51 protein-coding genes and 1 pseudogene (2 of these 52 cut by a window edge) are annotated in these 57671 nt (G+C 44.0%); 13 read left to right on the top strand and 39 right to left on the bottom strand.

Annotation, left to right across the window (positions count from 1 at the left end):
• On the top strand, positions 1 to 786 hold the 3' portion of the coding sequence (locus tag AO382_RS00610; protein WP_064610955.1) for an NRDE family protein. The gene continues 9 nt to the left of window position 1, outside the view; the window shows 786 of its 795 coding nt (coding positions 10-795); its start codon lies off the left edge, out of view; its stop codon occupies positions 784 to 786.
• A gap of 52 nt (positions 787 to 838) precedes the next feature.
• Here the strand turns inward: AO382_RS00610 and clpB are convergent, their stop codons facing one another.
• The 7 genes from clpB to AO382_RS00575 all read right to left on the bottom strand — a co-directional run bounded on the left by clpB (position 839) and on the right by AO382_RS00575 (position 10143).
• The gene (gene clpB / locus AO382_RS00605) at positions 839 to 3415 is read right to left on the bottom strand and encodes an ATP-dependent chaperone ClpB (protein WP_064617278.1); all 2577 of its coding nucleotides are present in this window, start codon (positions 3413 to 3415) and stop codon (positions 839 to 841) included.
• A gap of 314 nt (positions 3416 to 3729) precedes the next feature.
• Complete coding sequence (purU, locus tag AO382_RS00600) at positions 3730 to 4611, bottom strand: formyltetrahydrofolate deformylase (protein ID WP_064617277.1); 882 nt, start codon at positions 4609 to 4611, stop codon at positions 3730 to 3732.
• A gap of 192 nt (positions 4612 to 4803) precedes the next feature.
• Positions 4804 to 5598: an ABC transporter ATP-binding protein gene (locus tag AO382_RS00595; protein ID WP_064617275.1), complete on the bottom strand. Its 795-nt coding sequence runs from the start codon at positions 5596 to 5598 to the stop codon at positions 4804 to 4806.
• Between the two features lie 10 nt (positions 5599 to 5608).
• Entirely contained in the window at positions 5609 to 6502 is an 894-nt protein-coding gene (locus AO382_RS00590; protein WP_049237327.1) for an ABC transporter permease, read from the bottom strand.
• Positions 6503 to 6698: 196 nt separating this feature from the next.
• Positions 6699 to 7697 carry an ABC transporter substrate-binding protein gene (locus AO382_RS00585; RefSeq protein WP_064617273.1) on the bottom strand — a complete coding sequence of 333 codons (999 nt, stop codon included), beginning with the start codon at positions 7695 to 7697 and terminating at the stop codon, positions 6699 to 6701.
• A gap of 230 nt (positions 7698 to 7927) precedes the next feature.
• On the bottom strand, positions 7928 to 8992 hold the full coding sequence (locus AO382_RS00580; protein WP_064617271.1) for an ABC transporter substrate-binding protein: 1065 nt from the start codon (positions 8990 to 8992) through the stop codon (positions 7928 to 7930).
• A gap of 176 nt (positions 8993 to 9168) precedes the next feature.
• A complete protein-coding gene (locus tag AO382_RS00575) occupies positions 9169 to 10143 on the bottom strand; it encodes a hypothetical protein (protein WP_064617269.1) in 975 nt (324 codons plus the stop codon).
• 4 nt (positions 10144 to 10147) lie between these two features.
• On the opposite strand from AO382_RS00575, the gene AO382_RS00570 reads away from it, so the two are divergent.
• From AO382_RS00570 to AO382_RS00550, 5 genes are all read left to right on the top strand, one after another.
• Entirely contained in the window at positions 10148 to 11092 is a 945-nt protein-coding gene (locus AO382_RS00570; RefSeq protein ID WP_064617267.1) for a methyltransferase domain-containing protein, read from the top strand.
• 92 nt (positions 11093 to 11184) lie between these two features.
• Positions 11185 to 12681, top strand: coding sequence for an MBOAT family O-acyltransferase (locus tag AO382_RS00565; RefSeq protein ID WP_309544255.1), 1497 nt, complete (start codon positions 11185 to 11187; stop codon positions 12679 to 12681).
• Positions 12668 to 13765 carry a DUF459 domain-containing protein gene (locus AO382_RS00560; protein WP_064617264.1) on the top strand — a complete coding sequence of 366 codons (1098 nt, stop codon included), beginning with the start codon at positions 12668 to 12670 and terminating at the stop codon, positions 13763 to 13765. The genes AO382_RS00565 and AO382_RS00560 overlap by 14 nt, the downstream gene beginning before the upstream one ends.
• 18 nt (positions 13766 to 13783) lie before the next feature.
• The gene (locus tag AO382_RS00555; RefSeq protein ID WP_064617263.1) at positions 13784 to 14995 is read left to right on the top strand and encodes a GDSL-type esterase/lipase family protein; all 1212 of its coding nucleotides are present in this window, start codon (positions 13784 to 13786) and stop codon (positions 14993 to 14995) included.
• Between the two features lie 62 nt (positions 14996 to 15057).
• Positions 15058 to 15957, top strand: coding sequence for a DMT family transporter (locus AO382_RS00550; protein ID WP_064617261.1), 900 nt, complete (start codon positions 15058 to 15060; stop codon positions 15955 to 15957).
• A gap of 9 nt (positions 15958 to 15966) precedes the next feature.
• Here AO382_RS00550 and AO382_RS00545 read toward each other — a convergent pair whose 3' ends face one another.
• Together AO382_RS00545 and AO382_RS00540 are read right to left on the bottom strand one after the other, a co-directional pair.
• Complete coding sequence (locus AO382_RS00545; RefSeq protein ID WP_064617259.1) at positions 15967 to 16683, bottom strand: 16S rRNA (uracil(1498)-N(3))-methyltransferase; 717 nt, start codon at positions 16681 to 16683, stop codon at positions 15967 to 15969.
• A 179-nt stretch (positions 16684 to 16862) separates the two neighbouring features.
• Positions 16863 to 17192: pseudogene (locus AO382_RS00540) on the bottom strand (acetyl-CoA C-acyltransferase); the annotation flags it as partial.
• Here AO382_RS00540 and AO382_RS00535 point away from each other — a divergent pair.
• Positions 17171 to 17494, top strand: coding sequence for a LysR substrate-binding domain-containing protein (locus AO382_RS00535; RefSeq protein ID WP_081261317.1), 324 nt, complete (start codon positions 17171 to 17173; stop codon positions 17492 to 17494). The pseudogene AO382_RS00540 and the gene AO382_RS00535 sit on opposite strands and share 22 nt — an antisense overlap.
• Positions 17495 to 17533: 39 nt before the next feature.
• Here AO382_RS00535 and AO382_RS11180 read toward each other — a convergent pair whose 3' ends face one another.
• The 7 genes from AO382_RS11180 to pepN all read right to left on the bottom strand — a co-directional run bounded on the left by AO382_RS11180 (position 17534) and on the right by pepN (position 23889).
• Complete coding sequence (locus AO382_RS11180) at positions 17534 to 18226, bottom strand: maleylacetate reductase (protein ID WP_258865236.1); 693 nt, start codon at positions 18224 to 18226, stop codon at positions 17534 to 17536.
• Positions 18223 to 18600: an iron-containing alcohol dehydrogenase gene (locus AO382_RS11175; RefSeq protein ID WP_258865237.1), complete on the bottom strand. Its 378-nt coding sequence runs from the start codon at positions 18598 to 18600 to the stop codon at positions 18223 to 18225. Before AO382_RS11175 ends, AO382_RS11180 begins: the two co-directional genes overlap by 4 nt.
• Positions 18601 to 18778: 178 nt before the next feature.
• On the bottom strand, positions 18779 to 18964 hold the full coding sequence (locus AO382_RS11170) for a pirin-like C-terminal cupin domain-containing protein (RefSeq protein ID WP_258865276.1): 186 nt from the start codon (positions 18962 to 18964) through the stop codon (positions 18779 to 18781).
• A gap of 45 nt (positions 18965 to 19009) precedes the next feature.
• Positions 19010 to 19228, bottom strand: a complete 219-nt coding sequence (locus AO382_RS11165; RefSeq protein ID WP_258865238.1) for a hypothetical protein — start codon at positions 19226 to 19228, stop codon at positions 19010 to 19012.
• A complete protein-coding gene (locus AO382_RS11160) occupies positions 19225 to 19680 on the bottom strand; it encodes a pirin family protein (protein WP_258865239.1) in 456 nt (151 codons plus the stop codon). The genes AO382_RS11165 and AO382_RS11160 overlap by 4 nt, the downstream gene beginning before the upstream one ends.
• A 175-nt stretch (positions 19681 to 19855) precedes the next feature.
• Positions 19856 to 21169 (bottom strand): 3-deoxy-D-manno-octulosonic acid transferase, encoded by a 1314-nt coding sequence (locus AO382_RS00520; RefSeq protein ID WP_064617253.1) that lies wholly within the window; start codon positions 21167 to 21169, stop codon positions 19856 to 19858.
• Between the two features lie 137 nt (positions 21170 to 21306).
• Complete coding sequence (pepN, locus tag AO382_RS00515) at positions 21307 to 23889, bottom strand: aminopeptidase N (protein ID WP_064617251.1); 2583 nt, start codon at positions 23887 to 23889, stop codon at positions 21307 to 21309.
• 277 nt (positions 23890 to 24166) lie between these two features.
• On the opposite strand from pepN, the gene pal reads away from it, so the two are divergent.
• Both pal and AO382_RS00505 read left to right on the top strand, forming a co-directional pair.
• Positions 24167 to 24682: a peptidoglycan-associated lipoprotein Pal gene (gene pal, locus AO382_RS00510; protein WP_064617249.1), complete on the top strand. Its 516-nt coding sequence runs from the start codon at positions 24167 to 24169 to the stop codon at positions 24680 to 24682.
• Positions 24683 to 24749: 67 nt separating this feature from the next.
• The gene (locus tag AO382_RS00505; RefSeq protein ID WP_064617247.1) at positions 24750 to 25328 is read left to right on the top strand and encodes a 4'-phosphopantetheinyl transferase superfamily protein; all 579 of its coding nucleotides are present in this window, start codon (positions 24750 to 24752) and stop codon (positions 25326 to 25328) included.
• A gap of 60 nt (positions 25329 to 25388) precedes the next feature.
• Here the strand turns inward: AO382_RS00505 and AO382_RS00500 are convergent, their stop codons facing one another.
• The 10 genes from AO382_RS00500 to AO382_RS00455 all read right to left on the bottom strand — a co-directional run bounded on the left by AO382_RS00500 (position 25389) and on the right by AO382_RS00455 (position 37038).
• On the bottom strand, positions 25389 to 26147 hold the full coding sequence (locus AO382_RS00500) for a hypothetical protein (protein ID WP_064617245.1): 759 nt from the start codon (positions 26145 to 26147) through the stop codon (positions 25389 to 25391).
• Between the two features lie 318 nt (positions 26148 to 26465).
• On the bottom strand, positions 26466 to 27269 hold the full coding sequence (locus AO382_RS00495; protein ID WP_064617244.1) for a hypothetical protein: 804 nt from the start codon (positions 27267 to 27269) through the stop codon (positions 26466 to 26468).
• Positions 27262 to 28263, bottom strand: a complete 1002-nt coding sequence (locus tag AO382_RS00490) for a prepilin-type N-terminal cleavage/methylation domain-containing protein (protein WP_064617243.1) — start codon at positions 28261 to 28263, stop codon at positions 27262 to 27264. The genes AO382_RS00495 and AO382_RS00490 overlap by 8 nt, the downstream gene beginning before the upstream one ends.
• On the bottom strand, positions 28260 to 28817 hold the full coding sequence (locus AO382_RS00485; RefSeq protein ID WP_064611602.1) for a prepilin-type N-terminal cleavage/methylation domain-containing protein: 558 nt from the start codon (positions 28815 to 28817) through the stop codon (positions 28260 to 28262). The genes AO382_RS00490 and AO382_RS00485 overlap by 4 nt, the downstream gene beginning before the upstream one ends.
• The gene (locus AO382_RS00480; RefSeq protein ID WP_227513587.1) at positions 28814 to 29641 is read right to left on the bottom strand and encodes a ComF family protein; all 828 of its coding nucleotides are present in this window, start codon (positions 29639 to 29641) and stop codon (positions 28814 to 28816) included. Before AO382_RS00480 ends, AO382_RS00485 begins: the two co-directional genes overlap by 4 nt.
• A gap of 29 nt (positions 29642 to 29670) precedes the next feature.
• Complete coding sequence (locus AO382_RS00475) at positions 29671 to 31044, bottom strand: phospholipase A (RefSeq protein WP_064617240.1); 1374 nt, start codon at positions 31042 to 31044, stop codon at positions 29671 to 29673.
• 146 nt (positions 31045 to 31190) lie between these two features.
• Positions 31191 to 31622 (bottom strand): DUF3465 domain-containing protein, encoded by a 432-nt coding sequence (locus tag AO382_RS00470; RefSeq protein WP_064617885.1) that lies wholly within the window; start codon positions 31620 to 31622, stop codon positions 31191 to 31193.
• Between the two features lie 68 nt (positions 31623 to 31690).
• Positions 31691 to 32863, bottom strand: coding sequence for an HlyD family type I secretion periplasmic adaptor subunit (locus AO382_RS00465; RefSeq protein ID WP_064617238.1), 1173 nt, complete (start codon positions 32861 to 32863; stop codon positions 31691 to 31693).
• Between the two features lie 90 nt (positions 32864 to 32953).
• A complete protein-coding gene (locus AO382_RS00460; protein WP_064617237.1) occupies positions 32954 to 35167 on the bottom strand; it encodes a type I secretion system permease/ATPase in 2214 nt (737 codons plus the stop codon).
• 143 nt (positions 35168 to 35310) lie between these two features.
• Positions 35311 to 37038: a TolC family protein gene (locus AO382_RS00455; RefSeq protein ID WP_064617235.1), complete on the bottom strand. Its 1728-nt coding sequence runs from the start codon at positions 37036 to 37038 to the stop codon at positions 35311 to 35313.
• Between the two features lie 358 nt (positions 37039 to 37396).
• Here AO382_RS00455 and AO382_RS00450 point away from each other — a divergent pair, with 358 nt between their 5' ends.
• Entirely contained in the window at positions 37397 to 38071 is a 675-nt protein-coding gene (locus AO382_RS00450) for a hypothetical protein (protein ID WP_147286447.1), read from the top strand.
• A 20-nt stretch (positions 38072 to 38091) separates the two neighbouring features.
• On the opposite strand, the gene AO382_RS00445 is transcribed toward AO382_RS00450, so the two are convergent.
• The 6 genes from AO382_RS00445 to AO382_RS00420 all read right to left on the bottom strand — a co-directional run bounded on the left by AO382_RS00445 (position 38092) and on the right by AO382_RS00420 (position 45314).
• Complete coding sequence (locus AO382_RS00445; RefSeq protein ID WP_064617231.1) at positions 38092 to 38550, bottom strand: hypothetical protein; 459 nt, start codon at positions 38548 to 38550, stop codon at positions 38092 to 38094.
• Between the two features lies 1 nt (position 38551).
• On the bottom strand, positions 38552 to 39268 hold the full coding sequence (rph, locus tag AO382_RS00440; protein WP_064617228.1) for a ribonuclease PH: 717 nt from the start codon (positions 39266 to 39268) through the stop codon (positions 38552 to 38554).
• Positions 39269 to 39398: 130 nt separating this feature from the next.
• On the bottom strand, positions 39399 to 41105 hold the full coding sequence (locus AO382_RS00435) for an AMP-binding protein (RefSeq protein WP_064617883.1): 1707 nt from the start codon (positions 41103 to 41105) through the stop codon (positions 39399 to 39401).
• Positions 41106 to 41442: 337 nt separating this feature from the next.
• Complete coding sequence (locus AO382_RS00430) at positions 41443 to 43128, bottom strand: AMP-binding protein (RefSeq protein ID WP_064617226.1); 1686 nt, start codon at positions 43126 to 43128, stop codon at positions 41443 to 41445.
• Between the two features lie 133 nt (positions 43129 to 43261).
• A complete protein-coding gene (gene coaBC / locus AO382_RS00425; protein WP_258865240.1) occupies positions 43262 to 44494 on the bottom strand; it encodes a bifunctional phosphopantothenoylcysteine decarboxylase/phosphopantothenate--cysteine ligase CoaBC in 1233 nt (410 codons plus the stop codon).
• Between the two features lie 70 nt (positions 44495 to 44564).
• Positions 44565 to 45314 (bottom strand): TSUP family transporter, encoded by a 750-nt coding sequence (locus AO382_RS00420; RefSeq protein WP_115346507.1) that lies wholly within the window; start codon positions 45312 to 45314, stop codon positions 44565 to 44567.
• Between the two features lie 281 nt (positions 45315 to 45595).
• Between AO382_RS00420 and nhaA the strand changes: the two genes are divergently transcribed.
• On the top strand, positions 45596 to 46825 hold the full coding sequence (nhaA, locus tag AO382_RS00415) for a Na+/H+ antiporter NhaA (RefSeq protein WP_064617220.1): 1230 nt from the start codon (positions 45596 to 45598) through the stop codon (positions 46823 to 46825).
• 352 nt (positions 46826 to 47177) lie between these two features.
• The gene (locus AO382_RS00410) at positions 47178 to 47651 is read left to right on the top strand and encodes an MliC family protein (protein ID WP_064617218.1); all 474 of its coding nucleotides are present in this window, start codon (positions 47178 to 47180) and stop codon (positions 47649 to 47651) included.
• 124 nt (positions 47652 to 47775) lie between these two features.
• Here AO382_RS00410 and AO382_RS00405 read toward each other — a convergent pair whose 3' ends face one another.
• From AO382_RS00405 to AO382_RS00375, 7 genes are all read right to left on the bottom strand, one after another.
• A complete protein-coding gene (locus AO382_RS00405) occupies positions 47776 to 48108 on the bottom strand; it encodes an RnfH family protein (RefSeq protein ID WP_064617216.1) in 333 nt (110 codons plus the stop codon).
• On the bottom strand, positions 48096 to 49178 hold the full coding sequence (locus AO382_RS00400) for a hypothetical protein (protein ID WP_064607422.1): 1083 nt from the start codon (positions 49176 to 49178) through the stop codon (positions 48096 to 48098). Before AO382_RS00400 ends, AO382_RS00405 begins: the two co-directional genes overlap by 13 nt.
• 266 nt (positions 49179 to 49444) lie before the next feature.
• Positions 49445 to 50137 carry a c-type cytochrome gene (locus tag AO382_RS00395; RefSeq protein WP_064610877.1) on the bottom strand — a complete coding sequence of 231 codons (693 nt, stop codon included), beginning with the start codon at positions 50135 to 50137 and terminating at the stop codon, positions 49445 to 49447.
• Between the two features lie 265 nt (positions 50138 to 50402).
• Positions 50403 to 50696: a c-type cytochrome gene (locus AO382_RS00390; RefSeq protein WP_064617214.1), complete on the bottom strand. Its 294-nt coding sequence runs from the start codon at positions 50694 to 50696 to the stop codon at positions 50403 to 50405.
• A gap of 124 nt (positions 50697 to 50820) precedes the next feature.
• The gene (gene cysS, locus AO382_RS00385; RefSeq protein WP_064617212.1) at positions 50821 to 52263 is read right to left on the bottom strand and encodes a cysteine--tRNA ligase; all 1443 of its coding nucleotides are present in this window, start codon (positions 52261 to 52263) and stop codon (positions 50821 to 50823) included.
• 208 nt (positions 52264 to 52471) lie between these two features.
• Positions 52472 to 55186, bottom strand: a complete 2715-nt coding sequence (locus tag AO382_RS00380) for a SwmB domain-containing protein (RefSeq protein ID WP_064617211.1) — start codon at positions 55184 to 55186, stop codon at positions 52472 to 52474.
• 112 nt (positions 55187 to 55298) lie between these two features.
• Positions 55299 to 56291 (bottom strand): OmpA family protein, encoded by a 993-nt coding sequence (locus tag AO382_RS00375; RefSeq protein ID WP_064617209.1) that lies wholly within the window; start codon positions 56289 to 56291, stop codon positions 55299 to 55301.
• A 542-nt stretch (positions 56292 to 56833) separates the two neighbouring features.
• Between AO382_RS00375 and metG the strand changes: the two genes are divergently transcribed.
• On the top strand, positions 56834 to 57671 hold the 5' portion of the coding sequence (gene metG, locus AO382_RS00370) for a methionine--tRNA ligase (RefSeq protein WP_064617207.1). It continues 1217 nt past the right edge of the window; only the first 838 of its 2055 coding nucleotides appear in the window; it begins with the start codon at positions 56834 to 56836; its stop codon lies beyond the right edge, outside the window.

Here is a 57671-nt window from a genome sequence, read left to right as displayed (position 1 = left end):
ACTGCTTTGGCTTGGCAGACGCTGCCTGATACACCGCTATTATTAATCTCAAATCGAGATGAATTTTATGAGCGTCCGACCTTGCCACTGCACGCCTGTGATGGCATCATTGCCGGACGCGATAAACAGGCAGGTGGTACTTGGATGGGTGCAACCCTATCAGGTCGCTGGGCGATTTTGACCAATTTTCGTGATGGACAAGACAAAAGACAGTATACGACCTCGCGTGGCACATTGGTTCAAACCTATCTTGAATCACATATGCCGCCATTACGATTTTTAGAAGACTTAAAATCATTGCAAACAGACTATGCAGGGTTTAATCTCATCGTCGGCGATCGTACTCAAGCTGCCTACATGAGCAACAAAGGTATAGCGCCGACCGTACTGGCGCCTGGCGTGTACACTTTATCAAATGGTCTTATCAGTGATGAATGGTTCAAGTGCGCACGTTTAAGGATACGCTTTTGTCAAGAAATTCTACCTTTGTTCAGTGAAAAGGTTGACTTTGATGATTTGATCATCACGCCAGAGCTGAGTCAAGCGGTATGGCAAGTACTTGAAGATAAACAAAAAGCCAAAGATGATCAACTGCCCAATACAGGCGTAGATCTACACTTGGAGCGGCTATTGTCCAGTATTTTTATTCAAAGTTCAAATTATGGTACACGGGTTTCAAATTTACTCTGTCTTCAAAACCATCATTTGGCTTGGCAAGAAAAACAGCAGCAGGGTGAGCAAGTGGGTCAAATCTTTTCGTGGTTTGGTCATTTAAAGCACAAATAAAAACCATCGACAGTTTGCCGATGGTTTTTGATGATAAGGCTAGATCAACAAATCAGCTATAACGCAGCTTATTAAAAGCAAACTGATCATTCAACCACTCAACAGAGATGGTATCCCCTGCGACGAACTCACCAGAGAGTAAAAGCTGCGCCAACGGATTTTCAATCTCTTGCTGAATCGCGCGCTTCAATGGGCGAGCACCGAAGACAGGATCATAACCCACTGCCACCAAATGACTCATCGCTTCATCACTCACACTGAGGCCAAGCTCACGCTCTTTAAGGCGCGCGCGCAGACGATCAAGCTGAATCTCGGCAATACCCGTCATTTGATCCGCACCCAAGCCATGGAATACGACAATCTCATCGATACGGTTAATAAATTCTGGTCTAAAGTGACCTGTTACCGAAGTCATCACAGCAGCCTTAATATCTTCATAAGGCGCATCTGCCATCTCATGAATCGCATGACTGCCCAAGTTACTGGTCATGATGATAACCGTATTTTTAAAGTTCACCACACGACCTTGGCTGTCAGTCAATCGACCATCATCAAGCACCTGCAGCAGGATATTAAAGACATCTGGATGTGCTTTTTCAACCTCATCAAAGAGTACAACACTGTACGGCTTGCGGCGTATCGCTTCGGTCAGTACACCTCCCTCTTCATACCCGACATAACCTGGAGGCGCACCCACCAAGCGTGAGACGCTGTGCTTTTCCATATACTCACTCATATCAATGCGAACCATCGCATCTTCAGAGTCGAACAAGAAATTTGCCAATGCCTTGGTCAGTTCAGTCTTACCCACGCCCGTCGGTCCCAAAAATAAGAAAGAACCGCTTGGCTTATTAGGATCCGACAAGCCCGAACGGCTGCGTCGCACCGCATTTGATACCGCTGTCACTGCTTCATTTTGGCCGATGACGCGTTCATGTAACACCTCTTCCATCGCCAGCAGTTTATTGCGCTCACCTTGAAGCATTTTGGCAACAGGGATGCCAGTTGCTGCAGAGACCACCTCGGCGATTTCGTTATCAGTGACTTTATTGCGAAGCAGCTTAGGCGCGTGCTCTGTTTCGTCCAGCTGCTCTTCTGCCAATTGCTTTTCAAGCTCAATGATCTCACCATATTGTAGCTGTGAAGCGCGGGCATAGTCCCCTTCACGCAACGCCTTTTCTAATGTCACGCGCGCGGTGTCTAGCTTAGCTTGAAGCTGTTTACTTTTTTCAACGCCTGCTTTTTCAGCTTTCCAAACCTCTTCAAGCTCACTGTATTGCTTTTGCGCTTCGTCAATTTGCTGCTCAAGTGATTTGACTTGTGATTTTGCACCAGCATCTTCTTCATTTTTCACAGCTTCTAGCTGCATTTTTAGCTGAATGATGCGGCGATCTAGCTTATCTAGACTTTCAGGCTTGCTATCAAGCTCCATTTTGATACGGCTGGCAGCTTCATCAATCAAGTCAATCGCCTTATCCGGCAGCTGACGATCGGTGATGTAGCGATGGCTCATCTTGGCAGCAGCGATGATGGCTGAATCCATGATTTTGACGCCGTGATGTAGCTCATAACGCTCTTTTAGACCGCGTAAAATGGCAATGGTGTCCTCAACAGTTGGCTCATCCACCAAGACTTTTTGGAAGCGGCGCTCAAGCGCTGGGTCTTTTTCGATATATTGACGATACTCATCCAAAGTCGTTGCCCCCACACAGCGCAGCTCGCCGCGAGCAAGCGCAGGCTTAAGCATATTGCCAGCATCCATCGCACCACTGGTCTTACCAGCGCCCACCATGGTGTGTAGCTCATCAATGAACAAAATGACATTACCGTCTTGTTTGGCAAGCTCGTTTAGCACTGCTTTTAGTCGTTCCTCAAACTCACCATGATATTTCGCACCAGCAATCAAAGAACCCATATCCAGCGATAGCACGCTTTTATTTCTTAGGCTCTCAGGTACCTCGCCATTAACGATACGCTGAGCAAGCCCTTCAACGATGGCAGTTTTACCAACACCTGCTTCACCGATGAGTACTGGGTTATTTTTGGTACGGCGAGACAGCACCTGTACGGTACGGCGAATTTCATCATCACGCCCAATCACAGGATCAAGCTTACCTGCCAGCGCGCGCTCGGTGAGATTGATGGTATATTTATCTAATGCTTGTCGGTTTTGTTCGCTATTTTGATCAGTCACAGTCTCATCTCCTCGAATATTTGTAATTATCGTTTGTAGATTTTGGGCAGTAATGCCTGCCGACACAAAGGCTTTATTGAGTGATTTATCTTCAAAAAGTGCCAAAATCAGCCATTCAATCGGCACAAATTCATCACCTGCTTTGGTTGCATAATTTTCTGTTGCCTGCAAGACCTTGACAGTATCAGGTGATAAATTCACTTGCCCTGTGGGCTGATTGATCACCGCTTGATGGGAAAGCAGCGCCTCAATTTCATCTTTTAGCCGGGCTAAATTTGCACCGCTTGCCTCAATGATGGACATTGCAGTATGATTATCAGCCACAGCGCTCAGCAGATGCACAGGGGCAATCGCGGTATGGTTATGCCCAAGACTGCTTTGCTGCGCCCCACGTATGATCTCCTGCAGCATTCGAGTATATTTTTCAAAATTCATATTATTATCCTTGAATACGATCATTCACATGATATATTCATTAAGATTTATTAACGATCAAATCTCAATAAATATACATTGCATTGTTAGCTGTTATATGGTAGGCAGTCTTAAATTTTTCAATAGTGGATTAAAGTTATCCACAACTATTTTTATAAGTTATTGATTTTATTTTAATAATAATTTTTTAAGCTGCTGGCTTGACTTGCGAAAATACCATCGCATGACATTCATTACATTAATCAAAATATATTTTCTTAATAATAAAAAACAGGGTCAATGACTTACCCTGTTAAGATGATTGTATGCGCCGTTTAATCAAACACGATCGTTTTTGCGCCATCGATAATGACACGATCCTCCAGATGCCATCTGACTGCGCGAGCGAGTACGTCGCGCTCAATATCACGTCCAAGCTCTCGTAGATCACTGACATTAAATGCGTGGCTAACACGTGCCACGCCTTGCTCAATGATCGGTCCTTGGTCAAGCTCACTGGTCACATAGTGCGCAGTGGCGCCGATCAGTTTTACCCCTTTGTCAAAGGCTTGCTTGTACGGATTGGCGCCCACAAAAGCTGGCAAAAAGGAATGATGGATATTAATGATCTTACCCTGCCACTTATCCACAAATGATGGGGTCAAAATCTGCATATAACGCGCCAACACCAACAGATCATTATCCGCCATCACACGGTCAATCTCATCATAGGCTGCTTGTTTATTATCTTTATCCACAGGAATATGAATAAACTCAATGCCAAATGATTCTACGGATGCGCGCAGGCTTTCGTGGTTTGAGACCACTTGCGTGATGTGGCAAGGCAGCGTACCGCGGCGGTAGCGCCACAATAGCTCAAGCAGTGCATGATCTTCTTTTGAAACCAAAATACCGACTTTTTTGAGTGCTTGGGTACTGGTCATTTGCCAATTCATGCGGTACTGCTCTGCCACTTCTTGGGCGAAAGCCTCCTCAAGCTGATTTTTTTGGGCGACTAAGCCTCTGAGATGAAACTCCACACGCATAAAGTAACGACCGCCATACGCTTCGGTCGTGTGCTGATCCAGCGAGATGATATTGGCGCCATGACGATACAAAAACCCTGAGACCGCCTGCACGATGCCTGACTGATCTTCGCAAGTCACCAACAATCGCCCCATTTCATTTTCACAGCCCAAACAATTAGCCATAGTCATTCACTCATTTGATTTATTCATTGATACGCTTAGCAAGCGCTAAGATGCGCCAATTTTATCATTGTTTGCTGGGCTTTTGCAGCCATCTTGTTTCTTAAATAACGAAAGCTCAGGCATGGCTGAGCTTTATTGTTGATCACTGGGCTAAGTCAATATACCGCCAATGGATGTGCCAATCAGCCAAATTCGCCATCAGCCCAAGATCAAGCTGTCATCTTCTACCTTTTCACCGCGAGTTCTTTCAAACATATTCAGCAAGTCTTGGACACTCATGCCCTGTCTTTCATCTCCTGACACATCAAGCACTACCTGACCTTGATGCAGCATGACGGTGCGCGTGCCATGCGTGAGCGCTTGCTGCATTGAGTGCGTGACCATCATCGTGGTCAGACGCCCTTCACCGACGATTTTATCAGTCAAATCCAAAACAAAGGCGGCAGTTTTTGGGTCAAGTGCTGCTGTATGCTCATCTAGCAGCAGAATTTTTGAAGGCTGTAGGCTTGCCATCAACAGACTGACCGCCTGACGCTGACCGCCTGACAAAAGCCCCATACGGTCGGTTAAGCGGTTTTCTAGTCCAAGTTTTAAGATGGATAGCTTTTCACGGAACAGCTCGCGATTTTTGTTATTTAACGCACCTGCCAAGCCGCGCACACCGCCACGCTTATAAGCCAGTGCCATATTCTCTTCAATGGTGAGCGCCTCACATGTACCTGCCATTGGGTCCTGAAAAACGCGTGCCACTTGTTTGGCGCGCTTATGCGTCTCTAAGCGGGTGACATCTTGGCCATTGATTTTGATGCTGCCACTATCGATACGCACCGCACCGCTGATGGCGTTTAAGAAAGTGGATTTACCAGCGCCATTGGTACCAATTACCGTCACAAACTCACCATCAGCAATGGATAACGACAGTCCACGCAGCGCAGGGTTTTCGATGGGAGTGCCTGGATTAAAAGTTAGGCGCAGATCGGTAGCTTGTAACATGGTGCACTCCTTAGTGTTTTTTTAGTGAAAGCTTGGCTTTAATTTTTGGCAACATCAAAACGATGACCACAAGAAGCGCTGTGACCAAATTTAAATCTTGGGATTTAAAGCCAATTCCGCGTAGCAGCTCACTAGAGAGCGCAATTTGTACAAATAAACGGTACAAAATGGCACCAATTACCACCGCCAAAGTCATCCAAAAAATCCGCTTAGCCGACAAAACCGCTTCACCAATAATCACGGCAGCCAACCCAATCACGATCGTACCGATACCCATCGACACATCGGCAAATCCTTGGGTCTGTACAAACAAAGCGCCCGATAGCGCAATCAAGCCATTTGAAATCGCCATGCCAAGAATGATGATCCAGGGTGTATTGATGCCCTGAGCTTGCGCCATGCGCAGATTTGAACCTGTGGCACGCATCGACAGACCCGTTTCGGTGGTAAAGAACCAATCCAAAACCAATTTTACCACCAACACAACGCCTGCAACCACTGCCACACGCACCCAAAATCCATTACCACCATCAATAAATGGCGTGAACACGGTCGGCTGTCCAAGTAGTGGTAAGTTTGGAGCATTCATAATCCGTAGATTGATCGAATATAAGGCGGTCATCATCAAAATACCAGCGAGTAGGTGCAAAATACCCAGCTTCACATGCAGCCAAGCTGTCATCACGCCTGCTGCCATGCCTGCTGCCATGCCAAAAACACAAGCCAGCCAAGGATTAAATCCTGCCACAATGCAAATCCCTGCAACCGCACCGCCTAATGGAAAGCTACCATCAGCGGTCAGATCAGGAAAATCCAAAATACGAAAGGAAATCAGCACGCCCAGTGCCATCAAGGCATAAATCAGACCGCTCTCCAGCGCTCCAAAAAAAGCAATCAAATTCATCGGCCATACTCGCCTAAAAAGTTAAAACACGTATTATAACAAAATCCAAGTCATCATAGGATTAAAATTCACCACAAAACAAACCCAAGCGTTACAGCGCACTGATCGGCTTGGGTTTAAAAGGCGGTTAGCTTTGGCTCATGACATCAGGCATCTTTTGGCATCTTTTTGCCAATGATACTTGTCTAGCAAAGCCTTATTCAACCACTTTAGCAGCACGATCAAGCACTGCTTGCGGCAATGTCACACCCTGCTCAGCAGCATGTTTTTTACTGACATACAAGTCTAGATTTTCAGAGATATGAACAGGGATATCAGCAGGTTTTTCACCTTTTAAGATGCGTGCAATAATTTTACCAGACTCTTTACCAAGATCGGTGTAATTGACGCCCAATGCAGCGACAGCGCCGCGCTCAACAGTACTGGTGTCAGCCGAAATTAAAGGAATTTTGGCTTCTTTTGCAACTTGATATAGGGCTTCATAAGCATTAATCACGTTATTATCGGTTGAGGTATAAATCACATCCACGCGCCCAACCAATGAGTTGGCGGCTTGCGTAATATCGCTAGATTTTTGGGCAGGTGCTTCGATGACATTGATACCAAGCGGTGCCAATTTTTCTTTGAGCGTTCTAAGGACCACAGTCGAGTTTACCTCGCCTGGACTATAAACATAGCCAACATTTTTAACATTTGGCACAAGCTCTTGGATCAGGGCAATTTGAGGCTCATAAGGCAGCGCATCTGAAGCGCCAGTGATGTTATTACCCGGGCTTTCTAGGCTTCCAACCAGCTTGGCTTCAACAGGATCAGTCACCGCTGAGAATACCACAGGGATGTCTTGGGTCGCCGCTGCAATAGCCTGCGCTGAAGGTGTGGCAATGGCATAAATAAGATCAGGATTATCTGAGGTAAACTGTCTGGCGATTTGACCTGCCGTTCCCATATTGCCTTGAGCAGATTGGAAATTCACCATCAGATTTTCACCTTCTTTAAAGCCTTCTTCAGCCAATTGATCTAGGGCACCTTGACGAGCTGCATCCAAAGCTGGATGTTCAACAATGGCGGTAATTGCCACTGTTTTGGCTTCGGTAGCCGCTGAATCGGCTTGAGCGGCGGGCTTATCACCGCCACACGCCGTCAAGGTAAGCGCTGCCAAACTTGCCCACAGCGTCGTTTTTAAAAATTTATTCATAGCAAACTCCTGTAATGCCAAGGTAGTCTCGTTAAACCGATTTGAGTTAAAACTTTTGTGCAGTTTATCATACTGCAGATTATCTTGCCAAGATATTTAGTAAGATTTATTCACATAACATTAACAAAGTTCCAAGAAACGGTATCAGCCACTGATGAGTGACAAGCTTGCAAACTACACCTATCAAACTGGCTGACACTCGCTCTCACTGAGTTTCGGTCAAAATGATCTTATTTATTCGGCTGGCGCGCTGGCGTGGTATCGACATTGATGCTCTCACCCAGTGTTGTCAAATCCACTGTCACGCCTTGATTGGCTGCGTGTTTTGGGCTGATGAATAAGGTCAAAGTGTTCATCACTTCAGGCTTGATGTCATTTGGAGCTTTACCATCTAATACTTGAGCAACCAATTTGGCAGTTGTCAATCCAAAGTCATAATCGTTCACACCCAAAGCAGCTGTCGCACCGCGGCGTACTGAAAATTCATCTGAGGTAATCACAGGTATTTGTAACTCATTCGCAGCCAAAACCATCGCTTCCATCGCTGATGCCACACCATTATCTAGTGATGTATAAAGCAAATCCACCTTGCCAGCCAATGAACGCGTCGCATCGCCCACATCGCTTGATCGATTGGCGGGTACTTCCACTAAAGTCATGCCATATTTCGGTAAAATTTCAATTAACTTATTTTTGACGGCAACAGAATTGGCTTCACCAGGGCTAAAAACAAAGCCAATTCGTTTGGCATCAGGCTTGATTTTTTGAAATAATTCAACTTGTGGCTCAATGGGCAGCTGACTGGATAAACCAGTAATGTTAGGCTGGGTAGCTTGATGATTGTTATTTAATAATTTGGCAGCCACAGGATCAGAGACAGCTGTATAAATCAGCGGAATGCTTGTGGTCGCTGCCGCTAAGCTTTGGGCACTCGGTGTGGTAATAGCTACGATGGCATCAGGTATATCCGCCACAAACTGCTTGGCAATCTGCCCGACAGTCGCCATATTACCTTGAGCGGATTGAAAATTAACGGTCAAATTCTCACCGTCTTTATAACCCAAACTCGCCAAACCATCTACCACACCCAAGCGAATATCATCCAATGACGGATGCTCAACGATGGCAGTAATCGCAATGGTTTTGGTAGTTTTTTCGGTGGATGTATTTGAGGTATCGGCAGGTGCTTGTGAGGTTGTTTGGGTGGGTTGACTACAGCCAACTGCCAAAGCTGCGATGGCTACAGTGGCAAACTTTGGCATGACTTGAGCAAACTTATTTCGAGCCAAGGTCATAAATCTCTCCATTATATGTTGATTGTGATAAAATAAAAACTTAAAAATCTCATTGATTGTAACATAAATTTTATAGATTGCGTATCCATTTTGGTAGCTCATCTAAGCCGCTCCAGCCATCAAAAAACCCTTTTTGACGGTCAAAAGGGTTTTTTGATTTCAGGGTCAAACGGCAATCAATAGGTTTCGTTTGACTCAACGATACTGATACTTGTTTTGCCATCACTACTGGCATTCGCCGTTGGTGGCTGTGGATGTGCCAAATCTTGAGGTGTCTTACTTGTAGAACGCTCGGTGGTACGCTCGGTATTGGCTTTGGCTTGACTATCACGATCCACACGAGGGGTACTACCAGCTGCAGAAGATTGCCCTACCGAGTTTTGTGTGGGTGTCTGTGCTGAATTATTTGAAGGCGTTTCGCTGCGTGGGCGAGATGACACCTGTGCGCTAGGTGCTGGCTTTTGTTCAATGTGCGTCGTTACACTAGAATCTTCTTGAGGATTTGATGGCATAGCTATTGGTGCCTCTGGCAGTCGCTCAATCGCTTGTGGTCGTGCAGTAACATCAGATTGTATGGATACTTGTGGCAAACTGCTTGTAGAAGCTGCCAAAATATCAGCGATCAGACGAATGGCATTATGATTGTTGCCATACATCACCACATTCCCATTGACCATTTGATAAGTGATTTGTTTGGCGACAATTGTGCCATTATAAAACTCAACTTGATCTTGGCTAGCACGCTGTAATAAAGTTACCCCTGAACGAGCAAAAGCAAATTCTGCATTTACCAAATCTTGAGGACTGACCGTCACGTGCACATCTACCATACAGCTGTCAGCAAAATTCGTGGCATTTTGGGTGGTGATTTGTAAAGTATTCAGCTGCTGACCAAGCGTGTTTTGCATAGCTAGGCTTTGGTTGGGATCTGCGCCCACCATTTGGCTCATCGCTGCATTCAAAATAGACTGCTTGATGCTGTTTTGGAGATATGCCTGCATGGCTGGTGCTTGGCAAATGTCATCGATCTGCTGAACCACAGGCTCAGCCACTGCCATTTCATCATCGCGGCGGTTGTCATTACTACAACCAACCAGCGTTAATAGTGCAGCAGTTGGTAAGCTTAAATATTGGATGGTAGATTTTTTCATAAAGATGCTCATCACTCAAAAGCCAATTTATAAAATTTATCGAAGAAAAGCACGCTGTGCTATAATACTTGATTGGCGAAAATGCCCTTATTATAACACAATTCATCAACAAATCACGCACACCAAGCTTTACATTTGGTTGCTTTATTTTATTTATCAATTAACTATGACCATCACCAACGATAGAAATTTTGATGCCATTAGCGAACACTTTGCCAAAAAAGTATATGGCGGTCTTAAAGGACGCATTCGCTTAGCCGTGCTTCAGCAAGATTTAAGCGAAGCGATGGATCAGCTTGCGCTTGATCGCCCTTTACGCATCTTAGATGTGGGCGCAGGACTGGCTCAGATTAGCCTATCTTTGGCATCAGATCATCATGTGACGGTCAATGACATTTCAACCAATATGCTAGATATAGCAAAAGATCATGCCAAATCGCTTGGGGTATATGATCAAGTACGCTTCATCACTTGCCCTTATCAGGCATTGTCAAATCATTTGGCAGGTGAGCAGTTTGATATTATCTTATGTCATGCACTGCTTGAGTGGTTGGGCGAACCTGAAAAAATCATGACTTTTTTTGATGAATATTTGGCAGATGGTGGCATGCTGTCTTTGTGTTTTTATAATCCTGCCAGTAAGATTTATCGTAATTTAATTATGGGAAATTTTTATCAGCTTAATACGCCTCGCCCTGCTGATAATAAAAGTTTAACGCCCAATCACCCTGTCGCATCCGATACCGTCGAAGCATGGCTAAATGCTCATCATTATAAAATCAGTATTCGCTCGGGCATTCGGGTATTTTCAGATTATGCACCCCTGAAGCGTGGTGGTCTAAATAATCCTGACGATGTGGTTGCGATGGAACTTGAATACTCACGCCAGCTGCCTTTTCGTGCCATGGGGCGATATCTGCATACCATCGCCTTCAAAAATCCTGCTTGATATCAGACTTAGCAAGCATATTTAAATGTATGAATCATAAAATCATAATGTGTTAAAATAAGTGATTTTCTTGGTTTTTGTAGAATTGAGCCATGTTTTCTTTTCTGTCTTTAGAATTTACTTTAATGTTCATTGGTTTTTTGGCAATTTATTGGCTGTTTCGCCAAACACCAAAATTCCAAAATTTTCTCATTATCCTATTTAGCTATACGGTCATTTATCTAATGGCAGGTACACTTGCGACAGGGATTTTATTTGGCTATACAATATTTGTATTTTTCATCACCAAGATGATGAATGGCTCTAAAATCAAGAAATTTTGGCTGATTTTAGGGATTGTGATCACGCTGATTCAGTTGAGCATTTTTAAATATTATGATTTTTTCCGAGAAGGGATTAAGTACAGCCTTGATGCCATGCAGCTGGATTCATCAGGCGTGATGGCAAATATCATTTTTCCGCTCGGTATTTCTTATTATTCATTCCAAGCCATCAGTTATATGGTCAGTCGTTATTATGATGAATATGATGTACCTCAGTTAAGTTTTATGGCACTGTTGCACCACTTATCCTTTTTTGGGACAATCAGTGCAGGACCTATCGCACGCACCAAATCGGTATCAGGACTGACCGATATTGAGGGCAATCCTTGTGGTATGGGCGAACAAATCATCAGCCAAAATCCACGCCGTATTTTGTTTCCCACCATCGCACTTTGCCTGATTTTATTAGCACTCATTAAAAAATGGTGGCTGGCAGGCTGGTTGGCTGACCATTGGGTTAATCCCATCTTTGCCAACCCTATGCAATATCATAGCTTAGAGGTATTGGTCGCAATTTATGGCTATACACTGCAGCTATTTTTGGACTTTTCAGGGTATAGTGAGATGATGGTAGCGTTTGGTTTATTGCTCGGTTTTCGCTTGCCTGTCAACTTTAAAGCACCATTAATCGCACATAATATTCGTGTTTTTTGGGATAGGTGGCACATCAGCTTATCGACATGGATTCGTGATTATATCTATATTCCTTTAGGAGGCAGTCGCCAAGGGTTTTTTAGAACTCAAATCAATTTATTAATCGCCATGGCATTATCAGGCATTTGGCATGGCTCTAGCGTGAATTTTTTACTTTGGGGTGTATTGCATGGGCTTGCCATCATTTGGTTAAATTGTACCGACAAGCTGTATCAGTGCATCAGTGGCGTCGATACCAAGACTTCGCGCAATGCTCTGTATCGCCATAGCTGGCTTGGCAAGGTAATAGGGATTTTTGTGACGGTAAATTTTGTGGCATTTTGTTTTGTGTTTTTTCGTGCAACCAACTGGAGCGAAGCGATGGGGATCTTTGAGGCTTTGGCGTACAATCACACGAATATCGGCTGGAGCGGCAATCCTTTATTCATGCTGTCGTTATTTATGCTGGCTTGGGTCATCTATCCCATTTATACCCAAAAAACCCACGCTTTGGTGCGTATCGGTGCGCGCCTGCCCAAGCTGATGGTGGTGAGTTTATTATTTGTCTGCTTAATGATTGTTGTTATTTTTGCGCCGTCAGGCATTCCAGGATTTATTTATGCAAACTTCTAATCAGCCAACCGACACGATCACCCAAACCAAGCAATATCCTGAGCCTAAGCACATTCAGCTAAAGTCGCGCCCCAAGCCTTATTTTCATGGCAAAAGCTATGGCTATCTGCTGATGGTTCTGTGCTTATTTGCCTTGCTTGGCGCATGGATCATGCAGCACTCGATCAATGCCTATTATCTACAAACTTATCATAAAAGCAGCCCGTTAAGCTTACTTGATCGCTATGACGCTTGGAAAACGGGTGGCGATATCGGCGATAAACTGTATGCTTGGCATGGTGATTTAACCAGTGATATTAACCAAAAAAATCAGCAAATTGTTGATTATTTTAATAACAATTTGGCTTACACCCCTGAGTATCAGGCGATGATGGCAAAAAGCCTTGAATTCACGCCCACTGTACAGATGGATAATGTTGGCGTATCAGAGGTTCAACCTGACAATCCTTATGTGCTACACTCAGGTGATGAGATTTTTTTTGCTGGCGACTCAATGATGCAAGGCGTCGCACCACATATCCAAAAATATCTTCAAAAAAATTACAACATCAAATCCGTCAATCTTGCCAAACAAAGTACAGGTTTGGCTTATCCAAGCCTATTTAATTGGCCAAAAACCATCGAAGAGACGCTGTCCACCAATGCCAATATCAAAATTTTGGTTGTATTTTTGGGGCCTAATGACCCTTGGGATATGCCTGATTTGGTCAATGGCGGTCAATTAAAATTCCAAACGCCAGAATGGGAGATGGGCTACCGTCAGCGTATGATGGACATTTTGGACAGTGCCAAAAATCACAATACGCAAGTGATTTGGATCACACCGCCAAACATGAAAAAACAAAAGCTCAATGAGCAAATGATTTATCTAAATCAGATCATGCAAGATGAACTAAAACGCCATCATGTGCTTGTCATTGATTCACGCAAGCTATTAGGCACAAGCGATGATATTTATAATGATTATCTGATACAAGATGGAAAAAGCGTTAAAATGCGTACCTCTGATGGCATTCATTTTAGTGTCAAAGGACAAAAGTTAATCGCCCAAGCTATACAAGATCAAATCACCATCATACCATAATATCCATTAGGCAAATTTATGAAACAATTTTTTGTGTTATCTGCGTTAGCCATGTCAATGAGTACATCGGCAAATTATTTAACCAATTATCAAGATCCAAATACCGATCGGCTCATTCAAGCTCTCAATAACAACCACATTCACATCATACAGCTAGGCGACTCACATACTGCAGGCGATAGTATGACCGAAGCACTGCGTAGTCAGTTACAAAGTCGCTATGGTAACGGTGGTATGGGCTGGGCGATGCCAATGTATTTTAGCGGTCAGCGTATGGCACGCTATGGCTATGACAATTATCAATGGACGCCCATCTCAAGTCGCCGCAATCAACATGAGGATTATACATTAGGCGGTTTAATCGCTAAGCCAAATTTTTCAGGCAGTACGCTGACTATTAAAGCAAAAAATCAAGAGCCTATTCAATCAATGACCGTCAGCATTCGCCAAAGTGCCACTGATGGCTTATTTAACATCAGTGATGCAGATGGCAATCATCTGATACTTGAAGCACCGATTAAGAATGATACTTGGCAAACCACAACTTTTGATGCCAAATTGCCTTTTACGCTCACCGCTGAAGGCAGCATGGCAAATACCGCCATTGGTGGCTGGTGGGGTAGGTCAAAACATGAACTTGGTGCTATTGTCTCATCGCTTGGTATCAATGGTGCAGAGCTGTCACATTGGAGCCGCTGGAATCAAAACGCATGGCAACAAGAGTTGGCAACCATAGCACCTGAGCTAATCATACTTGCCTATGGCACAAATGAAGCTTATAACAACCTTAGTGCCGAACGCATCGCTACCGTATTAGATGAGCGTATTGAGCAAATTCGCCACGCATCGCCACACTCAGCAATTATGATTGTCTCGTCACCTGAGGTACTAAAAAATACAGCAGGCAGCTGCGGGGTACGCCCACAAACTTTAAGTGCCATTCAAGAAGCACAGCGTCAAACTGCCCAAAATAAACACACGCTTTTTTGGGATTGGCAATCAGCCATGGGTGGCAGCTGCTCAATGAAGCAGTGGATGAAAAGTGCCAAAGCTGCCAAAGATGGGGTACATTTTACACATTCAGGCTATGGGCAGCTAGGCACTTTGATGGCAGAAGATATTATCTCATTGGCATTGACGACCTCGAAGCCAAACCAAATCAATACGCCCCTGACGCAGCCTGTGAGCACGCCATCGGTTTCGACGACGCGCATTGTTTATCAACAATAATTTTTCCCATTTATCATAGCAAGGGGTGCTGATCTCTTGCTATTTATTTATCATAAGGCTCTATGAACCACACCCACTCCACCCGCACCGATCAGCTGATTGGCGCTTTACAAGTCATCCTTGCAGGCATCTGCTGGGGCACTTTGGGCATCATTGCCTCAAAATTGGCTGATTTGGGCTTTGACAGCTTTTCGATTACCATTTTACGCATCGTTACCGCAGGCGTGATAGTACTTGTACTCATACCCAAACTTCTGCCTGAGCTTAAAGGCTTAACCTTCAAAGCATCCTTTGGGTTGATCATGCAGTCGCTCATTGGCGTGCTTGGGATGACTTTGTGCTATTTTTATGCAGTCAACCACGTGGGCGTGAGCATGGCAGTGGCGCTATTGTATACCGCACCTGTGTTTAGCTTGATATTGGCACGGGTGATTTTGGGTGAGCGTATCTCAGCGACTTCTGCCCTGCTGGCGATCGTCGCGGTCATCGGCGTGGGGTGTTTGATGGCAGGGGCGGATTCTTTTAGCTTTAACAGTGGCGTACTCATTGGTCTGTTGTCGGGTGTGTGCTATGCTTTGTATGGCATACTTGGTAAAAAGGCAATGTCTAAAAACCACTCGTCATATTTGGTGTTTTTTAGCTCGGTTACAGTCAGTGCCGCCACGCTGCTGATCTTACCGACGACATACCAAACTTATGGCGCGCTTTTTGAATTACCAGTGCAGGCTTGGGCATTTGCACTGGGCTTGGGATTGATTGGTACGATTGTTCCGTTTTTTTTGTACATGAGTACGTTGCAAAAGCTGCCTGCCAGTACAGCGTCAGTTTTCACGATTGTTGAGCCTTTAACAGCCATTGCACTTGCGGTATTTTTGTTACATCAGCCTTTAACCATCATGCAAATGGTCGGTACATTACTCATCGTAACCGCCACCGCAGCCAACGCACTGATCAAGCGCTAGGAAGATGGATTAAGGCAGCCACCTACCCAATAAAGCATTGACCGCCGCCTCTGTGCGTAAAATTCGATCGCCCAAACTGGCTGCCTGCACACCCACACTGCTCAAAAGCTCAATTTCATAAGGAATAAATCCGCCTTCAGCGCCCACCACCAAAACCTGTGGTAAGCGCTGTTGGATCAATTGACCAAAGCGATCTTTGGCATACGGATGCGCCACGATTGCACTACCATCACCGATAAGGCTTGGCAAATCATCTTGCACAAACGGCTTAAATCGTTTGGCAAGTGTGATCTTAGGCGGCATGGTATCTACGCCCTGCTGCAGCCCTTCGAGCATAAACTCATCAAGGCGAGACAGTAGCGGCGAGCTCCAGTAGGATTTGTCCGTGCGGTAGCTATTGATAAGCACAATGTGATCCACGCCCATCGCTGTCATATCCATGATGAGCCGCCTGAGCACTTTTGGGCGCGGCAGTGCCAAAATGAGCGTAAGATTCAGCTTATTTGGCGGCGACGCGGTGAGCGTGATATCGGACAGGATGGCATGACGGTGACTAAGCTCAATCACTTTACCCTGACCGATACGATCGCCAAGCTTTCCCAGTTTTAGCACATCGCCTGTTTGTGCTTTAAGCACCGATTGCAGATGGCGAATGACTGCTTGATCCTCAATCACTGCCATACGATCGGTGATAAAATTTGCGTCATCCAATAAGATAATATTCATAATCAGCGAAAAATGCCCTAAAAATGATCAGTATTATATCAAAGATGGGTATCAAGCTTGAGATGAATATTTCTAGCTGCTTATTTTATAAGCTGTTATAGGCGTCAAGGCAAATCACCTTTTTAAGCCTATAATCACTCTAAACAGACTTTGCAGACGAAAGCTTATTTTGTCAGACCTCAAACCCGCTCAATCAACAACACAATCCCCTGACCCACACCAATGCACATACTGCACAAAGCATAGCGCCCTTTTTGTTCTTCCAAGGCATTTAGGGCAGTTGTCACAAGCCTTGCCCCTGATGCACCCAAAGGATGTCCTAAGGCGATCGCACCGCCATTGGGATTGACTCTTGGATCATCATCGGCAAGTCCCAGCTCACGAGTACACGCCAAAGCTTGGGCAGCAAAGGCTTCATTTAGCTCAATGACATCGATTTGATCCAGCGTCATGCCAGTTTGCTTAAGCAGTTTTTGGATGGCAGGCACTGGGGCAAACCCACACAAACGGACAAACCGCCTATTTTAAGTGTCAGCCTCTGCTTGAAAGCAATGATGGGCAAATCATTCGCTCAGCCGCGCTAAATGATGCAGGAATTTTGGTGCAGCCAATGTATGTCACCTATCAAGACATCGTGGCAGGCAGACTTATTCCTGTATTATCACAGTGGCGACTCCCTGAGCTGACCATTAACATAGCTTTTCAAACCCGCCATTATATGCCCATCAAAAACCGTTTATTCATTGATTTTTTGGTAGATCATTTTACCAAGCAAGGCTATGAAAAACTGTGGAATGCGTCATTTGAATAACAACTAAAAAACCTGATATAGCATCAGGTTTTTTAGTTGTTATTCAGGTCGAGTGCCGTGATAGGCGTGAGTAATAATCTGGATAATATTATCTTTAAAGGGTCGCGGATTCCAATAAGGATTTTGCATGGCGATATCAGCAGCTTTTTGAATATCCTCTTGGGTGAAATCAAGTGACTGAAGCTTGGTCTCAAATCCTAATCTCACCTCCAAATCAAACAACGCTTGCCCTGCAGAAACATCGCTTACGCCCAATGCACGAGTGATGATTTTTGTCACCTCAGGGCGCGCCACTTCATTATAGGCGATCGCATGCGGTAAAATAATGGTATGTGTGGGCGCATGCGGCAAATTAAAACTACCACCCAAAGTATGACAAAGCTTATGATGCAGCGCCATGCCCACATTACCAAGCACCGTACCGCACAGCCACGCGCCATACAGATATTGGCTGCGCGCCTGCTCATCTTGGTCGTCTTCTTTGAGCTTTATCATACCTTGAGCCAAGGCGTGAATACCCTCTTCAGCAAGTAGCGTCATAATAGGGTTGCCATCTTGGGCATATAACCCTTCAGCGGCATGGGCGATGGCGTTCATACCGCTGGTTAAAGAAATCTCAAGCGGCAAGCTTAAGCTCAGACTTGGGTCATAAATCACCGTTTTGGGGAGCACGCGCATATCTTTGCCAGTTTTTTTGATGCCATTTTCAGTGATGCCATAAATTGGCGTCATCTCAGAACCTGCATAGGTGTTGGAATGGCAATGATTGGTAGGGAATGTTTTAAGGCAATCGCCTTACCCAAGCCGATGGTCGAACCGCCACCAATCGCCACCGCGCAATCGGCACCGAATTCCTTAGCCAAATCGCTGGCAGCATTCGCTGTTTGGATGGGCACATGCATGACCGCTTGATCAAAAATCGCCACCGCACGATCTTTTAAAATATCCTGTACTTGCTTGGCTTGCCTCACCTGCTCAGGCGTGCACAAAATCAAAGCTTTAGTGCAGCCCAATTTCTCGATTTCATCGGCAAGCTTTTGAATGGCGCCCACGCCAAACACCACACGATTTGGCTGATATTGATAAACAAAACTTCCTAACTGCATTATTTTCTCCTGAATATTTACTTTTGATATCTTAGCCTATCGAAGTTTATGCCATTAATAAACCCCAAAAATAGAAATTATTTATTGCATCATTGAAATAATATTAGAAAAAAACCCAATTTTATTACCCACTCAATCAAAAACCCAGCAAATTTTGCTGGGTTTGATAGTCATTTAATTATTCTTTAAAGCTGTCTGGTAAAGGTGGTGACGGCAAACGATGCATCCCACCTGCGACATCACCAAAGCACTCATGCCCATTATTCCAATCTTCAATAGACTTTTCGATGCCTGCTTTGCTTTTATCCACAAAGTTCCACCAAAGCAAAGTCTTATGCGGCAATGGCTCACCACCCAACAACATCACATGCGTGCCAGCTTTGACAGTGATTTGTACGCGCTGAGCATCTTAGCTTGTCTCAAAGCGCATCAGCTCATCTTGTACAAAAGTCTCACCCTCGTGGATCACTTCACCGTTGATGATCAAAATGCCATATTCCATGCCTGCCTCAAAAGACAGATTGGCAGTGCCATATTCATCAAAGATCACATCCAAGCCCACAAGCTTAGAGTACTGTAAGGTCGGCGCTGTGTAAGTCTCGCCATCGGTATAGCTGCCTGTGGTCAAGGCATAACGAATGCCTTGCGATTGTCAAGTCGGCAAGTCAGGATAGTGATGAAAACTTGGCTGAATCTGTTTATCCATCGGCAGCGCAATCCAAAGCTGCACTGCATGAAAGCGATTGTCTTCATCCACCACACTTTGCTCAGTGTGGCTGATGCCCGTCTCAGGACCTGTTCCGTCATCAGGTTGACTTGCCCTTTACGGATAATTTGGTCATAGCCCAAGCTGTCACGGTGTCTGATCTCGCCATGCAGCATCCATGTGAAGGTCTGTAAATTGGTGTGCGGATGGCGTCCCACCTGCATACCTGGCTCGCCTGCCTCAATTTCTGCAGGACCAATATGATCCAAAAAACACCATGCGCCAATTGGCTGCTTGTCTCTATTAGGCAAAAGACGCGCAATAGGCATACCGCCCACTTCCGCAGTTCTGGCAGTCAGTTTTTTAGCACTCATCATCTTCTCCAGTTTGATTTTATCTTTGATTATTATAAGATAAAAAAGTGGTTAAATTATCATATCCAAAAATGCAAAAGTGACTTGCTAAAATGTTAACAAACGCCATTCATCCGTGGTGGTAACACAGCCCTCACATAAAACATTAAGAGCAGTTTTTGTTCACAATCCTACTTCAGGCGTGGATGATGCTTAGCACAAAGTTCAGCTGATCTTCCAAAACGCGCTGTTTTTGTTTCACCAATAACGCGCCTTGCTCAGCCGTCCAATGATATAAATAACCCTGCATCAGCCCTTCAAACAACTGATCCGCCACATTCGGCTCATCAGGCAGCTGCGCTAGCGCGCCGACTTTTTTGAGTGCTTTGACAAGATCTTTACAGTTATCATCATGCGCGCCCATGATGACAGGTGTCGCAAGACTGGCAGGTTCAATGGGGTTATGCCCACCGATCGGCACAAATGAGCCACCAACCACCGCAATCTGAGCGACTTGATACCAAGCAAGCAGCTCGCCCATGGTGTCAGCAAGATAAATTTGGGTCTTTTGTGTGATGGACTCATCCACTGAGCGGCGCGCAGTCACAAAGCCGCCTTGTAAGCACATTTGATAGACAGCCTCAAATCGCTCGGGATGTCTTGGCACAAGTATGAGTAGCGCATCGGGCGATTTTTGTAAAAACTTTTTATGGGCACTTAGTGCAACGCCCTCTTCACCATCATGCGTGCTTGCCATCACCCAAACCTGTTTTTTGTGCGCTTCGTGAATCTGAGCCTTTAGGGCTTGAGCAGCGGTGAGCTGTGCTTCACTGAGCGCACTGACACTTGCCCATTTGAGCGAATCGCTTTGGACGATGTCAGTTTTACCAAGCTGCTTAAATCGCTGCACCGACTCGGCATCTTGAGCGATAATGCCATCAAGATTTGCCATCATGGTTTGGCTGACTTTGGCGATTTTGGCATATCCTTGATAGGATTTTTGGGTCAGGCGAGCATTAACCATCATGGTCTTGATGCCCCGTTTGCGGCAAGCATATAAAGTATTTGCCCAAAGCTCAGTCTCAATAAACATCACTGCGATTGGCTTGACATGATCCAAAAATGCATCAATCACCTGAGGTCTATCCACAGGCACAAAACTGTGCGCCACGCGTCCTGATCGGATTTGCCCATCAAATAATCTGGCGGCGCGCTCAAACCCCGTCTGTGTGGTGCTCGTCACCCACAGTCCATAGCCTTGATCCAATAGCCTGCTTAGTAAAGGATAAGCGGTATTAAGCTCACCCAATGAAACAGCATGACACCATATCACACTGAGCGCCCCAGACGGTAGCGGCTGATACTGCTTGGCAAAACGCTCATTGAGCTCTCGCTCAAGCGTTGGCTTGTGTTTGGATTTTTTGATGACCATTTGCCGATAAATGGGCGCAAGTATGGCAGTGGTCAGGCGATAATATAACGGCGGTCGAACAGCGGGGGCATTAGACATGGTAATAAGTGGTTTTATGAATAAAACAAGATTGTAACATTTTTGGTAGGATTGATAGAAGATTTATCCCCATCAATCATGATAAAAATAATAAAAACGGGCAGGCCATCGCCTGCCCGAATTTGCAGTCCTGACACTTAAGATGCCGTTTGCATATTTTCCAAAAACTCAAGCACGTTTTTGGAAGTCGCCTTAGCGGACAGCTTGGTCAGCTTTTGTTTTGCCATGGCTTTATGATCAGGTGTCAGCGTGTACCAGCGCGCCAGTGCGGACAACAGACGGGCTGCCAGCAGTGGATTGGTGCTATCTAAGCGCTCAACCGCTGATAAGTACAAGTCCAGCCCTTCAGCCGTCCACAGCTGCACAGGCTTGGCAGCCAAAGCACCCAGCGTGGTTCGTACACGATTTGGCGTATTCCAGTCATAGTCTTTACGCTGCATCAGAGCGGCGATGTGTTCGACACTGGTATGATCTGACATGGCTTGTGCACTAAACCAAGCATCAATCACCAAATCCTCATGGCTAAATTTCTCATAAAAATCATGAACATAATTGTCTTTTTGATCCAAATTATGATTGATCATCGCCGTCAAAGCACCCAATCGCTCACTCATACAAGACGCCTGCTCATATTGCTGATAAGCATCATCTTTGGCGTCATCGTCATTTGCCGTCAGGCGCAAATCTAATAAAACATTGCGTAGCAGACGGCGTCCGCGCGCATCTGGCGTATCTTCATAAGCCTGCATTGGCAGTCTGTGATACCAGCGCTTGGCATCTGCCGACAATCCATTAGCGATAAGCTGATACAGCTCATCCCGACGAGCCTTCACAAAGGCAGGATCATAATTTTCATCATACGCCATGGCAAGCTCTTTTTGGCTTGGCAAATCAAATAGACGCGCTGCCAACATTGGATCGCTATCAATCAGTGCATCAACCGCTTTTTCGATCACATCGATGATCAAATCAGCCTCTTTGGATGTGCCAAATAGCCAGCGGTTCACCAGTGTCTGAAGTGCTTGCCAGCGATTAAAACCTTCGGTCTCAAACGCGACCAAGCGCGCCAAATCCTCATCGGTATAATCAAAATCGCTCTTAACGGGTGCCGAAAAATTACGCAATATCGATACCACAGGATGTGCGCCGTCAGACAGCTCAATCCCATCAAACTCAAATACATCACTGTCTTTGGTCAATAGCAGCATTTGACTTGCCAACATCTCACCTGTCGCGCTATCAAAAATCGCTGTATCCACGGGAATGGGTAGTGCAATCGGAGCATCATAATTGGGTACATGGCGGGTTTTTTGAGCCAACTTCACACTCACCTTATCGCCTTGAACATGATAACTGCCTGATACCACTGGCGTACCTGGCTGACGATACCAAGGCAAAAAATCCATGACGCGTGCATCTGCCACCGACAAAGCCGACAAAAAATCTTCAACCGTCACCGCTTGCCCATCATAGCGCGCAAAATACTCATCCGAGCCTTGACGAAACTTCTCTTTACCCAAGAAATTGGCAATCATACGCACAATTTCTGCGCCTTTTTCATAGATGGTCATCGTATAAAAGTTATTAATCTCAACAAAGCTCTCGGGACGAATAGGATGCGCCAGCGAGCCTGCATCTTCGGCAAACTGTGCCGAGCGAAGTAGCGAGACATCTTCGATACGCTGAACGGCTTTTGAGCGAAAATCTCCTGAAAAACTTTGATCGCGAAATACCGTAAAGCCTTCTTTGAGACACAGCTGAAACCAGTCGCGGCAAGTAATGCGATTACCCGTCCAATTATGAAAATATTCGTGTGCAATCACCGATTTGACATGAAAACTGCGCTCATCGGTAGTAGTCTCAGGGCTTGATAACACGCAGCTGGTATTAAAAATGTTCAAGCCCTTATTTTCCATCGCACCCATATTAAACTGACCTGTCGCCACGATCATATAGCGATCTAAGTCATAAGCACGCCCATAATTGTCTTCATCCCATTTCATCGCATCTTTGAGCGCTTGCATGCCCACATGGCATTTATCAATGTCTTGGGCGTCGGCATAAATCTCAAGCAAAACCTCACGCCCCTCCATCGTCGTGTAGCTGTCTTGCATCACTTCTAGGTTTGCGATCACCGCGGCAAAAAGATAACTGGGCTTTTTAGTGGGATCGTGCCAAATGGTATAATGGCGATCTTCATCCACCTCACCTGATTCGATCAAATTACCATTGGCAAGCAGCGTCCCAAAACGCTTCGGCGCCTCCAGACGAGTCGTGTATTCTGTCAGCACATCGGGACGATCTGGGAAAAAGGTAATTTTGCGAAACCCTTCTGGCTCACATTGTGTCACAAACATCAGCTCATCGCCTGTGCCTGCTTGATACAACCCTTCAAGCGTTGTATTGGTTTGCGGCGAGATTTGAACCCAAGTTTCTATCAAGGCAGAATCGGGCGTCTCCAAAATCGTCAAGCCCTCCTCATCCATTTGATAATCTTCTGCTGATAGTTCACGCCCATTTAAGCAGATACTTTTAAGCATCAAATCCCGCCCAAACAGCTCGAGCTTGCCTGCGTGCGCCCTTGTCATATGAAGACGCGCCCCAACGATGGCATGATCGTCAAATAGGCGAATATCCAAGTCCACTTTGTCCACGGCATAGCTTGGCGGTGTGTAGTCTTTAAGATAAATTTTTTGAGAAGTTTGGGTTTTGTTTGTCATATCAATTCACTTTGGTATTTTAACAATTAAAGATTCTATCGAAAATTCCACCATGTTAACAAAATTTTGCGCATTCGGCAATTTTTACCAAGTGATTCATCCGTGATTCATTCTGGAGAGTGAGCCTAGCGATTTTTCAAGGATTTTTATTAAAAATCTCTTGTAAAAGCGTGATAAATTTGTCATTATATTCCCATCTGTGAAAGATTATTACTTGATAATCACTCATTTGACCTTATTTAATTATAACAGTTATAATAAATTGCAAGGTGTCCTTATGTCACATCTTAAAGTATCACTGATCGCTACTGCACTGTCTGCACTTGCCATCACCACAGGCTGCGCCAGTAAATCAACTGGCAATGTCGTAGTCGCTCCCAATGCACCAACAGGCTATACAGGTCCTGTCTATACGACAGCAGCACCTTTGGTCGATAATTCAGAAGCGATCAAGGCTGTAGCGGCAAACTTGCCAAGTCTCGTGCATTTTGATTTTGATTCAGATGAAATTAAGCCACAAGCTGCCGCTATCTTGGATGAGCAGGTTAAATTCTTGAGTGCCAACCAAGCCGCGCGCGTCTTGGTGGCAGGTCACACCGATGAGCGTGGCAGCCGTGAGTATAATATGTCGCTCGGTGAGCGCCGTGCTGCTGCGGTACACAGTTATTTACTTGCTAAAGGCGTCAGTCAAGCTAATGTAGAGATTGTGAGTTTCGGTGAAGAGCGCCCTATGGCTACAGGTTCTAACGAAGAAGCCTGGTCTCAAAATCGCCGCGCCGAATTGTCTTATTAATCCTAGCCAATCCAACAAGCTCAAATCAGCCTAAGCCTGTTTTGAGCTTTTTATTTTTCTAATTGCTATGCCCAAGCTTCACACCATCATATTTTTACAGCCTGCGCCGCAAGTGATTATCGCATCTGCACAAATGGCGCAAAAAAGCAGTAATCGAGCTCAGCAAAAAAGCGCTCAGTCCGCCTGCGTGCGTTTACTGTTACAAATAGCCATGCAGCGCTTTGGCATCGTAGGCGAATTTTATGACCACGCATATCCTTATCACATCCAATCAAGTGATAGGCGTTACTTTGTTAGCTTTAGTCATTCAAAGAATCGAGTTGGATTGATTATCAGCTTATCGCTTTGCGCCATTGACATAGAAATCAAGGATATTAAGCAAGATATAGCTGAGCGATATTTCCACCCCAATGAAATTAAGATACTTTCTAACTTAAGCTGCACTGGCAAGCAGAAGCTCATCAATTTTTTTTGGCGAGTAAAAGAGTGCCGAATTAAGCTGTTTCAAGATCAGCTATATACTGGAATGGGTGCAGATATGACACCCTATCTTATTGGCATGCAGCTTGATTCAATCAGTCTAACCAAAACCAGTGCTCATTATTTATACAATCACCCCGATCTAAAGCTAACGGCATTATTTTAATTGGCAAATAAAAAAGGCAATGCCTAAGCACTGCCTTTTTTTATTAAGCCTAAGCTTAAATTAGAAGCGGTAAGTAACACCAACTTTAGCGATTGGGAACCAGTTGGCATATTTTTTATCTTCGATGTCACGCTCTGCTTGTTTTGCAATTTTAGTGACAGTTTCCGAAGTTATACCATTAATAGGAGTTGCTGAATTAATTGGATTTTTTGCTTCAATTGTAGCATCTACTTTGCCCAAATAGGCAGCACCAACTTCACCAAATACACCCCAGTTACTGTGTAGATTTGGGCGGAAACCCAGTGTCAAATAAGGTGCTAGTTTGTTACGATGCTCAAGCTTACCAGTCAACTGACCTACATCGCTTTGTTTGTAGTCTTTACCATCAACACGGAAAACGCCATCGGTTGTGTTATTTGAGCGGACTTTGATGTCATTCTTAGGCACGATGATACCTGTCCCAACAGTGAACCAGTTGGCAGCAGGACGCACTTGAGCACCTAAGTATGGGTTAGAAAAATCAGTTTCAAGCTGATAGTTAACGCCATTGGCATTAAAGTTATCATTGATGGATTTTGCGATATTGCCACCAGCCCAACCTGCTTGTAGCTCAACCGTGTCATTCACAGCCCAGCCAATGTTAGCACCATAACCTAAAGTACCAACCTCAGCACTCACAGCTGCAGGGCGTACCAAAGTACTAAAGATAGTACGAGTGCCGTCAACAACAGTCGCACCAGTATTGGTCACAACATTTGCCATTGCAGAAGTTGATAGTAGAACTGCAGCAGAAACCACAGATAATTTAACAGCTTTCATAGCTTTCTCCTAAAATCGATACACCAATCTCTCAAAAGGCATATCTCGTTATTGATGGTTACATTTTAATACGATTATTCGTTGAATGTCACCCCTATTTTTATGGTATTTCTATGCCTTTATGTAACTAAACAAGTAAGAAATGTATTACCTATCTATTACCTGATAGAAATGCGTTAGCATTGTTACAATATTTTACAATTACAACAACACTAACGAATCCACAAAAAATCTCGGCTATTTTATCACAGCTGAATAAAAATTTCAGCGATAGCGATAATTTTTTGTGAACCATCAGTTCTTTTTATTCTGCGTGATTTATTCACGCATAGAGCGGATATCATAGATTCGCAAAGGCGTGATCGTCAAAGCAGCGACCGTTTCAGAAGCTGGGTCAGAGTTTAGGGTATTTTGACGCTCAATCAGCCATTCAGCAACGCTGATTTTATGAATGACCCCATGCTCACTTAGACAAGCTGCGATGCGCGCTTGATATAGCGGCTCTTCACATTGAGCGATGCCTTCTGAATTTTGGGCGGCAATGGCGTATAGCCGCAAATGAAAAATTTCATGGTCAGCCACATTCTGATCTGTCGATTCGTGATCAGAATTCTGAAGATCGGAAGTTGATTGTTGTGGCGGTGTATTTTGGGGCAGTTTATGCAAATAATGGTTTGTGCCAATAGGCTCTATATAAGCCGCTTGCCAAAATAGCAATGGTGCGGCGTGATGGCACTGTAGCGGCGGATCATCAAGTGTGCTGACGGTGAACGTCTGCCAGTCATCACAACTTTGGGCTGTATAAATTTTGGTCAAATCATTATTGGCAGCTAATGAGGCAAGCCATGTCTCAGCCTGAGCCATCTGTACAAGACGCTCAGGTGGTAATTGCCACAGGTTCATGGTCGTTTGATCAGCTGTTATCAAAAGCTTGGATTGATTTTGATGATAAAGCACACTTCGCACATCTACAGAATTTTGGCTCATCATGAGTGCCGTGAGACCACTTATTAACAGCAATATCACCAAAACAGCCAACAATACAAAGCCTGATTGACGCTTGCCATACGCGCTTATTGGAAATGCTTTTAGAGTGCTAAACTGATTGACAGAGTTATTCATGGATGATTCTGCCGCTTTGACTTGTCTTTGGATGATTTTGAAGAACATTGACAAAATTTACAGTCATCACGTGCAGTCTTCTTGGCAAGCCATCATCAGGCGGTGAGATCACGTCATCAAAAATTAAAAAGTCTTGGGTCTTAATTGTATTCGGTGCAGGCGAGCTGCGACTTAGTATGGCAAGCTGCACACCGACAATCGGATAACCATACCAGCGCGCTTGATAGTCTTCGATCGTCATGCTGCGTCTAAGCGTCCCGTCATCCACGATTAGCCGCACCCAAAACCCTTCAATATCCGAAAGTATCACATCTCCCTTACCAAGTCCGCGAACGTGATGAGGTTTATCGGTGCCAAATCGTTTGTTGACTTGAGTATCAATGATAGCGGTAATATAGGGCGCACTGATACCCCGTCGATCTCGGGTACTGTCGCGCACGATATCGTCAGTAATGTAGCGCCCCGCATCACACCGTAGAGACAGCGAGCCATCCGCTTCTGTTTCAACGAAATATCTTTCGATGACAACTTGACCATCTACCATAGACATGTTTCCGTTTTTTAGGCGCGCTCGTCGTGGACCAAGAACCACATCCCCTTCACAGTCCCACATATCAGCAGGCGCAATATAGCGTATGGTAAGCTGGTCGGAGGATTTGGCATAATGACTTGGCAAGCCCCCTGTTTGGGAAAGCCGGCGATTAAGATTGATGCTTTGACTGGTGGTGATACCTGTCAGCTCATCCCTATTTACAAGCACAGCTGGCGAATCAATCATGCCGATGCCTGTCAGTCTAAGCTGCTCGGTAATCGCTGCGATGCCCAAAGTTTCACGATCTATAAACTGTGCAATGCTATAGGTTTGGGCGCTATTTTTTGCTGATAATGCATAAAGACTCACCGCCATCAAGATAATGAGTGAACCCAAACCCAAGGCAACCACTAACTCCATCAATGTCATGCCTTGCTGATTTTTGGTCAATATCACTCTCATAAACCATCCATGATGGCGCAGCTTGATGAACTTGTCTTTAAGCCAAATCCATCAGTGGGACAAGTTTTGATTTGCTCAAAAGCTTGAGCACCCCATCCTGCAACCCAGCAATGACCTGATTGACACTCAGTGACCGACAGTATGATATGTGCTCGTGCAGCAATCTGTGCTGACTGTATCGCCAAAGCTTGAGCCTGCCCATCCAAATCGCATCCCATATCACAGCCAGTTGAGATGGCGTGAGCTGCCATTTGATAGTTGGCAATGGCTGATTCTGATTGGCTTTGTGCTGTTTGAGCGATCCTTTGGAGTGTTTGAATATAAGCCTGCTTTTGGTCAGGCGTCAATGATCGAAGTGCATGGTAATCATTTACCATCAGCTGCACTGCCTGCAAGCGAAGATCGGCATCCTTAGTCTGAATAAGTAGCCGCCCTTGTACCGTAATTAATCCAAGCGCCACCACCGATAACAATAAAAGCGAAACCAATACTTCTATTAGCCCAAAACCGCTTTCATAAGCAGTCATCAAGGGGGCGCGTTTTTTTCTATTCATGCGCGATCAAGACCAAAGTCAGCCGATCCGTGCGCCACACAAATCCCTATCATACGCACGGTTTTTCGCCGATTCATCAATAGCTTTGCAACGGCTGCCATGGTGGATCCTGTGGTGACCACATCATCAAACAAAATGATTTGACGAGTAGGGATTTGTTGACATAAATAAAAATCGGTCTGGATATTAGTCAGGCGCTCATCTCGGCTTAAGCCGCGCTGATGACGCCTGCCATCATGACGAGCAACCCCTTGCCAAATTGGCAGTTGCCAACGCCAAGCCAAAAATTTTGCCAATATCAGCACTGGATTAAAACCGCGATGGCGTATGCGATCAGAAGTCGTCGGAATGGGCAAAATCACTGTATTGCCAGCGTGGCAATGCTCAGGCTTGGGTAGTCCAGCCAGTAAAGAATACAAACCTAGCAGTGATCTGGCATCTTCTTTATCCTTAAAATAATTCATCAAAAGATTTACTGGATATTGATAATAACTCGCAGGATATGTGCGCAAAAATCGCTGCTGACTGTCAGGTGTCTTGATAATATTCAGGTTTTGATATGCGGCATTGGCGTGATTGAGTGGGATTTTTATCGCAGGAATTTGGCGAGGCATGCCACTTTGGCAATGCTCACATATAAAATTCATTTTCACTCTTTTGTAGTCAGGACACACAAGCCCACACAGACAGCAGCGGCGATGCACCCAAAATAGCCAAATCGCCGCCTGATGATGCACCCAAAGCGGCTGATGAAACACAGGCTTAGGCAGGACGCCATGATCGAACGCCTGCTCAAGTTTATGATTTGAAGATGAGTTTATCAAGCCATGTTCCGCATCAGTTTGGGACTGATTTATAAGCCCATCCAGTCATTGAGCATAAGTCCAATACCAAAGCTGGTCGTTTCGTGATTATAATCAATGAAAGACTGCCCATAGCCTTGGAATATTTGAAAATAGCCACTAATTCCTTTACCCAAAGGATGTACATAGTCTAACTGCAGCGCACCTTTACCAGTTTTTGGATTATAGCGCGCTGTTCCTGAGATGTTGCTTTTATTTTCTAATTGATACAAAAAACGCACATCGCCATAGCCATAATAATCCAAGACATCAGGGTTGTCATCTGGCTGGAGGTGGTTACCTTCTTTTAAGATTCGAGCCCACAGGCGTGGCATGACAGTCAGATTACCCCACTCCATGCCTGCCATCAGATAAGCGCGATTCCACGACCGAGAAAGATTTTCGCTCTCACCATTTGAATGATGGACAGCGCCAGTACCGATCATGCGCAGTTTACCGCCCCATGGTAAGTTTGAATACACAGGCTGTGTCAAGAAGATCTCAGGCTGATAATCATGCACACGAAATGGGCGAGAATTATCTTCGTTATAAATCTGCCAATGCGACTGCTGAGTGTAACCAAACCACAAGTCTGTCTCCGTGCCCCACAAATCTTCGGCTGCCTTTACCTTAACAGAGACTTGGAATTTTAATTCAGGTGCACGAAACTCGTTGAGGGTATAATGTTTTGGCTCAAAGTTTGGCGTGCTTGGGCTGCGATTAGGCTTACCATTCATGAATAAAGGCAGTACATACATGGGGTTGTGTGGGCGTGATGACCAAAGCGGTGTATTGTTACGATCTAGGTCAAATGACAAGCTCAAAGGCGTGAACTGCTTTGCCACGCGCTCAAGCTGCTTGGTGTCTTCTTCGGTCAATAAGCCCTGCTCATCGCCTGTCAATATCACAGGATCAGAGGTTTCGGTATAAACAATCTGAGGATTACCCTTGAGGGTTTGCCATAGTGTTTCACCCAGCTTAATAGGGCGCTTTGTTTCGATTACCGTGGGATTTTCACCGCGCGCCAATGTATCATAGCATGCCAAACGCATGGCATCTTGGGTCAGCTCCGCGCAGTTCATCAGCATGGTTCTGTCGTCTAAAGCTGCTTTATAAAATCTTTGCTCATCGGCAGCAGATGGCACTGCCTGCGGCGCATCAAAAGCAGGCTCAGCCTTCGTGATGATGGCTGTCACCACAGGTGCCGATTGTGGCTCAAGCGCTATGGGGCTACTATTGTTAGCTTGAGTATCTGTTGTCACAGCGTCATCTTGTATCTCTTCAACAAAGGCAACAGGATTAGGTACTGCGTGGGCATTTTGAGTGCACATCAAGCTCAAACAAGCCAAGACAGATGCAGATAGGGTAGAAAGTGAAATTTTCATGAACTTACTCTAAATAACTCATCGCACCAATCAAAATGAGTGATTTTGGTGATGGGTTTTAAACTCGGCTATCATAGCACAGTCTAAAATCCAAACAAAGATAAAAAATTTCAGTCAAGCGCAAATATGACTCATCAGTGCGCAAGCTACTGATACTTTTGAGCATGATGGACGATATATCCATCTTGGTGGCGACCAGCAGGATCATGGTGTGTCCAATGCACGACGCCACCTTGCTCGGTATATTCATATTCACCATAAAAATCCACCCAATCCCCTTGATTAAGGGCATCAACGCGTGGTGCCAAATCAATATTATGAGCGATTAATACAGTATGGGGGTATCCTTGTAAATCGACAATGAATTTTTGATGACGGCTGCCTTTGAGATCATCTTTTAATATTGCCCGCACCCTACCACAGCCTTTGACTTGTACATCAGAACGTCTTTTTTCAAAACTTTGGGAAATCAGCTCATTATGACACGGCAAGGCTTTTGGGTGTTCAAGCTGCCCATGAGCGATACCATGATCTTGTTCATGGGCGACCTCGTCGGGAGGCTGACACCCAATGAACATGATAGCAGCAGCGATAATGCCACTGCAGATTAAGGTTTGTTTGATAAGTTTTTTATGTAAATTGAAAATCAACGCTCGCCCAAACCTTCTGATAATGTTTTGGTGATTGGCTTGGTCAAGTAAGATAGGACGCTTCGCTCCATTGCTTTGATATCGACGCTGGCAGTCATGCCTGGGCGAATCACAATATCATCAGCTCTGCCATCAAATTCAGCACCAGAGATACGGATTTGTACTCGGTAATACGACCGTTCACCTTGAGGACTTGGTTCACTTAGCGTATCTGGGCTGATATAAACTACTTCTCCTTTCATCGCCCCAAAAATAGAATAATCATAAGCATCTAGCTTAACGCTGGCAGTTTGGCCTTCTTTAACATAAGCAATATCAGCAGGACGAACTTTCGCTTCAACCACCAAATCACTGTCTGTTGGTAAAATCTCCATAATCACCTCACCTGGTCTAACCACACCGCCAATTGTTGTGACACGAATATTATTTATCTTGCCTGCCGTTGGGGCAAGCAAGCGTTTTTCTTGGAGTACCTGACTGCGGTCACGGAGTTGCTCTTGTTCAGCTTGAAGCTCTTCTTGAGCACGTGTCATTTCTGCTTGTGCATCTTCAAAGTATTTGTTGCGCTTATTGGTGATCTGGGCTTTAATATCTGCCACTTGACGACGCAGGCGAATCACATCAGCTTGGCTTACGTCGCCATATTCTAATAAAGGCTCGTTGATTGCCAATTCTTGACTTGCCAAAGATAACATCTGCTCAAGTGATGCAATATCCTGAGAAATGGCTTGGCGTCGACGGTGATAAAGCTCTGTTTGGTTTTGGACATATTCAGGGTAGCGATTGACGCTCTCTGGAAATGTCAATGGACGATTTAAAATCTCAGCTTCTAGTCGTGCTACTTTGGCTTGCAGTGCCGCTACTTTGGTTGCTGAATTATCAAGTGCAGCTTGAGCACGCTCTTCTTCCAACACCAAAAGCAGCTGACCTCGCTTAACATCTTCACCTTCTTTTACCAAGATTGACGACAATACCCCGCCTTCTGATGCTTGGATTTCTTGGGTGCGAGCGCTTGCAATAACTGTTGCTGTCGCGCGCGTCACCTGGTCAATCTTAGCAAAATATGCCCAAGTTAGCAGCACCAACACTGTAACCAAAGCCGTCCAAATGATAATTTGCGCCCTATTTGAATTGGGTTTATGCGGCTGATAGCGATATGAATTTGACATTATTTAAATTTTCCACAAACAATGGATTTATTTTATAAAATACTAAGCTAATACTACACCAATCATCATCGATGATCATATCACACTATATTATGACTGAGCTGGCGTCGTGGGCGCTTGACCGTCTGTGATGCGAGCCTCAGGCTTTGAAGCAGCTTGAGCTTGTACGACTTTGGTTTGGTGCTGAGCCCGAGCAGCTTCTTCATTTTTTCGCAGCTGATCCAAAACTGCCTGCTTTGGACCATCCATCACAATCTTACTATCATTCATAATAATAATACGATCTACCAATGCCAATAGCGCAGATTTGTGAGTTGACAAAATCAAGGTTTTTTGTGGGTCTTGCAGCTCCTGAGCCAACACTTGGATACACTGCTGTTCTTGGTTATTATCCATGGAGGCGGTCGGCTCATCCAGCAGCCATACAGATGGCTGAGTCAGCACCAAGCGCGTGAATGCCACGAGCTGCTTTTGACCTCCTGACAGCCCCTTGCCGCCTTCACTGATCATCAGATCCAAACCGCTAGAATGCCCTGAAACCAACTTGATCAAACCTGTTCTATGCAAGGCTCGGCTCAATACATCGTCATTCGGCGTCGGCATACCGATCAGCAAGTTATCTCGAAGTGTGCCCTGGAACAGACGGTGATCCTGCTGTAGATACCCCACTTGATCGCTTAAGCTTTCTCGGCTAATTTGCGACATATCCAAACCATCTAGCAAAATATGCCCTGATGTAGGCGCATACAGCCCCGAAAGCAGCTTAAGTAAAGTTGACTTACCCGAACCGATCGTCCCCAAGATAGCCACGCGCTCGCCGGCACGAATCGTTAAATTAGGCACCTGAAGCGCTGGGCGATCATTACCTGCATAATTAAACTGTAATTGGCTGCATTGATAATTACCATAAATTTTTGAAGGCGATAAAGGATAATTGACGCCTTGGTTATCTTGCTGAAGGTTATACAGATTTTCAATGTTCATTTGGGCAGCTTTGGCATGGGAATATTGCACAAGCATATTTGGCACATTCATGATCGGCGACAAAATACGACCGCCCAAAATGGTCGAAGCAATCAAGCCACCGATGGTCATATCGCCATTCATAACAATATAAGCACCTGTAATCACAATCCCCACATAGCTCACCTGCTGTAGCATCTGCACAATATAGTTTAAATTGTCATTAGCGTGACGCATTTTTAGGTCGTTTTGAGTGGTGACATTCATGACATTGAGCCATTTGGATAAAAATTTCCAATTACCCGAACCTGCTTTAATGGTCTCAATGCCTTCAACAGCTTCAACCAAGATACCCGTTTTTTGATAGGAAGCTTGAGCGCCTTCTTGGGCGATTTGATTGATTTTATTTGTACTGTGCAGACCAAGCAATAAACCAATAATGGCAGCGATCAAGGGTACAAGCGCAATAATGGGAGAGCCGATTACAGCAATGATGGCAAGATACAAGATGCTCATTGGCAAATCAACCAAGGTAAACAAAGTCGATGCAGTAAAAAAGCTGCGTACTTGCTCATAGCCTCTTAACTGCGCCGCCAAAGAGCCGACCGAATTTGGCATCTGATCCACGCGTACTTTGAGCAGTCGCTCAAACACAGAACGCGATAAATTTTGGTCCATCCCAACCACCATTCGATCCATGACACGCGAACGCGCAAATTTCATGAATGCTTCAAAGAAAATCACCAAAGCCACACCCGAGCTCAAAATGATAAGAGTGTATTCACTTCTGGTAGGGATAACGCGGTCATAAACTTGCATCGAAAATAGCGAAACTGCCAGTGCTAATAAGCTGATGATGAATGAAGCAATCACCGCTTCAATAACAACTGACTTATGCTCCAAGATATTTTCGCGCAACAGTTTGGCGAAAGTGATCTTTTGTTGCTGCTGTGCGACACCTTTAATGTCAATTTTCGCTGTCAATTCAAAATCTTCGGCACGGCAGCGATGTGTTTGATCTTGTTGAACAAACACCCAAATATCTTGTTCTAATTGAACAATACGCCCAAACCCCAAAATTTTATGATAGCCCAAAAGCGGCATAAAAGCAGCATCTGGCGCTGCTAAGATCTGTATGCCGTCATTTACGCCCAATGACTGTAGCATCGTTTCAAGACTTGCGCGCGGCGTCGTCGTCTTTGTTGCCAACGCCAGACTTGACTGCATGCGATTTTTATCAACTGGGTAGCCTTGCTCCTTTAATATGATGTTGACAGCATGCGCAAGCTCTTGAGGATTGATATTTTGGTGAACTTGAATATCTTGCGTGGGCAAAGACATGACTAATTTTCCTTGATCGGCGATATCAGTTTTAACTGAGACTAAATTATTCGTTTACAGAGGCGGTATAGTACTGCTGTGCTGCGATATTTTGATAAGATTTCGGATAATAAGCATCCAAGATCAGCGATTCATTGATATGATCATGTAATAAGGGCGAAGCAGCCAAAATAAACATGAGCCGACTCTTCATCTGATGAATATGCATGATTCAGCAAATCTTGAGCAATCAAGCGATTAATATCAGAATCAATAGTAATATTACCAACCATCACTGGTGGCGCTATGGTCAAGTGATCGCTGTTTGTTCGTGCAAAATCTTGTAAGACCGACTCTATCTCATCTTGAGTGGGATTTTCTGGCAAGCCATCGCTGCTATCATGATATTCCCAGTCATCGATAACATCAGACACATCGCGAATCATAGGCTCTGTCGTCGAAGGTAGAGAAGCGGGGTATTCAACCGTTGATAGACTGGTGGACTGCTCAGATCCTTGTCTGGCTGCCAGATACTCGCCTAACTCGTCTTTGGCATAGACAAAAGGACGAAACTCGCCCGCCGGCTGCTGAATGAATCTCACCCCTTCTTGCTGCCATGGCATCAAAGCAAAATCCACTTGCAGTTTATAAAAATTGGCGACCATTTGTGCTTGGACTTGGCGTAGCTGCTGCTCATATTGCGCTTGATCACGCAATGAATTTAGAACCTCAAGCCAGCTTTTACGTCCCGCAATGAACTGACGGCGATATGAATTTAATACAATCTGTGCGCCTGCCACTGCCGCTGTTAAAGACAATTCTTGATCGCGCGCACTGACGAATTGCTGATATTGTGTCTGGATATTTTCCATCACTGTGCGTCTGGCAGCTTCTTGAGACTGAATCAAACTTTGAACACGAGCCTCTGAAGCGCGCGCCAGGGCAATATTTGAAAAACCTGCGCCAGGATTATAGCTCACACCAACTGTCACATTATCTTCAAAGCGATTATTACGATGATGATAATCGTTTTTGTATTGTACATACACCGTGGGCATTTGACTGGCACGCTGTGACTTGACCTCATAACGCGCTGAGTCAATCTCAAAACGCTGGCGGATCACACTTGGATGATTTTCACTAATCTGAGCAAACGCCAAATCGCCATAATTTTGGGACTGCTCTTTGGCTTGCTTTGCCATTTCTGCCACATTCATGCCGCTAGGCGCACCCACAGAAACCCCGATCATCTGCTCAAGTCGCGCCTCAGCGATTCGCTGCTGTTCGATGGCACCTTGTAGTGAGTTTTGATCTTGCAAGATGCGATTGGTGACAAGATCTAGCTCAATTTTTGCAGAGACGCCTTGAGAGACTCGGCGCTGCATCATCGCCTCAAATTCTTCTAGCTGTTTTAGATTATTAATATAAAGCTCTTGTAGCGACAACGCATAAATATAACTTTGCCATACATCAATGGTATTTTTTGCAACCTCATTTTGCTGCTCGAGGATTTTGGCATTCGCTGCTCTATCGTCATTGATGGCTCGATTGACATCAGCGGTAAGCTTCCCCCCTGTCCATAAAGGCTGACTGACAGCAAAACTGGTTATATTGCCATCATTGCTATCATACTGAGATGACAAGCTTGGGGTCGGTAGATAGCCGAGCTTGGCAGCGGTTACACCCTCTAAGGTGGCTTGCCGATCTGCGACAGCTGCCCCCACCAGAGGATGCGTCTGTACAGCCATGCTGATAAGCTGATTCACCTGCAATGGGTTGACGTTAGCAAATGCAGGCAATATAGACATCCCAAAAACCGCTGCCGTTAATTTATTCAACGGCAGTTTTTTTGGTAAAAGGCGGATCGAGCGTTTGTATAAAGTATTGATCATGTATTCATACTCATAACAGGCAGTAATAAGACTGCTTGTGCTTTGGCTATCACCAAAGACTGTATGTTAATTAGAGTAAAGTTTTTTTGATTTTAAAGCCATCGCTGTGCTAATAACACATCGATAGTCAATTGTAAGCCACGGGATAATATTATAACAAATTCCTCATAAAGGCTATTAAATTTTTATTACACCCTTAAAAAGTCTATCATTAAATGAAATTTAGATTATGCAATCCATCATTCAGTTATTAGCAAAAACTGGTTAAACAAAGGTTAAACTCATTCTTGACCAAATCCTCACTTGTAGGATTAATATGTTATACTACATTTACTCTTTTTTAGTCTATCATCAATCCATGAATACCCCAAAGCCGCCACCTGTTAAGCCAAAAGCCAATCAGTCAAACTTTCGGCACTCTTTTTTGATTATCTTGCTTGCAGTGATAGCAATGGCTGGGTTATTGGTTGCCAGCGTCATTTATTTAACCTCTCATTATGAACCTACGCCGCCCACCCAAGACCCTGAAACTGCATCTGATTTGAGTATCACACCTTTGTCTGAGGAAGAAAAGGCAGTTTTGCAAGCTTTAACTGAAGCCGAGCTATTAGAGTCAGAAGCACTGGCAGAGGCTGATGCGTCAGAAACTAAAGAAGAAGAGTCCGCTGAAGAGCCATCACAGCCCACCGTTCAAACCAGAGACGCTGACAGTGAACCTGATAACGAACCCAAGCCATCATCGGCTACACCTCAATCAAGCGCTAATAATCAAGCCGCACAACCTCAAAATCCACCCCCAGAGCTTCATTTGCCGTCTCGACAAATGCCTGCTGCTGCGCCAATTGTAGATCAAGAATATATTAATAATGAGGCAGCTCAGCAAGCAGATCTCATCGATGCAGAGATTTCAATTGCAATCAATCAAGTTCGCAAGCTAAATGAGCAAAAATTGGCGGCAGTGATCGCAGAGCACACCGAAATATCAGCACCCAAACAGACCCCTCAAGAGACTGACAACAATCCTTCTGAATGACTTGATCATAAAGAAAGTTATTATGTTTCTGCCAATTTGATCGTCACTTGATTGGCTTGGACAGACTTACCCAGTAGCAGCTGCTCAGCCACTTTTACTTCACGAACATCACCAAAACCTGTAAAACGATACTCAATGCCACGGTCGATGACTGTAATTTTGCCATCTTTAGCGGTGACTGTGGCTGATTGCGATAAGGTTAAGGCTTTATTATTAATTTCAAAGCGCTTGGGTGTCAATCTGAGCTGACCTTGTGAAAACATATGGCGAGATTTTGCTTTTTGTCTTTGAATATTAAAAGCGAAAATTTGCACCGCAAACAAAAACAGTGCGCCTATCGCAATCGATACAGGGGCAGTAAAGCAAATGACCGCCACAATCAAGCCGCATACCAATAAGACAATCGACCACCAAAATAGCGGATCTTTTGCTTGTCCATTTAATGTGATGATAACGCCATCGCCGTCAACTGTGAGCATACTACCAGCCCAGCGCTTGCTTCTGTACTTCGATGATTTGCTTGATGCCTAATTCTGCTAATCCTAGCATCGCATCAGCTTCATCACGAGTGAACGGCTTTTCTTCTGCGGTGCCCTGAATCTCAATAAATCCTCCCGCTTGCGTCATCACCACATTCAGGTCAGTATCACAAGTTGAATCTTCGGCATAATTCAGATCAAGCAGCGCCTGACCATCCTTAATGCCCACAGAAACTGCCGCCACCAATCCCAAAAGCGGGTCTTGGGTGAGTTTCTTATCACGCTGAAGATATTCTAAAGCATCAATCAAAGCCACAGCTGCGCCACTGATACTGGCTGTGCGTGTACCGCCATCAGCCTGAATCACATCGCAATCAATGTAAATGGTGTTTTCGCCAAGCTTTGACAAATCCAACATGGCGCGCAATGAACGCCCGATCAGACGCTGAATCTCTTGGGTGCGCCCTGATTGTTTTCCTCGCGCCGCTTCACGCTGCGTACGGGTACCTGTGGCGCGTGGTAACATGCCATATTCAGCAGTCAGCCAGCCCTTACCTTGACCTTTTAGCCAGCGTGGCACGCCAGCTTCGATACTAGCAGTGCATAAAACCTTGGTATCCCCAAAACATACCAATACCGAACCTTCGGCATGTTTGGTATATTGTCGGGAAAAACTAATGTGGCGAAGTTGATTTTCTTGACGATTATCGATGCGCATGACGGCTCTCAATGATTTCATTTTGTTGGATGTCATTTTACCAAGATATGCTTGATATTACAAAGTATCATCAAATTAAATTTCAAAAACCAAAAAACCTGCCATAACTTTGGCAGGTTTTGGTCATGCATTATTTGCTTTCTTCAAGTTTTCTGAGCTCTTTACGCAAAATTTTACCAACATTAGATTTGGGTAATTCACTGATGAACTCTATGTATTTAGGGCGCTTATAGCCTGTCAGGTTTTCTTTTGCCCAAGCACGCACCTCGTCGGCGGTCAAGGAGGGATCTTTTTTGACCACAAAGACCTTGACCACTTCACCGCTGTGATCATCAGGCACGCCGATCACACCACACTCAATGACTTTTGGATGGGCGGTGATGACATCTTCGACCTCATTGGGGTAGACATTAAAGCCAGACACCAAAATCATATCTTTTTTGCGATCAACAATTTTAATAAAGCCACGATCATCCATCACACCAATATCGCCTGTACGAAAAAACCCATCTTTGGTCATAACTTTTTCGGTTTCATCGGGGCGCTTCCAATAGCCAACCATCACCTGAGGACCTTTGGCACAAATTTCACCAGCCTCGCCCATTGCTACTTCATTACCATCATCATCCAAAATTTTAATGTCGGTGGCAGGAACTGGAAAACCAATCTTACCTGTGTATCCACCTGGTGGATTTAGAGTCAAAACAGGCGAGGTTTCAGACAGACCATAGCCTTCGATGATATAATTACCCGTCAAACGCTCCCATGCTTTGGCAGTATCGGATAAAACTGACATGCCACCGCCTAATGACAATTTTAAATTACTATGGTCAAGTGACCGAAATCCTTCATGATGCACCAAACCATTAAACAAGGTATTAACCGCAGGGAAGAACGCAGGTTTATATTTGGCATAATCTTTACACAGTGCTGGAAAATCTCTTGGGTTGGTGATCAGCAGCATACTAAAACCCATCTTCATCCCCAACAAACCACACGCTGTGAATGAAAAAATATGGTAAAGCGGTAAGGCAACTGCGACATATTGACCAGATAACTTGTCTTTAGAAAATGCTAAGCTAAGAAATGGCGCACACTGCTCAACATTCACAGCAAGATTACGATGTGTCAGCATGGCACCTTTTGCCACGCCTGTTGTACCGCCTGTATACTGCAATACAGCAATATCATCCAAAGCCAAATTGGGGCGATTATAGCTACCTGCCGGGACTTTATTAAGTGCCTCTTTAAAAGAAACATGACCAGGAATATTCCACTCAGGCACCATTTTTTTGACATGGCGTACCACTGCATTAACCAAAAATCCCTTTAAGCCAAGCATATCGCCCAAAGATGCAACAATCACATGGCGTACTTGACCTTTATTCACCACTTTTTCAAAAGTATGAGCAAAATTTTCTACAATAAATAACGCTTTGGCTTCTGAGTCATTGAGCTGATGTTCAAGCTCATGCGAGGTGTACAAAGGGTTGACATTCACCAATGTCAATCCAGCACGCACAATCGCAATCATCGCAATCGGATATTGCAAAATATTTGGCATCATGACCGCGACTTTATCACCTTTGACCAAGCCGAGCGACTGCAAATATGCCGCCATTTGACGACTATAGTTATCCAGTTGTCGATAGGTGATAGACTTATCCATGCAAGTAAAAGCAACTTGATTACCGAAGCGTGCAAATGCCTGATCAAAAATGTCCATGAGTGAATTAATATTGTCAGGCAAACTGAAGTTAAAATCAAGACCATGTTCTTGATAGGTTTTATACCAAGGCGAATCAGTTGAGATGGTGAATTCGGTTGTATTGGTCATGTTCATTTATTTCCTTATATTAAACAAATCCATCAAAAAGCCAAAAGGGGCGCGATGCATAGCGCATGGTGCGCTATGGTTGTAAATCTAGCATAAGTTACCCAATTAGACAAGAACTGTGACCAAAAAGTTACAATTTACTTTGCGATATCATTTTATGCAAAAATATTATAAAAATTTCAATCAAATAATGGAGATTTTTATAGAGTTTTTAAGGGTGCGATCATGGTATATTGATCAAATAATGGTCAGCCATGATAAATGGACAAAGCGGCGTTAAAATAAAAAAGCGAGGAAATTCCTCGCTTTATGCTCTGTCATTTTGCTAAGTATGCATTTATAGATTTCTTAGCTCTTTTCTTAAAATCTTACCCACATTAGACTTAGGTAGCTCATCCACAAAAGCAATTTTTTTGGGGCGCTTATAGCCTGTCAGATTTTGTTTTGCCCAAATTCTGATGTCTTTTTCGGTCAATTCAGGATCTTTTTTGACAATAAAGACTTTCACCACTTCACCGCTGTGCTCATCAGGCACGCCAATAACACCGCACTCCAAAACGCCCGAATGGCTTGCGATCACTTCTTCAACTTCATTAGGGTAGACATTAAATCCTGAAACTAAAATCATGTCTTTTTTGCGATCGACGATTTTAAAGTAACCGTTTTCGTCCATAACACCAATATCACCAGTTCTAAAATAACCATCTTCTGTCATCGCTTTGGCAGTTTCTTCAGGCTGCTTCCAATAGCCTTTCATGACTTGAGGACCCTTGGCAGCGATCTCGCCTGACTCACCTTGCGTAACTTTATTACCATCATCGTCCAACAAAAGAATGTCTGTTGAAGGAAAAGGAATGCCAATTTTACCTGTATAACTGCCCAAAGGGTTGAAAGTCAGCACCGGTGATGTCTCAGACAAGCCGTAACCTTCAATGATATAATTGCCGGTGATTTTTTCCCAAGCATCAGCTGTGCTTGGCAATACCGACATACCGCCACCCAATGATACCTTAAGATTGCTATGATCTAATGCTTTAAAACCATCATGATGTGCCAATGCATTAAATAATGTATTCACCGCAGGGAAGAACTGAGGGCGATATTTGCCAAATTGCTTAGTTAGATCATCTAAGTCTCGTGCATTGGGAATCAACAAAAGTGCAAAGCCCATTTTCATGCCAAGCATCGTTACCATAAATGAAAAAATATGATACAAAGGTAACGCTACCGCCATATATTCGCCATGCTGATGGGATTTTTCAAAGCCTGATTTGACATAGGTCATGCATTGCTCGACATTGGCGATCAAATTACCGTGCGTGAGCATGGCGCCCTTTGCCACGCCTGTCGTGCCGCCTGTGTACTGCAAAATAACCACATCATCCAAATTGACCGTCGGCTTGGTATATGAGTAATTACCTTTTAAAATATCCTTAAAGCTGACCTTATTTGGGATACAATAATTTGGCACCATTTTTTTGATGTGACGCACGACAGTATTAATCACTATGCCTTTTAGACGCATCATATCGCCAATGCCCGTGGTGATCACTTGCTGAACTTGACCTTTATTAACCACTTTTTCAAAAGTATGGGCAAAATTTTCTACAATAAATAACACTTTGGCTTCCGAGTCATTGAGCTGATGCTCAAGCTCATGCGCGGTATACAAAGGATTGACATTGACAAGCACATATCCTGCACGAACAATGCCCATCATCACCGCCAAATACTGCGGCGTATTTGGCATCATAACTGCCACTTTATCACCTTGCTCCAAGCCCAAAGATTGTAGATATCCAGCGATATTTTGGCTCACCTGATCAAGTTCATCATAGCCGATGTGCACACCCATAAAAGTAATTGCACGCTGTCCACGATTGGCTTGAAAATTTACATCAAAAAAATCTAGCAAAGAATTGACGCCTTCTGGCATCTTTAATTGAATGTCCAAATTGTTTTTTTGATAGGTTGCCTGCCAAGCACGATCCGCTGGCGTCACAAACCCCGAATAATTAGTCATAGATAACCCCCTATTTATGATTTTGAATTTTGAATACAGCAAAGCAGTACAGTACAAAGCTAAGCGCAGATTGACAATCTTTTTTTATGAACTGTTTTTCACATTTTTTGATTGACAAATATCTCAAATTATCTTAAAGAGATTTTTCATCAATGATCTTTGCGATACACCTGACCAACTGCTCGGCAATGTTGGCTTTGCTGGTTTTGGGCAAATCAACTGGTGGCTCATCATATTGCTCAGCAAAAAATACCGTCATGGCATTATCATCACTACCAAAGCCAATCGATCGATCCGACACATCATTCACCGCAATCATATCCAAACGCTTGGCGGCAAGCTTGGCTTTGGCGTAATTTTCGGTGTCTTGAGTCTCAGCAGCAAAGCCAACAGCCAAAAGATTGGGATAAGCACTGCAAATGGTTGCCAGAATATCTGGATTTTTCACCAGTTCAAGCGTCATGCTTTCTTGACCTTGAGTTTTTTTAATTTTATGCGTGGCGACAGATGCCATCTTAAAATCAGCCACCGCCGCCGTCGCGATGAAAACATCCGCTCTTTGACACATACTTAAGCACGTCTGCAGCATCTCATCTGCGGTGCCTACGGTCATTTTTTTGACACCGTAGGGTGTCTGTAAAACGACGCGCTTGCCCGACACCAAAATAACATCCGCCCCAGCGTCCCGGCAAGCACTCGCCAAAGCATAGCCCATCTTGCCGGTAGAGTGATTGGATAAAAAGCGCACCGGATCTATCGGCTCAATCGTGGAGCCAGCGGTGATTACGACCGTCTTACCAAGAAGCAACTGGGGAATTTGGCGACGCGCATAAAAAGCCAAAATCCGCTCACACAGATCTTCAGGCTCAGGCAAGCGACCTGCGCCAACATCACCACATGCCTGCTCGCCGCTGTCAGGACTGATCACATGATGACCAAATTGGCGTAGTTTTTTAAGATTATCTTGGACGATCGCATTCGCCCACATCTGCTGATTCATGGCAGGTGCGATTATGATTGGCGCGCTTGTTGCCACACAAACTGTCGTCACCAGATTATCCGCGAAACCACCAGCAAGCTTGGCGATCGTATTGGCAGAAGCAGGTGCAACCACCACCAAATCCGCCCATTTTGCAAGCTCAATATGCCCCATACCAAGCTCGGCGGTCTCATCAAGCAGCTCAGTGTGCGCCGCCTGCCCTGTCAAGGCTTGAAATGTCAAAGGCGTGATAAATTCACATGCCCCTGCCGTCATCATAACACGCACCTGACAGCCTGATTTAATCAGCAGGCGAGCAAGCATGGCAGACTTATAGGCGGCAATACCCCCTGTCACAGCCAATAAAATATTTGGTAATCTGTTCATAATTTTCATCTGATAAATAAATTGGCATTATACACCATAACGCCCTTATCATCACCCACAATCCAAGATGCTACCAAAACAAATACCGACACACCATGGCAAAGCACATCAGCACAATGACGGGTCTGATAAATTTTGCGCCGCCTTTCACCACCATTTGACTGCCTGCAATCGCACCGATGATCTGCCCTGCCATCATCACAAATCCCACTTTCCACAACACATGACCGCCCAGCATAAAAAATAACAAGCTGGCAATATTGGTCGAAAAGTTTAAAAGCTTGGCAACTGCCGTGGCTTTGATCAAATTCATCCCGCGCAAAGCGACATTGGATAGTGCAAAAAATGTGCCTGTGCCTGGTCCTAAGTAGCCATCATAAAACCCAACAAGCGGAACGGTAGTTTTTTGCCAAGTGCGATGACTGATTTTGGGCGCGCGCTCAATTTCACCCAAATTTGGCGCAAATAAAGTATAAATCCCAACGCCTGCCACCAAAAAAGGAATGACGACTTTGAGCATCTCAGGCGGTGATAGTTGCACCAAAAGCGTCCCAAGCGTAGAGCCAATGAATGCCATCAGTATCGCGCCTTTGATCTGTGAAGGATGGATGATGCCCTTTTTTATCATGGTTAAAGAAGCAGAAAAAGACCCTGCCGAAGCTTGAAGTTTATTTGTCGCAAGCGTTGCCACAGGCGGTACACCTGCCAACAAAAGCGCAGGAATCGTCAATAGCCCGCCACCGCCCGCCATCGCATCCACAAAGCCTGCCACAAGTGCCACCGCAAATAACAGCGCCAAAATCTCAAAGCCTAAATCCATACCCACCCTTAATATCCGCCCATGTTGACAGCTAAGCTATTATACATGACGCATTTGATCTTTCAGAATTATTTTGCCTGAGTGAATTTGGTATTTTTGAAATAAATTCGCTAAAGTTTTGTAATCAAGCCTTTATCATCACCATATTTTTATGATAAAGTTAATCCCAAATTAATCTAATTTATCAATTTTGCCATCAGCTAACAAAAAATCAAATTATCCTAACTGGTTAACTGATTTTGTAACGCCTGTTAGCTGAACGCACCTAAGTTGGGAAGTTTATGTTTGCACAATTCAAACGATTTTTAGAGCTTGAAGCTGCAGGCGGTATTGTACTGGCAGCGGCAGCTTTACTGGCGATGATTATTGCCAATTCACCGCTTGACGAGATGTACCATGCCTTTATTCATGCGCCTGTTGTGGTTCAAATAGGCACATTTCAAATTGCCAAAGATGCCCATCATTGGATTAATGACGGTTTGATGGCAATATTTTTCTTTTTGGTTGGACTTGAGCTAAAAAGAGAAGCCTTAATTGGTGAGCTGTCTGATGTTAAACAAATTTTAATGCCTGCCTTGGCAGCGGTTGGCGGTATGGTGATGCCAGCGTTAATTTATGCTGCGTTTAATCAGAGTAATCCTGAACAGTTGGCAGGCTGGGCGATTCCTGCCGCTACCGATATTGCTTTTGCCTTGGGGGTATTAAGCTTATTGGGCAATCGTGTCCCAAATGCTTTAAAAGTCTTTTTGGTCTCTATCGCCATTTTTGATGACCTTGGTGCAATTGTCATCATTGCTTTGTTTTATACCAGTGATTTATCTTTATCATCTTTGGCGGTGGCTGGGGTTTGTTTTCCATTTTTATTCATCTTAAATAAAATGAATGTTGTGCGACTGACACCATATTTATTGATTGGTCTGGTCATGTGGGCAGCATTTTTAAAATCAGGCGTTCATGCTACTTTGGCAGGGGTTTTGCTGGCATTTTTTATCCCCTTGCGTGATAAAAGCGACCCTGAGCATTCACCTCTAGAAGAGCTTGAACACGATTTACACAATACCGTCGCTTTTGGCGTGTTGCCTTTATTTGCTTTTGCTAACGCAGGCATTGGATTGGTAGGAACAGGCATTGACAGTTTATTACATTCAGTCCCACTTGGTATCGCCGCAGGATTATTTATTGGTAAGCAAATCGGTGTGATGGCGGCGGTCTTTTTATGTTTGAAGTTTGGGCTGGCATCCCTACCAAAAGACACAACCATCAAGCAACTGTATGGGGTGTCTTTGCTGTGTGGCATTGGTTTTACGATGAGTTTATTCATCTCAGGTCTAGCGTTTGGCGATGCTCCTAAGGATTTTGATCCACGCTTAGGGATTATTTTAGGCTCAATCATCTCAGGCGTGATTGGTTATGTGATTTTACGAGGCAATATTCCAAATGCTGACCATCCCGTCCTTGCCAAAGATACAGGCGAAGGGTTTATTCCCGCACAACACGACACTCAGGCTTAAGCCATTTGGATAATAAGGCATGTTTATCTTTGGTAGTTATGATAAAAAATACCTATTTAAACAGTAAAGCTGTCTTAAACAGTAAAGCTGTTGTAAATTGTTCAAAATCAGGTACGCTTTAACAACCAAAATCACCAAACCAAGCCCCACATATCTAAGCTTGGTTTGGTGATGTGTCGAAATCTTGTCACATAACAAACACCAAAGCAACTATCAGCCAATAAAAGAAAGAGTTAAGCAACATTTTTCACATGACTATCACAGATTAGCCATCAAAAATCACTCAGCTCATCATGATTTGACCTATAATGAATTTACCAATTCTGGCTTTTTATCAATAAAAGGATGACTTATGAAAAAATTACTTTTGAGTTCTGCTGCTGTTATGATGGCAATCACAGGTTGTACAACACCGTCAACCGTCAGCGTACCAGCCAATCAAGCAGGCGTTGTTGTTGTGCCAACAGCTGGTACTCATCATGGTGCTCATCATCATGGCACTCATCACCAACATGGCGTTTATGGACAAGACATCACAGCGGTTTATCAATGTGATGAAGGCGCCAAAGTTGTGGCAAACTATCAACCAGAAAATGACCGTGCAGTATTGACCGTCAGTGCGCCAACTTGGCACCTACACAACCAAGAGATCGTGATGCGTCCAGCCACAAGAGGGTCAGGTATGCGTTTTATTAATGACACCAATCCAAACAGTGTATATGATTGGCATGCCCAACGCTCTGAAGCTTTATTATCAGTCATCCTTGGTGAAACAGGTCAAGAATATACGCTAAATTGCCGTACCAACTCACCTGCTTTGATGTAATCTCATCTAAGATAGGTACCACCATTAATAAAATGCAGCCAAAATTGTTGGCTGCATTTTATTAATATAGAACTGTAAGGTAAAACTTTAAGATTAATACCCATCAAACTGATGGTTTTGTTGGCTATTTTTTTGAAAGTGCCTTTCGCTTAGCCATTGGGTCAATGGTCAAGGGTCGGTAAATTTCTATGCGATCGCCTGCCAAAAGTATGGTATCAAGGCGTTTTTTTTGGCTAAAAATACCCACATACCAAGACTTATGATTTGGGCCATTGTCCAAATTATTTTGTACCCAATGCCAAAAATCTTCAAACTCTTCGCCATGCACCCAAGGCACAAGCGTCAATGCTTCATAGATGGTTGTACCCATCGGTAGGCTAAGTTCGCTATAATACTGCTTACCTGAGGACGCAACATGGCTGATGGCGATGGTCATACATTGCTCTAAACAATCCATTCAAGCACCAAACCGATGATTGCTACAATAATGGCAATAGGCACAATAATGCGTACAAAAACACGCCAAGTATTATATCGAAGCTCACTACTCATATTCAGCGTTTTTCTTAAATGGCTAATTTTCATCACAAATCCTGAAAAAATAGACAACATCAAAACCGCCACCAAGCTTAGACAGATAATGATGATTAATAAAATATTAGCAGGAATAACACTAAACACAATCGCCAATAATAATACCATCGCCACCGCCATCAGTATACCAAAGCGTGTACTAAGCTGTGTGTACGCATAATATAATAAAAATGCCGCAACCAATAACATACCTAGGCTGGTAACGACAAATGACGCCACGCCTACCAAAGCTGAGCCTGCTAAGATTGCAATTGAACCAAAGATGAGCTGAGTGAGCCAGACAGGCAAAATATAGCCTGCCAAAGATTTTTTGGCAGTCATCAAACTTGGTGCGGTCGCCATACCCCCAAACCAGTATAAACCTGTACCAATACCAACGCACAAAAGTGCCAGTATGACCGCACGAGACCACTCAAGCAGTCCAACCTCGGTCATGACAGGAACGCTCACCGCACTGTCATATAACGATAACAGCGAACCCAATAAAATCAACAAGACGCCCACCATCAGTAGGCGACTTTTTAATAAGCTTAATATCAATGCAATGACCATCAAGCCTGCTGCCATACCAAATATAGGGATGCCTGACTGCTGCAACACCGAACCAAAGTGTACATAAGCTCTCATGGCAATCTGCCCTGAGAGATTGGCTGCGATTAATATTGAGATAACGACAGACAGTAGTGCAAAACCTCGCCAAACTAAGCCTGCATCTGCTTCACGAGTCAGTTTTTGCATACCCTGCCACGGCATATCACCTGAACGAGCCGACAATGCAAATTCGGCAAATAAGACAGGTAAACCAACCAAAACCATCGCTGCTACCCAAAGCAGCCAAAAATCCAATTCTCGTGCCATATTTGGTGCAACTTGACCAATGAACATCAAAGGCAAAGCACACGCCACAAAAAAGACCGTATATCGATGAAGCATATTTGATACCATGATAAAGATTTGGCATATTTTAACACAAAAACCAATAAAGCCCTAAAGCTGCCATACATTAAAAAACTCCCTTTTTGGGAGCTTTTTAATGAAATAATAAATTTTCTGATACATTTGTTTATGCCAACCATCAAATCTAAAAGTATATATCTAACACTAACTGTTGATGGCTATCGTATCGTTATTATGATGTTTGTATTTTAAGCATCATGCTTAAGGCTTAAGCGGCTTGATGTATATCGCCGCTTAGTGTATCAGTGAAGTGCTGATAAATATTCAGATAAAATCTTAATATCACGATCTGATAACCGTGATGCCACCATCTGCATCATGCCTTTATCACCTGCCTTGGCAGAATCGTTGGTACGCAATTCTGTATCTGATGAAACATCATCTTCACGACCTGCGGCACGGAACAGTTTTAATTGTGTTGCCAAATAGGCAGCGTGCTGACCACCTAAGCGAGGAAAGCCTGCGTACGCATTACCTGCACCTTTGGGATCATGACAACCTGAACACGGAATAACGCCACGAGTTTTATCACCACCTAAGTATAGTTTGGTTGCTTCGGCAACTGTTGCTTTATTGCCATAGCCTGGTGTCCAAGGGGTTCTGCTGGCATAATAACCTGCCAAATTTGCCAAATCCTGCTGAGTCAATCCAGCCAGCTGAGCTTCCATAATACCATTACGGCGTGCTTTGGTCTTAAAATCAACCAACTGCTTATAAAGATACTTGATATTTTGACCACCAAGGTTTGGCTGAGTAGGCACAGGACTCATACCATCAAGACCATGACAGGCAGCACAGTTGGCTTCAACGATGGCTTTGCCTGCTTCAATGTCATATGTCGGGACAGTGACAGCAGCATACGCTGAAAAACTGGCAAGACCAATTCCTGAGGCTAGAGCGAGTTTGGCTAAAGTTGCTTTTTTGGCAGGTTTCATAATAATTTCCTACTAACTTGGCTAAGTCTTGGGTGATATTGTGGCTAAATCTTGGTTCATTTAGCCCATCATTTATAATTCAAAAAACTACTTATGGCAATTCATCTGAGTAACTTTTATTATTATAGCAAGAGTTAGCTAAATTTTCCTACAAAAATTGTGGTTTTGGTAACATTTTTTTCAAATAATCGTGATTTTATTGACAAAATCAGCAGATGGATGAACATTTAGGGGCAGCCAAGCAGATTGATTATCACCCTTTGCTCTATTTGCTCATGTATTCAATCAGCTCAGCAAAGTCTTTGTCTGTACAATTTTGGCACAGCCCCATGGCAGGCATCTGCGGCATGCCTTGACGAGTGGATTTGATCAATGCCTCTTGACCCTTCTGCTGATTTAGGCGATGCCATGTGGCAACATCACCTTTTTTGGGTGCATTAAAAGTACCGCTATCATGACAAGTTGCACAGCTTTGGGCGTATATTTTTTCAATATCAGCATACGCATTTGATGCCACGACCAAACCCAAAACCATCAGCGACAACATCATCATTTTCATAAGAGCGTTCTCATATTATAAAATCAGCCTGTATTATGGGTGTTTTTAGCATAATTACAAGGGTAATTTGGTAAACGGCCCATTAAATCTCATGGTACAAATTAATCTTTAAAAAGCTTATGCCTTATACCCGTCGCCAAGTCGTGCCAGCTCGGCTGTCTTCAAGCTCAATGCCTTGCGATTTTAGCTCATCACGGATCGCATCTGCCTTGGCAAAGTTTTTTTGAGCTTTGGCTTGTTGTCTTTGGGCGATTTTATTGGCAATCTCGGCATCACTTAAGCCATCAGGCTTATTGCCAATATTGGCTTGCAAAAACTCATTAGGCGATGATTGGGCGATATTCAGCACCGAAGACAGTGCCTTTAGAATGGCGGCTTCTTGGACTGCTTTTTGGTGCTCGCCTGCTTTTATTGCTCGATTGATCTCCGCCACGATGCCAAAAAGTACGCTCACCGCTTTTGGGGTATTAAAGTCATCATTCATCGCTTTGGCGAATTCTTGACCTGCCTGACTCTCCCAAGCGCTTGGTGTGATTGAGATTGAGCCGAAGTTTTCAGCGGATTTTAGCGATTGATAAATGCGTGACAGCGCCGTATGGCTTTCTTTGAGTGCGGTATCAGAAAAATTCACTGGGCTGCGATAGTGGCTGGATAATAAGAAAAAGCGCACCGTTTCAGGGTGAAATTTATCCACCACTTCGCGAATGGTGAAAAAATTACCCAAAGACTTGCTCATTTTTTCGCCATCAATATTAATAAACCCCATATGCATCCAATGATTGGCATAGGTTTTTCCGCTGACGCCTTCGGATTGGGCGATTTCGTTTTCATGATGCGGAAATTGCAAATCATGCCCCCCGCCATGAATGTCAAAAGTTTCACCCAAACAGCAAGTACTCATCGCACTACACTCAATGTGCCAACCTGGGCGACCCAGTCCCCACGGCGATTGCCAATGTGGTTCGGACGGCTTGGCTGCTTTCCACAGCACGAAATCAAATGGATTTTGCTTATCGTCTGCTGCACTGACGCGCTCTGATGCGCCAGCTTGCATGTCATCGAGTTTACGCTTTGATAATTTGCCATAGTCGGGAAATTTATCGACAGCATAATACACATCGCCGCCATTGCCTTGGTACGCCAAGTCTTTATTCATCAGACCATGAATAAGATCTTGCATATTTTCGATATGCTCGGTAGCGCGCGGCTCCATGTTAGGCGATTGGCAGCCGAGCGATTTTTCGTCTTGCCACATCGCAGCGATAAACCGGTCGGTCAGATCAGTGATGGTTTCGCCATTTTCATTGGCTCGGTGAATAATTTTATCGTCAATATCAGTGATATTACGCACATAATTGACATCAAAGCCAATCGCTCTTAGCCAACGCACAATCACATCAAACCCCACCATCACGCGGGCATGACCCATGTGGCAGTAGTCATAGACCGTCATGCCGCAGACATAGATGCCTATTTTACCCGCTTCAATCGGCTTAAATGGGCGCTTGCTGGCACTTAGGGTATCATAAAGCTGTAACTGCGATTGGGTCTGGCGTAATGCGCTCATGGTTCTATTTTCTAAACATCACTATAAAAACTGCCATCATAACAAATTTTTCTCTTAAATTCAGTAAATTTATCAAAACATTTTTAGCAAATGGTTATGGGTCTTAGATAGATGATACGACAAATACACCACTCTGCATAAGAGATAAAAAAATAAAATAAAAACGCCCCCAACTTGGGAGCGTTTTGGCGGTTGTTTTAAGATAACATTAGATGACGTTGATGCCCTGCTCGATATAGACTGTGCTGACACCGCCATTACCATTATCATGAGTCCAAACATCATAGGTATGCCCATCTACTTTTTCAGTAGAAGTGACTTCCCATGGGCTAGGATCTCTTGGTGACTCGCCATATTTTTTGATGGGTCCTGAATGACCGATATCCACGGTGTCATCACTACCACCCTGAATATACAAGTTTTGGTTTTTGGCGACATTAGCGACATTAACATCTTTTAGGGTGTTTTTGCCTGTACCATTTAGGTTAATGACATCAACATCTGTCAGCTGGCTTAGAGACAGCGAATGATTGCCAGTTTTTAGATTAACATGGTCTTTACCAGCACCACCCAAAATGGTTGTATTGCCACTGATACTACCTTCGATATTTAGATGGTTTACATCTGATGGCTTATCGGTGTTATTATCATTGCCCAAACTTTTGCCGTTGGCTTTATAGGTTGGTTGATAAAGATCTGTGTCAATACCCTGACCACTGCCCATGTCAATGACATTTGTAAAAGCTAAGTTACCTTTGATGGTTAGGATGTCGCTACCGCTGCCCATATAGATGTTGGCTTGTGAAACAGCACCACCGATTTCCACCGTGTCATTACCTGCTTCTGCAAAGATGTTTGCTGAAGTTTGAGGTTCGTTCAGGGATGAGAAAATTCTACCACCTAATGTATAGGTGTCATTGCCCTCACCCAAATACACACGTGTTGCTTGCAGTTGGTCACCACGCACCCATAAGAGGTCATTACCAGCCCCCATATCAACCGTAGTGATGGAAGGTTTATTGTCTGTGGTAGCATTTGCTGGACCATAATCCTGAGAGTTTGCGATATTGCCATTGAATTTTGTTGGCGTGCCATCAGAGAAATAGCCAACATATAAGCGATCGGCAAAATCGGTCATCAAGATGGGGGATTGCACAGGGTTATCATGTGTATCTACCGCCACAGTATGACTATGATCTTTATCAGTTGCGGCAAGATCCTTTTGTAATCCGTAGTATAAGGTAAGGTCGCCGTCCAGCTGTCGTAATGCCACAGGATGACCATCTAAGATAATACCTGTCGCACTGCCTTTGTTACCATCAACTTTATAGCCTGCACCTTGCTGTACAGTTGCAACAACGGACTCTTGACCTCCGTAATTGTACTGGTTGTTGTTGAGGGGTTCTAGTTTGGGGTTTAGCAAGAAACCAGCACTGCTCTCGCCCTTTGGAATGGTTACTGTCACAGTGTTATCAGTTTTATTGTGGGTAACCGTAGCACCACCTACCCCTGTGATGTTCTGAATGTCATCAGCGTCGGCTGCCCCTGATAGTTTAACCTTAACTTTCTTTTCAGAGTCCGCTGGCTTATCCAATGTGACTGTATAAGTCAGCCCTGTATTAGGGTTATCATCCTCAGTCGTGGCAGCAGCTTCTATTGTTTTATCATTAGGAGCTGCAACAGTTGTCTTGCCTTTATCACCAGTGACACTAATGCTTGCAGTTGGTGGTGTGGTGTCTGCTGGTGCTACTTTAGAGCCATTAGTCACATCAGTATCAGTAAAGCTGGCAGCGTCATTACCTGCTTTATCTTGAACTGCTTTAGGATCGTTAGCAGTACTTGGATCGTTGTAGCTGACTTTGACAGTGTCACCTTGTTTGGCTGGCTCAGGCAGAGTTAATTTAACTTTATCGCCTTCAACAGTTACATTTGTTGGTGTGACTGTTTTGTCACCCACTTTGACTTTGAAGTTTTCTTTGGCTGGTGGGTTAGCAGCATCTAGCGGTTCATCAAATGTTACAGTTAATGTGGTACCTGCACCATCAACCGCTGGAGTACCTTTGACTTTTGGTGCATCAGTATCAACTGTGTAGGCTTCTTTGTCTGTGACAGTACCTGTTTTGCCATCTTTACTTAGGGTAACTTTGGCATCAGCGTGTTTGTCTTGATCGGCTTTGATGTCAGCAGGCGTAACTTGGGCAACATAATCACCGTTAGCTGCTTTTTCTGCTGGGTATTCTTTGTTATTGATGGTAACTTTAACACCTGTAACAGTTTCACCATCTTTTGGTGCAACTTTCACAGCAACAGGAACAGTCGCTTTGTCTGCTTCAGCTTTATTGACCACATCATCGCCTGCCACAGTGATGGTGATGTCATTAGCACCAGTTTTTGGAGTGAAGGTGGTGTCTTTTTCAAGAGAATCAGCAACACCATCTACGCTTGCAGCAACAATACCAACAGCACCTGCGGCAAGTAGACCACCAGTCAGCCAAGGCCAGATGGCTGCTTTGGTTTCGGTCGCACCAATCCACCATGGTGTTGAGACAGCACCACCGCCTAATGCCTGACCTTCAACATCGCCAGTGACAAGCTGGGTTACATAGTCTACCGCCTCACCTGTATCTGGGATGTAATAGTAATATTGACCATCTTCAGCCAGACCAATCAAGGCAGCATCGCCATGGTCATAATAATCTTCAATAATCAAATCATCAGATTGACCATCTTTATCTAAGCTGATATGAAGGTCCTTACCTACACGCTTGGTAATGATATGGTCAGGGGCGCGTCCTGTTTGTTGATCAACAAGTTCATAATTAACGCCTTTTTGGGCTTTAACTTTGGTAGCAACGCCTTGAGTTAAGGCAATTTGACCAACAGTTTTAGTGGTTGAGTGTGTTTTTAAGACGATATTTGACATAATAATACCTTTGTTTTAGATTTTTACCAAGATGAGCTGGTTTAACTATAAACACATTGATTGTCTTTCATCGGTTCAACTTGGTATAAAGCTTTGAAAATTTGTTAAAAATTTATTGTCCGTTTGGAATTACCAAGATAACACGGCGATTTTGTTGTCGCCCTTCATCGGTATCATTGGTAGCAACAGGACGAGATTCGCCAAAACCTTGAGAGCTGATGCGGTTTGGATTGATACCATGTTTAGCAATTAATGCACGCTTAACAGCATCGGCACGGCGTTCTGATAACTTTTGATTATAGTTTTCTGCACCACGAGAATCGGTATGACCTTCGATAATGGCTTGTGCATCAGGATATTGGGCTAAAAATTCAGCAGCCTTGGTGATTTCACCTTGATATTGAGGCTTAATGTTTGACTTATCAAAATCAAATAAGATATTTAGTCGTAGATTTGGACGAGTTTCAACATAGTATTCAGCTTCAGGCTCTGGTGCTGGTGCAGGTGGTGGTGTTACTGGCTTAGGTACAGGCACAGGCACAGGCACAGCGACAACTGGTTCTTGTACAGGCGGCGGACAGTCATTTTCATTGACATAAAAACGGCTGATTTGGTGTGATTGGCGGAAAGTACCATTTAAGGCATGTGCCATATCCTGCTCGCTAAGCTCAGCAAAAACTGGCGTACCTTTACTATCGGTGATAACCGCAAATACTTGGGTTTGACCAGGTGCAATATTAATTTGAGCCGTCTGAGATGGTTGGTTGATTTTAAGTGAGGTTGCGACAGCAGACAATGCCACATCGCCAGCACAAACGATAGCTTGGCTATAATGATTGTCTTGTAAGCTGACCAAAAAACGATCGTTTAAGATGATATTGGTGCTGGTGTTTGGATCGGGTAGATTGTTCATTTGTGGACGCACAAAAATAAGATTGGCTGTGCGATCAGACAGCTGCGGATTAAATAAACCATCATCTGCAGAAGCTGATTTTGTCCATGTTGGTACGACAGCAGGGGCAGAAGTGACAGGCTTAGTTGACTGGCAAGCAGAAAGCATCAAAGTTGATGCAACAATCGCTGTCAAAAATGTTTTTTTGAACATATTGCGTCCTTAAGTTGAGTTGATACAAGTTGATTTAAATCGTTTATTAAAAAATAACCAAAAAATAAACACATTCAAAGTGAAAGAATGTATTTATAGTATGTTTGGTTTTATTGATTGTTTTTGGTAAATATAAGTATAAGTAAAGTATCACACTATGATGACAACACTTACGACAAGTGGCGTACAAAATAGCAGATAAAAAAGTAAGACCAAAAACAAAAGATAATAAAAATAGGCTCTTAGCTCTTAGCTCTTAGCTCTTAGCTCTGTGCATATTGTAGCACATGTTTATTATAGACACAAAAAATTTTATGTATTTAAACTCAAAAAAAAACAAACCAAACCATCATCAAATAGCCTTAACTTTCAGTAAAGTAACTTTAGCATACATACTGGCATCTTAAAGATTACCATGCCAGATGCTTAATGTCTTTTATCATCAAATTGAGTTTTGATTGAGTTGATGCACGATTGAGCTATTTTGATATGATTATGCTATAATGAGACCATTTTTATAGCAATTTTTTAATGGGATTTTTATGACAACAAGCCGTAAAATTTTGGTCACCTCTGCCCTACCTTATGCCAACGGACCCATTCATTTGGGGCATTTGGTTGAATACATCCAAACTGACATTTGGGTGCGTGCCATGAAAGCCATGGGGCATACTGTGACTTATGTGTGTGCCGATGATGCACATGGCACCGCAATCATGCTAAAAGCACAAGACAATGGCATCACTCCAGAAGAACAAATTGCTACCGTTAAAGCAAGTCATGAAAAGGATTTTGCAGGATTTTTGATTGATTTTGATAATTACCACTCTACCCACAGCCCCGAAAATCAATATTTTTCCCAAAAAATTTATACCACACTCAAGCAAAATGGTTATATTTTTACCAAAGATGTAGAACAGCTGTTTGATACTGAAAAAGGGCTTTTTTTAGCTGACCGTTTTGTCAAAGGCACTTGCCCTGAATGCGATGCACCCAATCAATACGGCGATAATTGCGAGGTCTGCTCTAGCACCTACAATGCCACCGAGCTAAAGAACCCTTATTCCACGCTTTCTAACTCAGTGCCTGTCATCAAGTCATCAAAGCACTATTTTTTCAATTTACCGCAGTTTGATGAATTTTTAAGGACTTGGACAAAGGCTCAAGGACGACTTCAAAGTAGCATCTATAATAAGCTGTCTGAGTGGTTTGAAGCCGGTCTTGCGCCTTGGGACATCAGCCGTGATGCGCCATATTTTGGCTTTAAGATTCCAGATACACCTGCAGGTGAGCCTGATAAATATTTTTATGTTTGGCTAGATGCGCCTGTGGGCTACATGGCAAGCTTTAAAAATCTGTGTGAGCGTAATGGCATGGATT

The sequence above is a fragment of the Moraxella catarrhalis genome (assembly GCF_001656295.1).
Taxonomy (GTDB): domain Bacteria; phylum Pseudomonadota; class Gammaproteobacteria; order Pseudomonadales; family Moraxellaceae; genus Moraxella; species Moraxella veridica.
This window is presented reverse-complemented; position numbering and strand designations above follow the sequence as displayed.

What these genes read in the sequence shown, in the direction of transcription:
- clpB (WP_064617278.1), bottom strand. Translation starts at nt 3,415, where the DNA reads ATGAATTTTGAAAAATATACTCGAATGCTGCAGGAGATCATACGTGGG.
- purU (WP_064617277.1), bottom strand. Translation starts at nt 4,611, where the DNA reads ATGACTATGGCTAATTGTTTGGGCTGTGAAAATGAAATGGGGCGATTG.
- AO382_RS00595 (WP_064617275.1), bottom strand. Translation starts at nt 5,598, where the DNA reads ATGTTACAAGCTACCGATCTGCGCCTAACTTTTAATCCAGGCACTCCC.
- AO382_RS00590 (WP_049237327.1), bottom strand. Translation starts at nt 6,502, where the DNA reads ATGAATTTGATTGCTTTTTTTGGAGCGCTGGAGAGCGGTCTGATTTAT.
- AO382_RS00585 (WP_064617273.1), bottom strand. Translation starts at nt 7,697, where the DNA reads ATGAATAAATTTTTAAAAACGACGCTGTGGGCAAGTTTGGCAGCGCTT.
- AO382_RS00580 (WP_064617271.1), bottom strand. Translation starts at nt 8,992, where the DNA reads ATGACCTTGGCTCGAAATAAGTTTGCTCAAGTCATGCCAAAGTTTGCC.
- AO382_RS00575 (WP_064617269.1), bottom strand. Translation starts at nt 10,143, where the DNA reads ATGAAAAAATCTACCATCCAATATTTAAGCTTACCAACTGCTGCACTA.
- AO382_RS00570 (WP_064617267.1), top strand. Translation starts at nt 10,148, where the DNA reads ATGCTCATCACTCAAAAGCCAATTTATAAAATTTATCGAAGAAAAGCA.
- AO382_RS00565 (WP_309544255.1), top strand. Translation starts at nt 11,185, where the DNA reads ATGTTTTCTTTTCTGTCTTTAGAATTTACTTTAATGTTCATTGGTTTT.
- AO382_RS00560 (WP_064617264.1), top strand. Translation starts at nt 12,668, where the DNA reads ATGCAAACTTCTAATCAGCCAACCGACACGATCACCCAAACCAAGCAA.
- AO382_RS00555 (WP_064617263.1), top strand. Translation starts at nt 13,784, where the DNA reads ATGAAACAATTTTTTGTGTTATCTGCGTTAGCCATGTCAATGAGTACA.
- AO382_RS00550 (WP_064617261.1), top strand. Translation starts at nt 15,058, where the DNA reads ATGAACCACACCCACTCCACCCGCACCGATCAGCTGATTGGCGCTTTA.
- AO382_RS00545 (WP_064617259.1), bottom strand. Translation starts at nt 16,683, where the DNA reads ATGAATATTATCTTATTGGATGACGCAAATTTTATCACCGATCGTATG.
- AO382_RS11180 (WP_258865236.1), bottom strand. Translation starts at nt 18,226, where the DNA reads ATGACGCCAATTTATGGCATCACTGAAAATGGCATCAAAAAAACTGGC.
- AO382_RS11175 (WP_258865237.1), bottom strand. Translation starts at nt 18,600, where the DNA reads ATGCAGTTAGGAAGTTTTGTTTATCAATATCAGCCAAATCGTGTGGTG.
- AO382_RS11170 (WP_258865276.1), bottom strand. Translation starts at nt 18,964, where the DNA reads ATGTTGTTGGGTGGTGAGCCATTGCCGCATAAGACTTTGCTTTGGTGG.
- AO382_RS11160 (WP_258865239.1), bottom strand. Translation starts at nt 19,680, where the DNA reads ATGAGTGCTAAAAAACTGACTGCCAGAACTGCGGAAGTGGGCGGTATG.
- AO382_RS00520 (WP_064617253.1), bottom strand. Translation starts at nt 21,169, where the DNA reads ATGTCTAATGCCCCCGCTGTTCGACCGCCGTTATATTATCGCCTGACC.
- pepN (WP_064617251.1), bottom strand. Translation starts at nt 23,889, where the DNA reads ATGACAAACAAAACCCAAACTTCTCAAAAAATTTATCTTAAAGACTAC.
- pal (WP_064617249.1), top strand. Translation starts at nt 24,167, where the DNA reads ATGTCACATCTTAAAGTATCACTGATCGCTACTGCACTGTCTGCACTT.
- AO382_RS00505 (WP_064617247.1), top strand. Translation starts at nt 24,750, where the DNA reads ATGCCCAAGCTTCACACCATCATATTTTTACAGCCTGCGCCGCAAGTG.
- AO382_RS00500 (WP_064617245.1), bottom strand. Translation starts at nt 26,147, where the DNA reads ATGAAAGCTGTTAAATTATCTGTGGTTTCTGCTGCAGTTCTACTATCA.
- AO382_RS00495 (WP_064617244.1), bottom strand. Translation starts at nt 27,269, where the DNA reads ATGAATAACTCTGTCAATCAGTTTAGCACTCTAAAAGCATTTCCAATA.
- AO382_RS00490 (WP_064617243.1), bottom strand. Translation starts at nt 28,263, where the DNA reads ATGAGAGTGATATTGACCAAAAATCAGCAAGGCATGACATTGATGGAG.
- AO382_RS00485 (WP_064611602.1), bottom strand. Translation starts at nt 28,817, where the DNA reads ATGAATAGAAAAAAACGCGCCCCCTTGATGACTGCTTATGAAAGCGGT.
- AO382_RS00475 (WP_064617240.1), bottom strand. Translation starts at nt 31,044, where the DNA reads ATGAAAATTTCACTTTCTACCCTATCTGCATCTGTCTTGGCTTGTTTG.
- AO382_RS00470 (WP_064617885.1), bottom strand. Translation starts at nt 31,622, where the DNA reads ATGTTCATTGGGTGTCAGCCTCCCGACGAGGTCGCCCATGAACAAGAT.
- AO382_RS00465 (WP_064617238.1), bottom strand. Translation starts at nt 32,863, where the DNA reads ATGTCAAATTCATATCGCTATCAGCCGCATAAACCCAATTCAAATAGG.
- AO382_RS00460 (WP_064617237.1), bottom strand. Translation starts at nt 35,167, where the DNA reads ATGTCTTTGCCCACGCAAGATATTCAAGTTCACCAAAATATCAATCCT.
- AO382_RS00455 (WP_064617235.1), bottom strand. Translation starts at nt 37,038, where the DNA reads ATGATCAATACTTTATACAAACGCTCGATCCGCCTTTTACCAAAAAAA.
- AO382_RS00450 (WP_147286447.1), top strand. Translation starts at nt 37,397, where the DNA reads ATGAATACCCCAAAGCCGCCACCTGTTAAGCCAAAAGCCAATCAGTCA.
- AO382_RS00445 (WP_064617231.1), bottom strand. Translation starts at nt 38,550, where the DNA reads ATGCTCACAGTTGACGGCGATGGCGTTATCATCACATTAAATGGACAA.
- rph (WP_064617228.1), bottom strand. Translation starts at nt 39,268, where the DNA reads ATGCGCATCGATAATCGTCAAGAAAATCAACTTCGCCACATTAGTTTT.
- AO382_RS00435 (WP_064617883.1), bottom strand. Translation starts at nt 41,105, where the DNA reads ATGACCAATACAACCGAATTCACCATCTCAACTGATTCGCCTTGGTAT.
- AO382_RS00430 (WP_064617226.1), bottom strand. Translation starts at nt 43,128, where the DNA reads ATGACTAATTATTCGGGGTTTGTGACGCCAGCGGATCGTGCTTGGCAG.
- coaBC (WP_258865240.1), bottom strand. Translation starts at nt 44,494, where the DNA reads ATGAACAGATTACCAAATATTTTATTGGCTGTGACAGGGGGTATTGCC.
- AO382_RS00420 (WP_115346507.1), bottom strand. Translation starts at nt 45,314, where the DNA reads ATGGATTTAGGCTTTGAGATTTTGGCGCTGTTATTTGCGGTGGCACTT.
- nhaA (WP_064617220.1), top strand. Translation starts at nt 45,596, where the DNA reads ATGTTTGCACAATTCAAACGATTTTTAGAGCTTGAAGCTGCAGGCGGT.
- AO382_RS00410 (WP_064617218.1), top strand. Translation starts at nt 47,178, where the DNA reads ATGAAAAAATTACTTTTGAGTTCTGCTGCTGTTATGATGGCAATCACA.
- AO382_RS00405 (WP_064617216.1), bottom strand. Translation starts at nt 48,108, where the DNA reads ATGGATTGTTTAGAGCAATGTATGACCATCGCCATCAGCCATGTTGCG.
- AO382_RS00400 (WP_064607422.1), bottom strand. Translation starts at nt 49,178, where the DNA reads ATGCTTCATCGATATACGGTCTTTTTTGTGGCGTGTGCTTTGCCTTTG.
- AO382_RS00395 (WP_064610877.1), bottom strand. Translation starts at nt 50,137, where the DNA reads ATGAAACCTGCCAAAAAAGCAACTTTAGCCAAACTCGCTCTAGCCTCA.
- AO382_RS00390 (WP_064617214.1), bottom strand. Translation starts at nt 50,696, where the DNA reads ATGAAAATGATGATGTTGTCGCTGATGGTTTTGGGTTTGGTCGTGGCA.
- cysS (WP_064617212.1), bottom strand. Translation starts at nt 52,263, where the DNA reads ATGAGCGCATTACGCCAGACCCAATCGCAGTTACAGCTTTATGATACC.
- AO382_RS00380 (WP_064617211.1), bottom strand. Translation starts at nt 55,186, where the DNA reads ATGTCAAATATCGTCTTAAAAACACACTCAACCACTAAAACTGTTGGT.
- AO382_RS00375 (WP_064617209.1), bottom strand. Translation starts at nt 56,291, where the DNA reads ATGTTCAAAAAAACATTTTTGACAGCGATTGTTGCATCAACTTTGATG.